This window comes from Halorubrum sp. Atlit-26R (assembly GCF_003666015.1).
In the GTDB taxonomy this organism is placed as follows: domain Archaea; phylum Halobacteriota; class Halobacteria; order Halobacteriales; family Haloferacaceae; genus Halorubrum.
Window position 1 is genome coordinate 54,400 of sequence record NZ_QPLT01000007.1, and the last position, 55,513, is coordinate 109,912.

Here is a 55,513-nt window from a genome sequence, read left to right on the forward strand (position 1 = left end):
CCTCGACGTCGCGGCCGTCGATGCCGCCGTTGTCGTTGATCTCCGACACCGCGAAGTCGATCCCGCGCTCGGCCTCTTCGCCGTACAGCGACGCGAACCCGGAGAGGATGTACGCTGCGCCGAGCGTCACGGGCCCGCCGTCGCCGCCGCCCCCGCCGGAACAGCCGGCGAGCCCGACGGCCGCGCCCGCGCCGGCGGCCTGAAGGAACCGCCGCCGTCCGACCGGCGACCGGCTCCCCGAACTCGTCTCAGCGGCGTCGGCCTGTTTATACTTGTTTCCGGTATCGCTGTCTTCGGTTACCATTGTTAACAATCGTCCGTGAGTGTCGCTCCCCACATAAATATGCGGGTCTATGACATACATGCGTGTTGGGTAATTTATGATTCTCCCGAGACCCCCGGCCCGGACCCGAATCGACCGGGCCGAACGCGGGAGTCGGCCGCCGGTCTTCCGGCGTGACTACTATTACAACGACTGTACAACGTTCACACACCCCTCATGAACGTGGTAAACCCGACGACCGGAGCGCAGATCGAAACGTACAACGAACACGACGCGGACGACGTCGAGGCGGCGTTAGGCCGGTCGGTTCGGGCGTTCGAGGACTGGCGGACGCGCCCGCTCCGGGACCGCGAGCGGCTGCTCGCGAACGCGGCGGACGTGCTCAGAGAGAACAAGCGGCGGTACGCCGAGACGATGACGCGGGAGATGGGGAAGCCGATCTCGCAGGCGGTCGGCGAGGTCGAGAAGTGCGCGTGGGTCTGCGACCACTACGCGGAGCACGCGGGCGCGTACCTCGAGGCGGACCACCACCCGAGCCCGCCGGGCTCGACGGTCAAGACCGAGCACGAGCCCCTCGGTCCCGTCCTCGCGGTGATGCCGTGGAACTTCCCGTTCTGGCAGGTGTTCCGCTTCGCCGCGCCGTACCTCACGGCCGGGAACGTGGGAATTCTCAAGCACGCGTCGAACGTGCCCGGCTGCGCGCTCGCCATCGAGGAGGTGTTCCGCGAGGCCGGCTACCCCGAGGACGTCTTCCAGACGCTTCTGATCCCCTCGGACCTCGTCGACGACCTCCTGACGGACGACCGCGTCCGGGCCGCGACGCTGACCGGGAGCGGGCCGGCCGGGCGCGCGGTCGCTGCGAGCGCCGGCGACCAGCTCAAGAAGACGGTCCTCGAACTCGGCGGGAGCGACCCGTTCGTCGTCCTCGACGACGCCGACGTCGCGGCCGCGGCCGAGACGGGCGCGTGGGCGCGGAACCTGAACGGGGGGCAGTCGTGCATCGCCGCGAAGCGCTTCGTCGTTCACACGGACGTGTACGACGCGTTCCTCGACGCGCTGGTCGACGAGATCGACGGGCTCGTCGTCGGCGACCCGACCGACGAGGCGACCGACGTCGGGCCGCAGGCGCGGGCGGACCTCATGGAGTCGCTCCACGAGCAGGTGACGGCGAGCGTCGACGCGGGCGCGACGCTCGTGACCGGCGGCGAGCCCCTCGATAGGGAGGGGGCGTTCTACCCGCCGACCGTCCTGACCGACGTCCCCGAGGGCTGCCCCGTCGACACCGAGGAGACGTTCGGGCCGGTGGCCACGGTGTACGAGGTCGACGACGAGGAGGCGGCGATCGAGACGGCCAACGACACCGATTTCGGGCTCGGCGCGAGCGTCTGGACCGAGGACCGCGACCGCGGCGAGCGCGTGGCGAGCCGCATCGACGCGGGCTGCGTGTACGTGAACCAGCTCGTGAAGTCCGACCCGCGGGTCCCGTTCGGCGGCGTCAGGGACTCGGGCTACGGTCGGGAGCTCTCCGAGGCCGGGATCAAGGAGTTCGTCAACCGCAAGACCGTCTGGGTCGAGTGACGGGAGTGACCCCATCGAAGGGTAGTTACCCTCCGGGCGGCACGCTGGGGTATGGAGACGGCACTCGTCATCCTCGACGGCTGGGGGCTCGGCGACCACGACCGCCGCGACGCCGTGAAGGCGGCCGACACGCCGACGTTCGACGCGGCGACGGAGCGCGGGGCCGACGGCCGCCTCGTCGTCCACGGGCGGCGCGTGGGGCTCCCCGAGGGACAGATGGGGAACTCCGAGGTCGGCCACCTCAACATCGGCGCCGGGCGGGTAGTCAAACAGGCGTACACCCGGATCACGGACGCGCTCGCGGAGGGGTCGCTCTCGGACAACGACGCGATCGCGGCCGCGCTCGACCACGCGAAATCGACCGGCGGCCGGGTCCACTTCATGGGGCTCGTCTCGGACGGCGGCGTCCACTCCGACGTCGAGCACCTGCTCGCGCTGATCGACGCCGCGGCCGACGCGGGCGTGCCCGCGACGAGCCACGCGTTCACCGACGGGCGCGACACGGCCCCGGAGATCGCCGACGGGTTCCTCGCCGACGTGACCGCGAAGGCCGACGAGCGCGGCACCGGCCACGTCGCGACCGTGACCGGCCGCTACCACGCGATGGACCGCGACGAGAACTGGGAGCGGACGAAGAAGGCGTACGACGCGATCGTCGAGCGCGAGGCCCCGCACGAGGCCGAGAGCGCGGTCGCGGCCGCCCGCGAGGCCCACGCCCGCGGCGAGACGGACGAGTTCGTCGAGCCGACGCTCGTCGCGGACGAGCCCGGGATCGACGATGGCGACGCCGTGATCTTCTTCAACTTCCGCGCGGACCGCGCCCGCCAGCTCGTCCGGATGCTCACCGACACCCGGCCGGAGTGGGAGTTCGACCTCGACCAGCCCGAGATCCGCATGACGACGATGACCGAGTACGACGAGACGTTCGACTTCCCGGTCGCGTTCCCGCCGGAGATCCCGGCGAACACGATCGGCGAGGTCGTCGCGGACGCCGGCGGCACGCAGCTCCGGATCGCGGAGTCCGAAAAGTACCCCCACGTCACCTACTTCCTCAACGGCGGCCGCGAGGTGGAGTTCCCCGGCGAGATGCGGATCATCGTCGAGAGCCCGGACGTGCCGACCTACGACCTCCAGCCGGAGATGTCCGCCCCCGAGGTGACCGACGAGGCCGTCGAGACGATCGCCTCCGACGACCCGGACCTGCTCGTGTTGAACTACGCGAACCCGGACATGGTGGGCCACACCGGCGACTTCGACGCGGCCGTCGAGGCGGTCGAGGCCGTCGACGAACAGCTCGACCGGCTGCTCGACGCCGTCGCTGACGCAGGCGCGCACGCGGTCGTCACCGCCGACCACGGCAACGCCGACGACATGGGCACGGCCGAGGACCCCCACACCGCCCACACGTACAATCCGGTCCCGTTCGTCTACCTGACGCCCGACGGCGACGACGGGGGACGCAGGGTCCGCGAGGGCGGGTCGCTCTGCGACATCGCGCCGACCCTGCTCGACCTGATGGACCGCGACCGGCCGGCGGAGATGACCGGCGAGAGCCTGCTCGAAAATAAACGATAAACTTCGGATCGATTCTCGCTCGTTCCACGGCGTTTTAATACACCGACTCGCCTGTTATCTTTCATGACAGACGAGACCACGCCGGTGATCGCGGCCGCCTACCGAACGCCGCAGGGGAAAGACGGCGGCGTCTACGAAGACGTCCGCAGCGAGGACCTCTCGACGACGCTCATCGACCATGCCCTCGAAGAGACGGGGCTGACCAGCGACCACGTCGACGACCTGATGTGGGGCGTCGCCCAGCAGCGCACCGAGCAGGACAACAACGTCGCGCGCGTCATCGCGCTCCTCTCCGAGCTGGGCGAGTCGGTGCCCGCGACCTCGATCAACCGCTGGTGCGCCTCCTCGATGCAGGCGATCATCTCGGCGTCCGACGCGGTCGCCGCGGGCAACCGCGACTGTATCATCGCGGGCGGCGTCGAGAACATGAGCCGCGTCCCGATGGACGGCGACTCCTACGAGCACCTCCACCCCGAGCTGTCCGAGGAGTACAACATCTTCCAGCTGCAGATGGGGATGACCGCCGAGAAGGTGGCCGAGGAGTACGACGTGAGCCGCGAGGCGCAAGACGAGTACGCGGCCCGCAGCCACCAGCGCGCCGCGGAGGCGACCGAGTCGGGCCGCTTCGACGACGAGATCGTCCCCGTCGAGACCGACGACGGGCTCGTCGAGGAGGACGAGGGGATCCGCCCGGACACGACGGCCGAGAAGCTCGCCGACCTGCCGCCGGCGTTCACCGGGGACGGCAGCGTCACCGCGGGGAACTCCTCGCAGATCTCCGACGGCGCGTCGCTGACGGTGGTCACGAGCAAGGCGTTCGCCGAAGAGCACGGCCTCGACGTGCTCGCCGAGGTCGGCACGAACAACGTCGCCGGCGTCGACCCCACCGTCATGGGGATCGGCCCGGTGCCCGCCACGCGCGGCCTCCTCGAACGCGCCGGCACCGACATCGACGACTACGACCTCGTCGAACTGAACGAGGCGTTCGCCTCCCAGTGCGAGTACTCCCGGCGCGAGCTCGGTATCGACGAGGAGATCTACAACGTCAACGGCGGCGCCATCGCGCTCGGCCACCCGCTCGGCGCCTCGGGCGCCCGGCTCCCCGTCACGCTGCTCCACGAGATGCAAAAGCAGGACGCCGAGCGCGGCCTCGCGACGCTCTGCGTCGGCTTCGGGCAGGGCGCTGCGATCGAGTTCATGCGGTAGACGAAGCAGAAATCGGATTTTTCAGCGGTGGCGCGTGCCTCCGAGTGGCCGCCGAAGGCGGCCGCGAGGAGCACGCGCGAGGGAGTCGCGAGCGCTTTTAAGCGCGAGCGACGAGGCTGGGGAGGTATGAGGCTGCGGTTGCGGTGCTGGGGCGGGAATCGAAGGGGCGGTCGCGAGGCGGGCGCAGGCGACGTAAGGACCGCAAGGAACGAGCGAAGCGAGTGACTGAGGACCGCAGCGAGCGTGCGCCCGCCTCGCGACCGGGGCTTCGGGAGCGTTCGTGTCGATCGGCTATTTATAAAATCAACTGTCGGGCGGTCGATCGACTGATGTTTCGCCGACTTACTCGTCGCCGTGCGTGAAGCCGCGGTCGGGGAGGGGTTCGCCGTCGGCGAGGACGGGCTGGTCTCCCTCATCACGCTCCTCAACCACCGTCCCGATCCGGGTGAACCCGGACGGACACGCTTCTTCGACCTCATCAACCTCTGCTTCCGGCACCGCACAGACCAACTCGAAGTCCTCGCCGAAGTGCGCGGCGAGCTCGAACCGCTCCGCCGTATCCTCGGCAACCTCCTCGACCGCCGGGTGGACCGGAACCGCGTCCCGCTCGATCTCGATCCCGACCCCGCTCGCCTCCGCGAGCTGGTGACACGACCGAGCCAGCCCGTCCGAGGAGTCCATCATCGCGGTCGCGCTCGGAGCGAGCGCGAGCCCGTCGGCCACCCGCGGCGTGAACCGGAACAGCTCGTTGGCGCGCTCGACCGCCTCGTCGGAGTCCTTTTTAAATAGCCGCAGCGCCGCCGCGGACCGCCCCCACTCGCCGGTGACGCAGAGCGCGTCGCCCGGCCGCGCCCCGTCGCGGGTGACGGGGCCGGACTCGGTCACGTCCCCGATCGCGGTGGTCGCCGTCGTGAACTCGACGTGCTCGTCGAGGTCGCCGCCGACGTACTCCGCGTCGACCGCCTCGCAGACGTCGACCGCGCCCGCGACGAACCGAGTCAGTTCCTCGCGGTCGAACACCTCGTCGGCGTAGACGGCGACCGCGGCCCGCGCGGCCGCGCCCATCGCGGCGACGTCCGAGAGCGACGCGCCCACCGCGCGCCAGCCGGCGGTGTACCGCGTCGTCCCGGGCGGGAAGTCGGTCCGCTCGTGGAGCATGTCCGTCGTGATGACCGTCCCGTCGACGACGGCTGCGTCGTCGCCCGCGGCTGGGAGGTCGGCGGCGATGGCTCGGAGGGCGTCGCGCTCGTTCACTACCCGAATCTCCGCGCGTGGACCCAATAAGCGATCGGTCCGGGCGACGGGCGACGTCGACGTCGGCGGCCCACGAACCCGGGGCGGCCGCCCCGTCCGTGTTCCGTGTTGCCATGAAACATTTAAACGGGCAATACACATTAACGAATATTATCATTATCAATCACTATGTTTAATATCCTCCTCCGATTTCCTCCGTTCGCAATGGCAGTACCCGTACACGGACACGCAGCGACCCGACGCACGGACTCGATCACCAGACGACCGCCGCAACCGCCCACACGACCCGATGACGACACCTAACGACACGCCCGACGACACGACCCGACGCACAGACGGCACGACCGACACGGACTCGACGACCCGCTCCGACCGCCGGACCGAGTCGACCTCGACGACTACTTCTCCGCGGACGATCCCCGGCCGGACCCCGCTCACCGAGGAGGCCGGCGCGCCGCTGGTCCCGACGATCACGACCCGGCGAGCGACGGAGACGCGAACAGCCGGCTCGCCGCCGCAGACCGACAGCCGGCCGCCGACCGACAGCCGGCAGCCGACCGACACCTCGCAGCCGACGGCGACCGACACCCGTCGGCCGACCCGCCCGCCGACGGACGGCGAGCGCGACGCGCCGCTCGTCCCCGACCTGCGTCCCGCCTCGCGGACGCGGACGGACGGGGGGTCCCGATGACGGCGAACGCGACGCGCCGCCCCGTCCCGATGGCGGGCACCGGTGACGGCCCGCGACCGGACTCCACGACGTTCGTGCCCACCGCGCGCACGGACGGCGAACGCTGCGCCGACAGCCGTCCCGCCGACGAGCGCCGCGCCGACAGCCGTCCCGCCGACGAGCGCCGCGCCGACCGACGCTCCACCGACGGCCGCCGCGCCGCGTCGAACCGCACCGCAGCCGACGACTCCACGCTGTAATCCGATGAATCCCAACGAACTCGACGACGACGTCTTCGACAGAGATATCGACAACCCGGCCGGCCGGAAGCTCCGCCAGCTGTTCGACGAGCAGGAGTACACGTTCGCGCCCGGGATCTACCACGCGCTCGACGCTCGCCTCGCGGAGATGGCCGGGCTCGACGCGGCGTACATGAGCGGCTACTCGACCGTCCTCGGCCAGTTCGGCTTCCCCGACCTGGAGATGGTCACCATGTCGGAGATGGTCGAGAACGCCAAGCGCATGGTCGAGGCGACGAACCTCCCGGTCGTCGCCGACTGCGACACCGGCTACGGCGGCGTCCACAACGTCCGGCGCGCGGTCCGCGAGTACGAGAAGGCCGGCGTCGCCGCGGTCCACATCGAGGACCAGACCTCGCCGAAGCGCTGCGGCCACATCGCGGGCAAGCAGATCGTCTCCCGCGAGCAGGCCCGCTCGCGCTTCGAGGCGGCGGTCGACGCCAAGCAGAGCGAGGACACCGTCATCATCGCCCGCACCGACGCGTACGGCTCCGCGAACGGCGACTGGGAGGAGCACCTCGAACGCGGCCGTATCTACGCCGACGCCGGCGTCGACCTCGTCTGGCCCGAGATGCCCGACCCGTCCCGCGAGGACGCGGTCGAGTACGCCGAGACGATCCACGAGACGCACCCGGACCTCGACCTCGCGTTCAACTACTCCTCCTCGTTCGAGTGGGGCGCCGAGGAGGATCCGCTCACCTTCGAAGAACTGGGCGACCTCGGCTACCAGTACATCTTCATCACGCTGTACGGGCTCCACTCCGGCGCCCACGCCGCTTACGAGGACTTCGCGAACATCGCCGAGAACGACGAGGAGGCGCAGTTCGACCTCGAAGAGCGGTACATCGGCCACGAGACCGAGAGCCACCACGAGCTCTCCTTCGTCCCGCGGTACCAGGACATCGAGGCCGAGTTCGACCCCGAGGCGCGACAGCGCCAAGAGGAGTCGGCCGGCTTCACCGAAGACGAGAACGACCCGATCACGGCCTCGGAGGGCGACGACTGATGGGCGGGCCGGAAGACGTCACGCTCCGGCGGAGCCAGCTCGCCACGCCGGGCTCCGACCCGGAGATGATCGAACGGGCGCCCGACTCCGGCGCCGACGAGGCGTTCCTCGACCTCGAGGACTCCGTCGCGCCCTCGGCGAAGGTCGACGCCCGCGAGAACGTCATCGAGGGGCTGATCGAGTACGACTGGTCGGACACCCGGCCCTGCTACCGGATGAACGGCGTCGACACTCGGTGGTTCTACGACGACGTGATCGAGGTCGTCGGCCGCGCCGGCGAGCACCTCGACACGATCATGGTGCCGATGGCGAACAACCCGGAGACGGTCGCCACCGTCGCCAACCTGCTGACGCAGGTCGAGGAGAACAACGACCTGCCGGTCGGCGAGATCGGCCTCCAGGCGCAGATCGAGTCGCCGGAGGCGATGACGAAGGTCGCCGACATCGCCCGCGCCAGCGACCGCCTGGAGTCGCTCGTGTTCGGCCCCGGCGACTACACCGCCAACGTCGGCGCCGCCGGCCTCACGATCGGCTCCGGCGGCGGTTACCCCGGCCACTACTGGCACTACCAGCTCGCGCGCATCGCCCACGCCGCGAAGGCACAGGGCCTTCAGGTGATCGACGGCCCGTACGCCGAGATCGAGGACGCGGAGGGGTTCCGCGACTCCTGTCGCTGGGCGAGCCAGCTCGGCTGTAACGGCAAGTGGGCGATCCACCCGAGCCAGATCGGGCCCGCCAACGAGACGTTCGCGCCCTCGCCCGAGGAGGCCGAGAAGGCCCGCCGGATCGTCGACGCCTACGCGGAGGCGAAAGAGCAGGGCAAAGGCGCCGTCTCGGTCGACGGCGAGATGGTCGACGAGGCGACCGACAAGATGGCCCGCGGCATCGTCGCGCGCGCCGAGCAGGCGGGGATCCTGTAGGCCGGGACGCTCCGAGGTCGTCGCGGCACTCGGGCATCCTTTTTCGCCGGGCGCTCGCCGGGCGCTCGCCGGTATCGTCACTCCGAAATCGCTGCTCCGAGAACGTTACTCCGCGATCGCGCCGAGCTCCCGCAGCTCGTCGATGTCCCCGTCGCCGTAGCCGTACTCGCGGAGGACCGACTCCGTGTGTTCGCCGAGCGCGGGCGGGTGGCGGCGGACCGTCGTCGGCGTCCGCGAGAAGTGCATCGGCGACCCGGGGAACCGCACCGTGCCCGCGGTCGGGTGCTCGGCCTCTTCGAGCATCCCGCGCGCCTCGATCTGGGGGTCGTCGAACACCTCGCCCACGTCGCGGACGCGGCTCGCGGGCACGTCGTGGTCGTCCAGCCGCTCGACCGCCTCGTCGGTCGTCATCGCCGCGAACGTCTCCGCTAACTCGGCGTCGAGCTCGTCGCGGTTCCGGACGCGCCCCTCGTTCTCCTCGTACCGCTCGTCGGCGAGCAGGTCGGGGCGGTCGATGGCCTCGCACAGCGGCGGCCAGAACCGGTCGGACGAGCAGGCGACGACGACGTAGTCGTCCGCCGTCTCGTACGCCCGATAGGGGACGATGTTCGGGTGTTTGCTCCCCATCCGGCCCGGCGGCTCGCCGCTGGCGAAGTAGTTCGTCGCCATGTAGCTGGTCCAGGCGGCCTGCCCGTCGAGCAGGCTCACGTCGATCTTCTGCCCGCTTCCGTCGCCGAGCTCGCGTTCGAGCAGCGCCGCGAGGATCGCCTGCGTCGCGTACATGCCGGCGCCGACGTCGGCGAGCGCGACTCCGATCCGGACCGGCGGGCCGCCCTCGACGCCCGTGAACGACATGAACCCGCCCCGCGCCTGCATCATGATGTCGTACGCGGGCTTGTCGCGGTCGGGGCCCCACTCGCCGTAGCCGGAGATGCCGCAGTAGACGAGCCCGGGGTTCTCCTCGACGAGGTCGCCGTAGCCGAGCTCCCACTCCTCCGTCTTGCCGACCCGGAAGTTCTCGACGAGGACGTCCGCCTCGCGCGCGATATCGCGGACGACCGCGCGGCCCGCCTCGGTCGTCAGGTCCAGCTGGATCGAGCGCTTGTTGCGGTTGACGCTGACGTAGTAGGCGCTCTCGGCGCCGTCCTCGGTCTCGTCGCTCTCGCCATCCTCGCCGTCGCCTTTTCGCCCCTCGCCGCCGTCGCCCTTGCTGAACGCCGGCGGGACCCACGTCCGCGTCTGGTCGCCCGGGCCGGGCCGCTCGACCTTGATCACCTCCGCGCCGAGGTCGCCGAGCTGCATCGTACAGAACGGCCCGACGAGTACGCGCGAGAGGTCCAGCACCGTGACGCCGTCCAGCGGCCCCGTGTCGCTCTCGGGCTCGCGCGCCTCACCGACCACGCAGTATCGCCTCCGCGGACCGTCGCCGTATCCGGTTCATGCGATCCGGCTCAACCGCCGGGGTAGTGAGTGTTGCGGCGCGGTGGTGGTAATGAAAAACAGGGATGGGCGGCCGGATCAGGCCGGGAGGGTGTCGATACCGTTGATCTCGACGTAGCCGTACTCGCAGTCGGGGCAGCGCCACTTCGTCTTCTCGCCGAGGTGGAGCGTCATCGCCGCGGTCCGGTAGAACGAACGGGTCTCGCCGCACGCGGGACAGTCCACGTCCTTTTCGAGCGCCATGCGCGCCGATCGGTCCGGGGCGGTGTTGAACCTACTGATTCGCGTGAGACCGACTCACCACACCGGCGCGAGCAGCAGCGCGACCGTCGCCGAGATGAAGACCAGCTTCAGGGCGGTGTTGACGACGATCACCTTCGTCCCGAACGACGCGCCCCAGATCCCGTACTGGAAGGGGATCGAGCGCCGGAACGTCGAGACGGCAAAGGAGAGGATACTTCCGATGAGCAGCGACGCGACCGCGGTGCGAGTGGTGAAGGTTCCGGCCTCGGTCCCGGCCAGCGTCGCCGCGCCCGCGGTCGTGTCGAGCGTGAACACGGCGATGACGGGAACCGCCTCGCCCGGCAGCCCCAGCACCCCCGTGATCGGTTCGGCGACGCTCGTCAGCGCGGTCACGTCGTACGTCGTGACGAGCCAGATGACGAGCGTGTACACGACCGCGAGCCGCGGGACGATCCGGCGGAGGGTGCTCCACGACTTCTCGGCCGCGTCACGGACGCGCTCGCGGTCGGTGCGGTCGTCGGCCTCGGGGCCGGTCGCGTCGACGTCGGCGAGCGCGGAGCGGTCGACGTTCGCCTCCGAGAGGAGGAGGCCGCCCGCGACGACGCCCGTGACGGTGATTACCAGCGCGATGCCGGCGCGCGCGCCGACGTAGACGGCGCCGGTCGTGACCCCGAGGATCGGGATCAACACCGGGACGTAGTAGGTGAAGACGTGCTGGACGAAGCCGAAGAACGTGTTCATCACCACGGCGACGAGCGTCGCGCGGTCGTCGAGCAGGCCCGCCTCGCGGTACTCCGCCAGCGTGGCGTAGCCCGCGGTCGTCGACGCCGCGGTCGTGAGGATCGCCGTGCCGACCTCGTCGGGGAGGTTCGCCGGCCGCGTGAGCCACCCCGCGAGCCCGGCGACGTACCGGACTAAGCCGAACGCGACGGCGACGTTGGCGGCGAAGACGCCGCCCGCGATGAACGCCGTGATCCGGGCCAGCCGGGGGACCACGTCCGCGAGCAGCGTCGCGAGGTCGGCGGCGACCGATTGCACGGATCAATGTAGGGGAGGGCCGGCCAAATGGCCGTCGGAACGCGCGGGCGTTCCCGGGGCGTCGGAACGCGCGACGGTGCCCGAGCCCGGGACGGGAGCGCCGGCGCGCGGGGCTTATGACCCGCCGCGGAGAACGCCCTCCCGATGGCTCCCGCCGAGGACGACATCTCGATCGACGAAAAGCGCGTGTACGCGGGCAGCGCCGGCCGCACCGACGCCTACGTCGCGACGGGGACCGGGATCGTCCGCGTCTCGCTGTCGGCCGACAAGATCGGCGCGTTCGACATGGTCGCGCGCGACGCGGCCCGCGACGTCGCCGTCCTCGCGCGCGGCGAGGGGGCGGACCTCGTCGCCGCCGCGACTCCGGACGGGCTCTCGGTCGCCGCGGTCGGGGACGATCCCGACTTCGAGCCGGTCGACGACGAGCCGGCGGTCGCGGTCGGCGTGGGGAAGGGCCGTGACGGCGGTGACATCCTCGTCGCGCGTGAGGACGGCGCGATCGAGCGCGTCGCGTTCGAGGACGGCGGGACGGCGGTCGCGTCGACAGCGCGGCTGGGCTCCGTGGCGGAGCCGCGCGCGGTCGACGGCGCGCTCGTCGCGGGCGCTGAGGGGGTCTACCGGGTCGATGCGGGGAGGCTCACCGACGTCGGCCTCGACGATGCGCGAGACGTAGCCGGGTCCGGGATGCCGCTCGCCGCGACCGGTGCGGGGCTCTACTGGCTCGGCAACGGCTGGATGACGGTCCGGGAGGGCGTCGCGGACGCGGTCGCGGCCGACGGCGACGGCCACGCGATGGCGGTCGTCGACGGCGATCTGTTGGTTCACTCGGGTGCGGGCGGTGAGTGGGGGGACGAGACGTGGGGAGTCACCGATCTACCCGTGGACGAGACGGCGGTAGCGCTCGGGTACGGGCCCGGTGTGTCGGTGGCGGTCACTGACGCCGGGACGCTCTGCGTCGACGCCGGCGACGGCTGGCGCCACCAAGTGGTCGGCGTCCGGGACGTGAACGGCGTGGCGCTCGCGGTCGTGGAATGAGTTGGAGATACTGTGTGGAGCGCCCCGAAATCTCGATCGTTCGCTTATAAATCATCGCTAGCAGATCGACGACGCTCTCCGATGTCCTGGCCGATGGTGTATAAATAACTGACCGCGGGTCGGCGGTAAACACCTCCAAAGCCCCGGCCGTGAGGCTGTACGGAAACTGTTGTGCTTATAAATAGCTGATCTCGACGACCGCCGCCGAAGCCCCGGCCGTGAGGCGGGCGCACGCTCGGTGCGCTCCTCACTCGCTCACTCCGTTCGCTCGCTGCGGTGCTTCCGTCCCCTGCGCCCGCCTCACGGCCGCCCCTTCGAGCCCCGCCCCGCCCCGCACGGCCCCGCACCTCACGCCTCCCCAGCCTCGTCGGGCGCGCCTTCGGGCTCCCTCCGGTCGCCCTCGTTGCGCCCGACTCCCTCGCGCGTGCGCCTCGCGGCCGCCGAGGGCGGCCGCTCGCAGGCACGCGCCGCCGCACCGCCGATCCTTTATAAATGAAAAGTTAGATTCCCGCCTTGTGCCGTCTTACGCCTTCGGCAGGTCGATCGGCTCGCCGTCGGCGTAGACGGTCGGGTTCCGGATGATGCCGTCGAGGTGGAGCGGCGCGTCCGTCTCGCCGCCGATCCCGGCGTTGTCGCCGATCGCGATGTGGACCGTGCCGCCGGCCTTCTCGTCTAAGAGGACCGAGCCGACGAGCTCCTCGACCCCGCCGTTGGTCCCGATGCCGAGTTCCGCGAGGTTGTACGCCGCGTCCCCGACCTCCTCGGCCGCCGCCTCCACGTCGGCGCGGATCTCGTCGTCGCCGATCTCGGTCACGAACCCGTCCTCGACCTCGAACGCGAGTGTCTGGTCCTCGTCGAGCAGGCCGTGGGGCATCATCGTCCCGTCGACGACGAAGGTCCCGGTCGCGGTCTCGGGGGCGACGAACACCTCGCCCGCGGGGAGGTTCGAGAAGTCGCCCGGCTCGCGGACCATGCCGGTGTCGGCGAGCCACTCGCGGTCGCCGATCCCGAACGTGATGTCGGTGCCGGCGGGCGCGGTGACGCGGACCTCGTCCGCGTCGCCGACCTGGTCGAGCACGTCGTCGCAGGCGGCGTCGATGGCGGCGTAGTCGGCGTCAAGCCCGGTCGTGAACACGTCCTCGGTGATGCCCGGGAGCGTCGCGCCGCGCGCGCCGGCGTCGCAGGCCGCGCCGCGGGCGCGGGTGTGGCTCAGGCTCTTCGTCGTCGGCGCGAGGAAGACGTCCGCCTCCCGCATCGCGGCCGCGACCGGCGCCGGCGGCTCCGTCCCGTGCTGGTCCGCGGGCGGGTACCGCAGGACCGTCGCGTCGTCGGTGACGGCGCACGCGGCCGCGTAGAGCGCCTCACCGATCGGCTCGCGCTCGTCGTCGGTGACCACGACGACCGACTCGTCGGGGGCGACGTTCAGACACTGTTCGACCGCGGTCGCCGCGGCGTCGGAGAGGTCGGCTGCCATGCTCGCGCCTCCGTTCGCCCGAGCGTTAGGCCTTGCCATCGACGATTTTACTCTATTTCGTAATTGAATTATTTACGTCCGGTGCCGATCGGCGTCGAATTAACCGATCGATTACTCGTGGGGTAGTTAATTTCATTTTACGATCCTCGAAAAGATTATACCACTCCCCGAGCGACAGGCAGGTATGATACGCGTAGGCGTCAACGGCTACGGCACGATCGGCAAGCGGGTCGCGGACGCCGTCGCGGCCCAGGCCGACATGGAGCTCGTCGGCGTGACGAAGGCGTCGCCGGACTACGGCGTCGAGGCCGCGGCCCGCCGGGGCTACGATCTCTACGCGGCGGTCGAGGACCGCGCAGACGACTTTGCGGCCGCCGGCGTCGACCTGGCGGGGACGCTCGGCGACCTCCTCGACGCCGTCGACGTCGTCGTCGACTGCGCGCCCTCCGGCGTCGGCGAGCGCAACGCGCCGGTGTACGAGGCGCACGACACGAAGGCGATCTTCCAGGGCGGCGAGGACGCCGCAGTCGCCGACGCCTCCTTCAACGCGCGCGGCCGGTTCGAGGCCGCCCGCGGCGCCGACTCCGTCCGCGTCGTCTCCTGTAACACGACCGCGCTCTCGCGGCTGCTCGCGCCGCTCGACGAGACCTACGGCGTCGAGAAGGCGCGCGTCACGCTCGTGCGCCGCGGCGGCGACCCGAACGAGACCGACCGCGGTCCGATAAACGACATCGTCCCCGACCCGGCGACGGTCCCCTCTCACCACGGCCCGGACGTGAACGAGGTCCTCCCCGACGTGACCGTCGACACCGCGGCGCTGAAGGCGCCGGTGACGGGGATGCACACCCACAGCGTCAACGTCACCCTGGAGACCGACCCCGACCCGGCGGCCGTCCGCGACCTGCTCGCCGACGAGAGCCGGATCTTCCTCGTGCCCGAAGGCGCCGGCATCGACGGCGCCGGCGCGCTGAAGGAGTACGCGGCCGACGCGGGGCGGCCCCGCGGCGACCTCTGGGAGAACTGCGTCTGGGAGGAGTCGATAAGCGTGACCGGTCGGGACCTCTACCTCTTCCAGAACGTCCACCAGGAGGCCGACGTGGTCCCCGAGAACGTCGACGCGGTCCGCGCGATGGCGACCGACGTCGACGCCGCCGAGTCGGTCGCGCGTACGAACGAGACGCTCGGCGTGGGCCTCGACAGCCGACTCGGAGACGGCGACCTGGTCCGGACGGAACTGCCGGCCGACGACTGACGTCCTCGTTGACCGCCTTCGTTGACTGCTCTCGGTTCGCTACCGCCCGCAGCCGGCGGTCACTCGCTCGGCCGCGTGACGAGGAACGTCCGCCCGCCCCGGCGTTCGAGGTGGACCTCGCTGCCGTCGACGCGGTTCGCCCGGACCCGGTCCGGGAGGCGGTCGGTTCGACAGTCGGTGACGTCCACCCGCGTCGGCGTCGCGTACCGCGGTCGGTCGGCGGTGACTGCGCTCATACCTCACCGTTCGACCGGACAGCCCCTATAAGCGAGCCATCCGCGGAGTGAAAGTGAAAGTAGACGGCTCCGAACCGCTGCCGGGCGATCCGGACGTGGACGGACGGGGACCTCGTCCCCCTCCCGCCCTACCGGCGGAGCCCCGTCGCCTCGTCGTCCTCGACGAACCGCACCGTGAAGTAGTCGTAGCCGCCGTAGGCGGCGTCGAGCGCGCCCATCCACCAGTTCCACCGCTCGACGAGCGAGGAGCCGTCCGGCGCGTCCTCCAAGTGTCCGATCACCCCCGTCACGGTCAGTCCGTGGCCGCGGTCCTCGGAGGGCCGCCCGGAGTCGACGAGGTCGCGGGCCGACCGCGAGACGGCGCGCCGCTCGGCCTCGGTCCCGCCGAACTCGTCTTCGAGTGCGCGTTCCAGACGCTTTCTGTCCATGGCCAATCTACGTGCCGCGAGTATATCAGTCGCGTGGTAGGGGGTGGCACGTCCGGTGACGCCGAGAGGACTCGACCGGACGTTCCGCCGCCTGCCGGCGGGCGCGCAGCCGAATCACAGCCGCGCGGCGAGCACGAGGAAGAGCAGGGAGAACGGCGCCGTGAGCAGCGCCAGCGCCAGTCCGCCCGCCCCCTCGCCGGCCGCGACGGTCATCAGCACGCCGACGACGAGCGAGAACGACCCTAACGCCGCGAGCGTGAGCCGCTCGGGCACGCTCGCGCGGTCCGGCCCGTCGCTTTCCGCCAGCGCCGCGTCGAGCGCCGACTCGACCGCGTCGGCGCGCTCCACCGGGACGAACAGCCACGGCGTCGACCGGAACCACGCGTTTCCGCGGTACGCGAGCAGGAACAGCGTCGTCCACCGGAGGTCGACCCGCCGCGTCCGGAGTACCGCCCCGAGGTCGTCGCTCCGGGTCCGGTCGTGGTGCGGGTACCGTCGCTCGACCGTCGCCTCGACCGAATCCAGTCGGACGACTACGCCCGACGACTGGACGACGGCCGGCACGAACCAGACGAGCCAGAACAGCGGCCAGAGGGCGGGGAGGAAGTCGGACGGCGCCGCCAGCGCCGCGGCGACGACGGCGCCGAACCCGGCGAGCGTCCACCCCGGACTGAGCGCGCCCGCGGCCTCTCGGAGCCGGGAGCCGGTCAGCTCGCTGACCGAGGTCTCGCGGTACCAGACGTACAGCGAGGGGAGGGTGGCGACCGCGAGCGCGAACAGGAACCCGACGCCGACCGCGGCCTCGGCGAGGCCGACGCTCGGGAGCGCGAGTTCGCCGGCGGCGGCGCCCGCGAGCGCGGCGACCGCGACGGCGCCGATCGAGACGAGGACCGTGCCGACGATCCCGACCGTCGCGCCGGCCGCGAGCGAGCGGAGGCGGTCGTGACGGACCGGCCCCCACTCGATCGGGTCGCGTTCGGCGGTCGCCTCCGAGTCGCGGGGAGTTTCGGACCCCTCGGTCACGCCGCGGCCGTCGTCGGCCGTCGAGACGCCATCGGCGGCGTCGACGGCGTCGGCGGCGGGGGGCTCTCGGCTCTCGGAGGGCATACGCACCGAGTCGTTCCGGGACGGCAAAAGAGTGAGGTCGACCTCGGTGCGACGTGACGCGTCCCGGGCCCCGACGGCCGCGGCGAGTTCCGCCCGCTCCCGCGGCCCCTCCGGGGACGAGTACTGCTGGTCGTCGACACCGGCACCGACCGGATCAGCGTCGGCGGCTGGAACGCCGTGGTCGAGGACGTCGAGGCGACTCGGATCGTCATCACCGACGTCGAGGCGACTCGGATCGTCATCACCGACGTCGCGGACGTCGACGAGTACCCGTCGCTACGGGCCGGGACGGAACCCGCCGAGCGATCGCGGACGACGGCGTCTCCGGCGCTTCGCGCGGCACGGATCACTCCCCGTCGCGCAGCTCCGCGACGGCCTCCCGGTCGGGAAGCGCGGCCATCGCACCGCGGCGCTTCGTCGACGCGGCGGCGACGGCGTTGGCGAACCCGAGGATACCGTCCGGGTCGTCGCCGTCGACGAGTCCCGCGATCGCCCCGGCGGAGAAGGCGTCGCCGGCGCCGGTCGTGTCGACGACGTCCTCGATCTCGTATCCGGGGTGGTGCCACTCGCCGGCGGCCCACCGCGAGCCCTCGTCGGCGACCAGCCGCGCGCCGGAACCGCCTTCGGTCAGGAAAACCGCGTCCGGGCCGGCGGCGAGGACCTCCGCGGTCGTCGTCGGGAGGCCGGCGCCCTCGAGGTCCTCGCGGGTGACTTTGAGGACGTCCGTCTCGGAGAGCATCCGCTCTATCGTGGGCGTCGGCTCCGTCTCCCACAGCTCGGGGCGGACGTTCGGGTCGAAGAAGACGCGACAGTTCCGGTCGCGGGCCCGCTCGACGAGGTCGAACGTCGCCGATCGCGCCGGCTCGACGGTCAGCGTGACGCCCCCAACGACGACGACCTCGACCGACTCGAGGACGTCGTCGCCGACGACGCTCGTGTCGAGGCGCCTGTCCGCCGCCTCCGAGCGGTAGAAGGTGAACTCGCGGTCGGCGTCCTCGCCGTGCGAGACGAACGCCACCGCCGTCCGGCTGTCCGGAACCTCCGTGACGAAGTCGTCCGGAACGCCCTCGCGGTCGAGCACCCGCGCGAGATGCGAGCCGAACGGGTCGTCGGCGAGCGCGGTACAGAACCACGGCGTCCGGTCGAGCCGCGCCAGCCCGACCGCCACGTTGGCCGGCGCCCCGCCCGCCCGTCGAGAGAACGACTCCACGTTCGCGAGCCGTCCGGGACGGTCCGGAATGAGATCGATCAGGGCCTCGCCGGCGACAAGGGCCTCACGCGTCATGCGCCACCATGCTCGGAGTCACGAGTATGAAAAACATAAAAATTCGGACAGGGGCGCGAGCGGATGCCACCCCGGCGCGGAGCGACACCCATACCGGATCGGCTCCCCTCGACACGCGGGAGTGAGTCGCCGGCGCTCGGTTCACGAGTCGTCCGGTCCGGGGGTGTTACCGTTATAACCAGTACGTTTTGTAAATCTACTCAGCTGTGAGTTGTGTGAGTGCGCCCCGACGTCGCATCGTCTCCGGTCGGCGCAGACGTAGTGGCGCCGATCGCCCGTGACGGAACGGGTCGTCGCCCGACCCTACGCCGTCTCCGCGTTCGATTCGGCCGGTTCCGCGTACGACTCTGCGGCCTCCGCGTCCGCGGACGGGGGCTCGGCGGGTTCGACGTTGCCGAGGCGGAGCGCGTTGCCGGTGACGCCGAGGCTCATCCCCATGTCGCCGACGACCACGGCCATCGCGACGCTCACGTAGCCGAGGGGGGCGCCCGCGGCGAGCAGCGCCTTCACGGCGAGCGAGGCGCCGATGTTCGTCCGGATCGTCGAGCCCGCGCGCGAGGAGAGGTCGACCACGTACGGGAGCCGCGTCAGGTCGTCGGCCATCAGCGCCACGTCCGCGGTCTCGATCGCGGTGTCGGCGCCGGCGGCGCCCATCGCGATCCCGACGTCGGCGGCCGCGAGCGCCGGGGCGTCGTTGATCCCGTCGCCGACCATCGCGACGCCGCCGTCGGCCTCGGCGCCGAGCTCGCGCACCGCGTCGACCTTCTCCTCGGGGAGCAGCTCCGCGCGTACCTCGTCGACACCGACGCGCTCGCCGATCGCACGGGCGGTCCGCTCGTTGTCGCCGGTGAGCATCGCGACGCGGTCGATCCCGAGCTCGTGGAGCCGGTCGACGACCCACGCCGCCTCCGGCCTGACGGTGTCCGCGACCGCGACGACGCCCTCCAGTTCGCTCTCGGTCCCCACGAGGACGACCGTCTTCCCCTCGGCCTGGAGCCGCGGGATCGTCTCGCTCGCCAAGTCGAGGTACCGGCCGTGGTCGCAGGGCTCGGGCTCCGTGACGCTCGCGCTCGCGTCGTCGGGCTCCTCGCCGTCCGCGTCGCGCTCGCGGACGACTCCACCGTCGGACCGGACGTGCGCGTGGCTCAGGTCGAAGCCGAGCTCCTCGAACAGCGAGGGCTTGCCGGCGTAGTGGGTCTCGCCGTCGAGGTCGGCCCGCACCCCCTCGCCGGTCAGCGCCTCGAAGCCGGTGACCTCGGTCTCGTCGGGATCGCCGTCGCCGGGATCGGAACCGACTTCCTCGCCCTGCGCGACGATCGCCGCCGCGACCGGGTGTTCGCTCCGCCGCTCGATGGCGGTCGCGCACGCGAGGACGTCGTCGGGGTCGCGGTCGCCGAGCGGGACCACGTCGGTCACCGACAGCTCGCCGCGCGTGAGCGTCCCGGTCTTGTCGAGCGCGACGGCGTCGACGTCGCCGGCGGCCTCCAGGTGTTCGCCGCCCTTGATGAGGACGCCGTTGCGCGCGGCCGCGGTCACGCCGGAGACGACGCTGACGGGCGTCGAGATGACGAACGCGCAGGGGCACGCGACGACGAGGAGCGTGAGCCCGCGGACGAACCACGTCTCCGCGCCGCCGCCGACGAGGAGCGGGCCGAGCGTCGCGGTGGCGATCGCCCCGACCACGACAATCGGGGTGTAGACGCCCGCGAAGCGGTCGACGAACCGCTCCGCGCGCGTCTCCTCGCCGTTGGCGGCCTCGACGAGGTCGACGACCTTCGCGATGGTCGACTCCTCGGCGGGCGCGGTCGCCTCGACCTCGAGGTAGCCGGCCTCGTTGATCGAGCCCGCGTACACCTCGTCGCCGGGCTCCTTCTCCGCGGGGACGGACTCGCCGGTGATCGGCGACTCGTCGACCGCACCGGAGCCCTCCTTCACGACCCCGTCGAGGGGGACGCGCTCGCCGGGGCGGACCGCCAGCCGCTCGCCGGTCGCGACGGCCCCGGCGGGCACCGTCTCCTCCGCACCGTCGCGGATCACGACCGCCTCGTCGGGCGACAGCTCCATCAGCTCGCGGAGGGAGGTGCGCGCCCGGTCGATGGAGTAGCGTTCGAGCAGCTCGGCGACCGAGAACAGCACCGCGAGCGTCGCCGCCTCGAACGGCAGGTCCACGAGCAGCGCGGCGACGACGCCCACGCTCATCAGCAGGTCGATGTCGAGGCTCAGCCCGCGCAGCGAGTAGAAGCCGTTCCGCAGGATCGGCGGCGCGGCGGCCGCGACCGCGAGCAGGAACGCGACCGACGCGCCGGTGACGCCCCACGGCCCGAGGAAGCCGACGCCGCCGACGGTCGCGAACGTCGGGTCGAGCCCCGGGAGCAGCCACTCCAAGGCGAGTCCGACCGCGAGGAAGACGCCGCCGACCGCGGTCGCGATCGCTCGGGGGCTCGTGAACAGGTCGTCGGCGACGCCGTCGGACTCGGCGTCTTCGACCGCGTAGCCGGCCGCCTCGACGGCGGCCGTCAGCGCCTCGACGTCCGTCAGGTCCGGATCGTACGTGAGGACGACGACGCCCGTCGTCGGGCGCGTGTCGACCGAGAGGACGCCCTCGCGGTCGAGCGCGCCCTCGACCTTCCCCGCGCACGACGAGCAGTCCATGTCCGGGACCGCGAGGCGGAGCTCCGCGCCGTCGGGGCGGTCGGTCGCACCGCCGGCGGGCGGATCCGTCGCCCCGTCGTCGGGGCCGTTCGATTCGCGTGAGTCGCTCATTGTCCGACCCTATCCGCCGCACCGTTATTAATCCAACTGCCATTCTCACGGGTTATTTTATAAGTAATTATTAAATCAGCAGTTAGAAATAGCAAAACATCCGCGAGTATTTATCTGTGGGTGGGCTACTCGCGGGCATGACAGACTGGCGCGCCGTCGGCTACGGCTTCGTCGTGATGCTGATCGCCGGGGTTCTGGCGACCGCCGTCCCGGTCGTCGGGCACGCGGCCGCCGGGCTCGTCGGCGGGTTCGTCGCGGGCTACCTCGCCGGCGGTGGCCTGCTCTCTGGCTTCTGGCACGGGCTGCTCGCGGGGTCGGTGAGCGGGGTCGTCGTCACGCTGCTGCTCGCCGCGTTCGGCGGGCTCGTCGGCCTCGTGGGCGGCCCGCTCGGGAGCCTGCTCGGCGGCGCCGGCGTCCTCGCGGTCGGGCTGTTCCTCACGTTCCTGTTCGCGGTCGACTCGGCGCTCGCTGGCGCCATCGGCGGCGTGGTCGGGAAATAAGCGCGTTTTTGCGAGGCGGCATAATTTAACGGAACCGGCTCCGTTGAAAGCCGATTCTTCAGACACAAACTGGGCCGAAACAGCTGGTCGCTGAGAGGTACTTGTCGAGATACTGTGAGGAAGGGAGTTAATGCCGGGGTATATCAAAGCCCGATCAGAAGTACGGACCGGGGAGTGCCTCTGACACACCGGAACCGCTCCACGTTCCGGACTGGCTTCCCCAGTTCTCTGGTGCGCCTCTGTGTGGTACGAAACACCGATACTCAGTGGACCGACTGTACCGAGCGGTTCGTGAGTATCCCGTACTGAGCGAAAGGGGCTCAGATACATCACTTGTAGAGGGCTTCAACACAGTCACGCGTGAGGTGGATTTCTCCGACGGCGTCTGCCTGCGGGGCCGCCTCGCGGCTGGGCCGCGAGAGACCGGAGGTCCCTCTGAAATCGGCGCGGAGCGCCGGCGACTCCGTCACTACGAGCGCCTCGACGTTTTATGAAAAATGACCGGGACAGCAACGGAGCCGACTACGCCGCGACAACTCCCTTTTTAAGCGCTCTCGACGGCGTCGAGGACCGCCGCGTAGTCGGGCTCGTTCGTCGGGTCGTCGGCGACCCAGTCGTAGACGACCTCGCCGTCGTCGTCGATCACGAAGACGGCGCGGTTGGCGATGCCGTGGAGGCCCAGCTCGGCGATGTCGATCTCCAGCCCGTACGCGCGGATCGCGTCGCCGGCCATGTCGCTCACGAGGTCGAACTCGATCCCGTGCTCCTCGCGGAACGCGCCCTGCGAGAACGGCGAGTCGGCGCTGATCCCGAAGAGGGTCGCGCCGGCCGACTCGAACGCGTCGGCGCGCTCCTGGAACGCGATCATCTCGTTCGTACACGGCGGCGTGAACGCGCCGGGGAAAAAGGCGAGCACGACCGGCCCGTCGCCGATCTCCTCGTCGAGGTCGAACGGTTCGTGGTCGCTCGTGCCGACCGTCGCGGTGAACGTGGGTGCGGCGTCGCCTGTGGATACCATCTTCACACAGTACGGCCGATTCACGCAAAAGGCTTGTCGCGACCGCGTTCGGTGCCGGCGTCGGCGCGGGGTCGCGGACCCTTTCGCGGCTACCCCCGGTCGAGGTACTCCTGCTGGATCGCGACGACCTCGGCTGAGTCCTCGCAGGCGGCGTACCGCCGGAGCGGCTCGTCGTTGAGTTCGAGGAACGTCTCTCCCCACGTGAACTTCGACAGGACGCGCTCCGCGTGGTCGCGCTCGCCGAGGACGATCAGCGCGGCCGCGAACGCCTCGACGGTCGTGAGCTTCATCGGGCGTCCGAAGTTCACGGGGTTCGCGGCCACGAGGTACGGGAGCGCCCGGTGTTCGCCCGGGAGACTGAACATTTTCTCGCCCGCCGACTCCCACGAGCAGTCGAGCGCGACGAGGGCGTTCTCGCGGGCCATTTCGGCGTCCGCCGGCGAGAGCGCGCGCTCCGCGTGGGGGTTTAAGACGACCCCGTACGGCGTGGCACGGTCCGAGCGGTGGAGCTCCGCGAGGTCGAAGCGCGCGAGCTTCCGGGCCGTACACTTGTCGGGGTCGTCGTCGCCCTCGTACCGGACGTGGAGGTCCACACCTCGGATTCGACGGAGTCGCCTATAAGCCGTGCGGACGTGGACAGCAGAAAAATACGCGGAGCCGTCGCCCGCCGCCCGTCACAGGGCGCGGGTCCGGGTCAGAACCGGTTCGGCGTCGTCGCTCTCGGCCGAGACGCGCGTCCGCGTCCCGATCGGCGCCGGTTCGTCTTCCGTAGGTGTCGGTTCGTCTTCCGTAGGTGTCGGTTCGGCTTCCGTTGCTGATTCACACATCGCGGGCGACGATTCTCGGTCTTCCTACAAAACCGTTCGGCTGAATGTCTCGTTATCTCTGGTATCTCCTAATATACGTATTATATTTCGAGTACTACGGCCCAAATCGTACAATAAAATACGAAATGCTCCGTCATTCACTGATATGCGCTTCCGGGCCGTCTCACGTACCACGCCCCGGATAGCGTCAAACCGACCCGGTACCGGCGGGGTTTTTCCTCGTCGCCGCGCAGGTGATCACATGGAGCTGTTCGCGGTTCCGGACCTCCCGGAGATCCGGGAGGGAGACGATCTGGCGGCCATGATCGACGAGCGCGTCGACCTCCGCGAGGACGACGTGGTCGTCGTCGCCAGCACGGTCGTCTCGAAGGCGGAGGGCCGCGTCTTCGACCTCGACGACTTCCCGGCGAGCGAGCGCGCGGAGGCGGTCGCCGGCCGGCTCGCCGAGATCGCGGACGAGGAGAAGGACCCGCGCTTCGCGCAGGCCGTCATCGAGGAGTCGTCGGAGCTCCTGATGGAGGCCCCCTTCCTCCTCACTGCCACGCGCTTCGGCCACATCGGCGTTAACGCCGGGATCGACCGGTCGAACGTCCCCGACGGCGACCTGCTGCTGCTCCCGGAGCGCCCCTCCGAGAGCGCGGCCCGGATCCGCGAGGGGCTCGCGGCCGACCGCGTCGTCGTCAGCGACACCTGCGGACGCCCGTTCCGCCACGGGCAGCGCGGCGTCGCGATCGGCTGGGCCGGAACCCCCGCCAGTCGCGACTGGCGCGGCGAGACGGACCGCGACGGCCGCGAGATGGGCGTCACCGTCCAGAACGTGATCGACGAGCTGGCCGCGGCCGCCAACCTGATCGCGGGCGAGGGCGACGGGGGCACCCCGGTCGTCGTCGTCCGCGACTGGGCGTTCGGCGACCACGACGGCTCGGACAACCACTTCCGCGAGGTCGAGGGCGACTTCGTCCGGCAGGCCCTGCGGGAGTGGTCCTTCGACGAATAACCATGCTCGGCATCGAACTCACCCCCGAACACGAGCTGTCCCGCCTCGTCGACCTCGGCGTCCGCGCCGAGGACGCCGGCTACGACGCCGTCTACTCGACGTGTCACTACAACAACCGCGACCCGTGGGCGTTCCTCTCGCGGCTCGCGGCCGCGACCGACTCGGTCCGGCTCGGCCCGGGCGTCGCCAACCCCTACGAGACCCACCCCGCGACGCTCGCCTCCAAGGTCGCCACCCTCGACGAGGCCTCCGAAGGCCGGGCGGTCTTCGGCCTCGGCCCCGGCGACCCCTCGACGCTGGCGAACCTCGGGCTCGAAGACGAACGCGGCCTCCGCCCCGTCTTGGAGGCGTTCAAGACCGCACAGAAGCTCTGGGCCGGCGAGCGCGTCGACCACGAGGGGACCTTCGACGCGACGGACGCGGGGCTCAACTACGAGCCCCCGCAGGGCGCCGGGATTCCGGTCCACGTCGGCGGCGAGGGGCCGCACATGTGCCGGATGGCCGCCAAGCACGCCGACGGGCTGCTGTACAACGGCTCGCACCCGAAGGACCTCGCGTGGGCCCGCGAACAGGTCGACGACGGCCTCGCGGATCGTCCCGATCACCGAGGCGACTTCGACCTGATCGCGTACGCCGCGGTGTCGGTCGCCGAGGACGACACCGCCGCCCGCGAGGCCGCCCGCCCGCCGGTCGCCTTTATCACCGCGGGCGCCGCGCCGCCCGTCCTGAAGCGCCACGGGATCGACCCGGACGCGGCGACGAAAATCGGCGACCGCGTCTCGGCCGGCGAGTTCTCCGCCGCCTTCGAGCGCGTGACCCCGGAGATGATAGACGCGTTCTGTATGGCGGGCACCCCCGAGACCGTCCGCGAGCGCGCCGCCGCGGTCGCCGAGCACGCCGACGGGCTCGTCGTCGGCTCGCCGCTCGGCCCGGACTTGGAGAACGCGGTCGATCTCGCCGCCGAGGCGGTCGACGGGCTGTTCTGAGGCGTCTCGCGGCGAGGGGTCGGGGTCCGGGCACCTCGCGGGCGGATTCTCGCGCCGTGACAATCGAGAATCGGTCCTGATAACGTCGGCGGGAGGTTCATAAGCCGTTCTCATCGAGGTCCGGACATGTCCACGACACGACAGCGCCGCCCGGGGATACGCGGGCGGTACGAGGCCCTCCTGTGGGGGACGATGGGCGCGATCGGCGTCACGGAGTCGATAGAGCGCAAGGTCGTCACGGCGGTCGGCATCCAGTTCCTCGTCACCGTCGGCATCTTCGTCACGCAGTTCGTCCTCTCCGGGACCGCCGCGTACGTCGTCTCCGGCGCCCTGTTCCTCGGCGCGGTCGTCGCCATCTACAACACCCTGCTCATCGTCCGACGCGACTTCGTCGCCCCGATCCGGGCGTTAGAGCGCGAGGCGGACGCGATCGCCGCGGGAGAGATCGGGGGGACGAGCGGCGTCGACGCGGCCGGTCCGGCGGAGGACGACCCCGCGGACGCCCTCGATCCGACGCAGCCGGACGAGGTCGGGAACCTCGTCGGCGCCTTCGGCGAGGTCCACGGCTACCTCACGACCGTCTCGGCGCAGGCGGAGGCGCTCGCGGCACAGGAGTTCGACGACCCGGCGCTCGACGAGGACGTCCCGGGCTCCTTCGGCGAGTCGCTCGACGAGATGGCCGAGAACCTCGCCGCCTACACGGCCGAGCTGGAGGCGCTCGTCGACGCCTTCGGCGACGCCGCGGAGCGCGCGCAGGACGGCGACCTGACGGCGACCATCGACGCGGACGCGCTGGCGACCGATGAGGACCGGTACGCCGAGCTCGTCGACAACTACAACCGGCTCGTCGCGACCCTCGGCGAGACGCTCGGCGACGTCGGCGCGTTCACCGCCGACGTGGCCGGCACCGCGGACGACGTGCGCGCGAGCATGGACGAGGTCGACGACGCGAGCGGCGAAGTCGCCCGCTCGGTTCAGGAGATCTCCGACGGCGCAGCAGAGCAGACGGACGAGTTAGAGGCGATCGCCGGCGAGATGAACACGCTGTCCGCGACGGTCGAGGAGATCGCGGCGAGCGCGGACGACGCGGCCGAGACCGCCCGCGACGCGGCCGAGCGCGGGCGCTCCGGGCGCGAGGAGGCGGCCGAGGCGATCGCGGAGCTGGAGGCGCTCGAATCCCGGATCGGCGAGACGGCGGCCGCGGTCACCGACCTCGCGGAGCGGGTCGGCGAGATCGACGAGATCGCGGCCGTGATCGACGAGATCGCGGAGGAGACCAACCTGCTCGCCCTGAACGCCTCCATCGAGGCGGCGCGCGCCGACGGCTCCGGCGACGGATTCGCGGTCGTCGCGGACGAGGTGAAGTCGCTCGCGGAGGAGACCCGCGAGTCCGCGGCGGAGATCTCCGGCCGGATCGAGGAGGTCCAAGAGGCGTCGGCGGAGACCGCGGCCGACGCCGAGGAGATGGAGACGCAGGTCGCCGAGGGCGTCGAGACGATCGAGTCGACGCTGCGGGAGTTCGAGGGGGTCGTCGAGGACGTGACGACGGTCGACGAGACCGTCCAGGAGATCAGCGACGCGACCGACGACCAGGCGCGCACGACACAGGAGGTCGTCGACATGGTCGACGGCGTCGCGTCCGTGAGCCGACAGACGGCGACCGAGGCCGAGACCGTCGCGGCCGCGGCCGAGGAGCAGACCGCGACCGTCTCCGAGGTGACGGGGCAGGTCCACACGCTCTCGGACCAGTCCGACGAGCTGCTCGCGCGGCTGAACGAGTTCGAGGTGCCGGACGGGTCGGGCGGGGCCGCGACCGCGGTCGGGGCCCCGGCGAGCGGCTCCGGGACGCGGTCGGCGACGGGCGCCGACGACGACTGAGGAGAGGGTCCGATCGAGCCCCCGGTTTCCGCCTCTTTACTCGGAGTGGCCGCGACCGCCGAGCGAGGGGAGGGTCACGCCGATCTCGTTGAGCAGCGCGCCGACCGCGGCGTAGCCGAACACGGCGACGCCGCCGACGAGGAGAAGCTGTCCGACGACGACGAGCAGCGCCGACAGCGGGTCGCCCGCGCCGAGGATCAGGTCGTTCAGGAAGATGTCGACGAACCGGCCGACGTCGCCGACCAGCCGCGAGACGAAGTCGATGAGCGCGATCATGTGCGGCGTTTGGACCGGGGGGTACTTGGGTGTTGAGTTCGCGGCGGCGATCCGCCGATCGATTCACCCCTCCGACCGCGGCGTCGCCGCCGCCTCGTCGGCGCGCGCGTACCGCAGCGCCCAGCCGATCAGGACGCCCTGAAACGGCAGCCGAATCAGCGCCGCGAGCCGCGCCGGGCCGACGAGCCGGTCCGGGACGAGGTCGGACAGCGTGTCGCTCCGGGCGAGGTGGACGTTCGCCGGGAACACCGCGACGAGGAGGGCGACGATCCCCCACGCGGACGGGCGTCGCGTCCGCGGTATCGTGACGCCGATACCGAGGACGATCTCGGCGATTCCGGAGAGGTAGACGAGTCCCACCGGACTGGGGAACGACGGCGGGACCGCTTCCGCGAAGCGTTCGGGGACCAGGAAGTGGGCGATCCCGGCGACGACGTACGTCGCGCCCATCAGGGGGGCGAGCGAGGGTCCGGACTCCGTTCCGTCTGCGTCGGTCGAGCGGGGTCGGTCTGCGTCGGTCATACCTCGCCACACGAGCGGGAGGCGTATCAGTCCTCGCCGTCCGGGGTTCCGGGAACCGAACCCCTTACGAACGGGCGAGCCCAACGAGGTCGTAATGAACACGTTGTTCTGGGTGCTGACCGGGATCCTCGCGTACTCCGCGGTCGCGATGTGGCTGCGGAACGAGGGGATCCTCCCGGACGCGTTCAGGGTCTCCGGCCCGGTGTTGACCCTCCGGACGCTCCGCGGGCGCGCCTTCCTGGGCCGACTCGCGGCGCCGAAGCGGTTCTGGCGCGCGGTCGCCAACCTCGGGCTCGGCGGGGCCTTGGTGGCGATGGTGGCGTCGTTCGCGCTCATCCTCTCGTCGGCGATGTCCGCGTTCACGAACGCGCAGCCCGCCGCGATCCAGCAGCCGCAGAACTTCCTCATCATCCCCGGTGTCAACGACTTCCTCCCGCTGTCGGTCGCGCCGGAGATCGTCGCCGGCCTCGCCGGCGCGATGGTGGTCCACGAGGGCGCGCACGGCCTGCTCTGCCGGGTCGAGGACATCGACATCGACTCGATGGGGCTCGTCTTCTTCGCGCTGCTCCCGGTCGGCGCGTTCGTCGAACCCGACGAGGAGGCGACCCAAGAGGCCTCTCGCGGCGCCCGCGCCCGGATGTTCGCGGCCGGCGTCACCGCGAACACGGTGCTGACGATCGTCGTCTTCGCGCTCCTCTTCGGCCCGGTCGTCGGCGCCATCTCGCCGGCGGCCGGCTACGCGGTCGGCGAGGTGAACCCCGGCTCCCCGGCGGCCGCGGCCGACCTCTCGCAGGGCGACCGGGTCGTCGAGGTGGCGGGGACGCCGATCGAGACGAGCGGCGAGTTCGAGTCCGCGATCGCCGACGCCGGCGAGTCGGTCGCGCTCACCGTCGACGACGGCGAGACGCGGGAGACGGTGACGGTCGACCGCGAGCTACAGGTGGTCGGCTCCGCGGGCGGCAACCCCCTCGGGGTGACCATCGAGGAGGTGCCCGTGACGATCGCGGCGGTGAACGGCGAGCCGGTCGCCACCGAGTCCGACTTCTTCGACGCGGTCGGCGACGACGAGCGCGCGACGCTGACGGTGACGGGGAACGCGACCGTCCTCGATCAGGTCCGCGACGCGCCCGGTGCCGAGAACGCGTCCGGCGTCGATACGGCGGCCGAGGAGGGCGCCGTCACAGTCCCCGACGTACCGGTCGGCGCGTACGTCGTCGGCGTTCAGGAGGGCGGCCCGATCCACGACGAGGGCGCGGCGCTCGGCGAGCCGCTGACGATCGTCTCGGTCGACGGCGAGCGCGTCGTCGACAACGAGGCGCTCTCGGCCGTCCTCGGCGAGCGCGAGCCCGGTGAGACCGTCCCCGTCACCGTCTTCGACGCCGACGGCGAGCGGACGACGTACGACGTGGAGCTCGACGCGCACCCGAACCGCGACGGCGGGTTCATCGGGGTCAGCGTCTTCCCCGGCACGAGCGGGCTCGCGCTCGACGACGTGGGCGTCACCGAGTACCCCGCCGGCGCCTACCTCGAACTGCTCGGCGGCGACGGCGGTCAGGAGGCCGCGGACGGGCTCCCGCTCGGCGGGGTCACTCAGTCGCCGCTCGGCCTCGTCTTCGTCGCGCTCATCCTCCCGCTCGGCAGCCTGTTCGGGCTCCCGTTCAACTTCGCGGGGTTCACCGGCGACCTGACCAACTTCTTCGTCGTCGAGGGGCCGCTCGCGGCGCTCGGCGGCGGGACGTTCCTGCTGGCGAACCTCCTCTTCTGGTCGGGGTGGATCAACATCCAGCTGGCGCTGTTCAACTGCTTGCCGGCGTTCCCGCTCGACGGCGGCCGCATCCTCCGGATGGTCGCCGAGGCGGTGATCAGCCGGGTCCCGATCAGCGACCGGCACGCCGCGGTGCGGACGATCACGGTCTCGTCCGGGCTCGTGATGCTGGCCGGGCTGGTCGCGATGATCTTCGGCAACCAGATACTCACCGCGCTCGGGGTTATCTGAGGCGGTGGCGCGTGCCTCCGAGCGCCCCTCGGGCGCGAGGAGCACGCGCGAGGGAGTCGCGGCCGTTTTTAAACGGCCGCGACGAGGCTGGGGAGGTCCGAGGCGCGGTGCCGTGCGGCGCGGGGTGGGACTCAAAGGGGCAGCCGCGAGGACGAAGCACGGCGACGTAAGCACCGCAGGAACGAGCGAAGCGAGTGACGAGGAGCGTAGCGAGCCGCGCGAGTCCTCGCGGCTGGGGCTTTGGAGGTTGCCTCCGTCGCTCCGCGATCAGGCACTTATAAACGATCGACTGGGGCGTTGGAGGTTGTCTCCGTCGCTCCGCGATCAGGTATTTATAAACGATCGACTGGGGCGTTGGAGGTTGTCTCCGTCGCTCCGCGATCAGGTATTTATAAACGATCGACTGGGGCGTTGGAGGTTGTCGCCGTCGATCCGCGATCAGACATTTATAAACGAGCGGCTGTGGCTTTGGAGATCGTCACCGCGTCGTCGTTCGCGGATAAACAGCCGACGGCAACACCACGATCCGATTTATAAGTAACCGATCGACCACACCGGTTCATACTCCCTCGCTACCGTTCGCCGCCGTTTCCGTACTGCGCGAGATAGTCAGAATCCTCTCTATTGAAGAGTCGTAACAGACCGAGGGAAACCGGTTTCCGCCGCGGGTGCGACGCCTCCGTATGACCCACTCGCGGACCGTCGAACTCGAGGGCCACATCATCGACAGCGGCACGATGCAGCGCTGCTTCGGCGCGGTGATGGACCTCGGCGGCTCGTTCGACGTCGAGCAGTTCGACGTCGGGAAACACGAGACCGAGGAGTCGTACTGCCGGCTGACAGTCTCCGCGGACGACCCCGAGACGCTGCGGGACATCCTCCACGAGCTCCACCAGAACGGCGCCGTACTTGAGGACCCCTCCGAGGTGGACCTCGTCCCGGCGCCCGCGGACAAGGTGGTCCCGCCGAACTTCTACTCGACGACGAACCACCCGACCGAGGTGCTGTACGACGGCGAGTGGATCGACGTCGAGCGGATCGAGATGGACTGCGCGTTAGTGGTTGATCCCGAAGGTGCCTCCGACGACTCCGCCCGCGCCTACACCAAGACGCTCAACGCGGTCGAGGAGGGCGACCTGATCGCCACCGACCAGTCCGGGATCCGCGTGAACCCGCCGGAGCGCCCGCGGAGCGGCGGCGGCGGCGCGTTCGGCTTCATGCAGGGCGGCGTCTCCGCCGAGCGCCCCTCCGAGTCGACGATCCGCGAGGTCGCCGAGGAGCTGCGCGCGGTGAAAAACGAGGGCGGCAACGTGATGGTCGTCGCCGGGCCGGCCGTGATCCACTCGGGCGCCGGCGACGCGCTCGCGGACCTCGTCGCCGCGGGCTACGTCGACGCGCTCTCCGCGGGCAACGGGTTCGCCACGCACGACTTGGAGCGCTCAATCTACGGCACCTCGCTCGGGATGAACGTCGAGACGCTCGAACACCCGCGGAAGGGCCACAAACACCACATCTGGACCATCTCCGAGATCATCCGCGCGGGCGGGATCGAGGCCGCCGTCGAGGAGGGCATCGTCACGGAGGGGGTGATGTACGAGTGCGTCGAGAACGACGTCGACACCGTCCTCGCGGGGTCGATCCGCGACGACGGCCCGCTCCCGGACACGATCACCGACTCCGTGGAGGCGCAGGACGCGATCCGCGAGCAGGCCCACGAGGCCGACATCGTGATCATGCTCGCGACGCTGCTCCACTCCGTCGCGGTCGGCAACTGTCTCCCCTCGACGACGAAGACCGTCTGCGTCGACATCAACCCCGCCACCGTCACCCAGCTGCTCGACCGCGGCTCGGCGCAGGCGATCGGGATGGTCACCGACATCGGGACCTTCGTGCCGACGCTCGCGGAGTTCGTGCTGGAGGGGGAGAAATGACGCTCGAAATCCGCCCCTACGACCGTGAGCGCGACGCCGACGGCCTCTACGAACTGAAGCTCGCCTTCGAGCGCGGCCTCGGCGAGAACACGGGCGGCGAGGGGAAGGCGGCCGCCTACGAGGGCAAGCTCACGGACGCGTACCGCGAGCGGTGGCTCGGCTGGGTCGACCGCTGCGTCGCCGACGACGAGCGGTGCGTGACCGTCGCGGTCGAGGAGACCGAGGACTCCGGGAGCGAGGTCGTCGGCTACGTCTTCGTCCTCCCCGAGCGGCTGTCGATGATCTGGGACGCGGCGGTGCTGAACGAGATCTACGTCGCCCCCGACTACCGCGGCACCGGCGTCGCCGACGACTTGATCGACGCCGCGCTCGCGCTCGCGGCCGATCAGGACCTCCCGCTCGACCGAATTGTCCTCGACGTCGACCCCGCGAACGAGCGCGCGAAGGGGTTCTACGACCGTCACGGCTTCGAGCCGTGGGGCGAGATGGTGGCGCGGCCGCTGGAGGACGCCTGACTTCACGGTCGCGCGACCGCGATCGGCCCCGTGACCCGTTCCGACTCCCGAAGCTACAAGCGCGCTCGCCCGTTCTCGACGGCCGTGATACAGATCGGGATCGTCGGCTGCGGCGTCATCGGGAACCGCCTCGCGGCCGCCGTCGACGACCACGACCGCTACGAACTGGCGGCCGCCTGCGACCTCAACGCGGACCGCGCGGCGTCGCTCGCGGCCGACCACGGCACCGAGCGCACCGCGACGACGACCGACCACGCCTCGCTCGTCGAGCGCGACGACCTCGACGCGGTGTACGTCGGCGTGCCGCCGCTGGCCCACCGCGAGGTGGTCGCGGACGCGCTCGCGGCCGGCAGGCACGTCATCTGCGAGAAGCCGATCGCGGCGGACGCGGAGACGGGCCGCGAGCTCGTCGCGCTCGCGGAGGAGACGGACCGCGTCACGGCCGTGAACCTGCCGTTCCGCTACACGCCGGGGTTCGTCCGCCTGCGGGAGGCGGTCGCCGACGGCGCGATCGGCGATCCGCGCCGCGTCGAACTCCGGTTCCGATTTCCGCAGTGGCCCCGCGAGTGGCAGGACGTGGCGTGGCTGGAGTCGCGCGAGCAGGGCGGCCCGCTGCGGGAGGTCGGGACGCACTTCCTGTTCGGCGTTCAGGAGCTGTTCGGCCCGATAGAGCGCGTCTCCGCCGACGTGGGCTACTCGGGGCCCGAGGCCTACGAGGACGACGTCGTCGGGACCTTCCGGGCCGACGGCGTCCGGGGGACGATCGACCTGCTGTGCGACCACGAGGGCGACGAGGAGAACAGCGTCACGGTCGTCGGCGACGAGGCGTCGCTGTCGCTGACCGAGTGGTACCGGCTCGTGCGGAATCGGGGGCGCGAGGGCGAAGAGACGCTCGTCGACGAGCGCGGCGACACCGTGAGCGCGCTCCTGACGGAGTTCGCCGGCGCGGTCGACGGCGACGGCGGCGACCTCGTCTCCTTCGCCGAGGCGACGCGCGTTCAGGCGGTGCTCGACGCGATCCACGCCTCGGACGGGGACCGGGTTCACCTCGGTGCGGGCGCTGAGAGATAACCCGACCGCGGAGCCGCGGCCCGGGAACGCCCGACAGGAATTATGTGTCTCACGGACCCATCTCCGCGTATGAGCTACCTCGTTGCGACCGACGGGTCGACGGAGAGCGACGAAGCCGTCCGATACGCGGCGCGTCAGGCGGTCGCGTTCTACGAGACGCTCGAGATCGCCCACGTGCTGACGCCGGACTCGGAGCTGGTCGACGGGACGATCGTCCTCCCGGGCGAGGAGGCCGCCGTCGAGGCCGGACAGGGGGTCTTAGAGAGCGCCCGGAGCATCGCCGAGGAGGCGGTCGGCGACGAGTCGATCGACGTGGAGACCCAGCTCCTCACGGGGCGTCCGGCCGACGCGATCACCGAGTACGCGGTCGAGGAGCCGGTCGACGCCGTCTACGTCGGCCACCGGGGGCTCTCGGAGGAGCGCGAGCAGGTCGTCGGCAGCGTCGCGAAGAGCGTCGTCGACAAGGCCGACGTGCCCGTGACGGTGATCCGGTAGGTGTCAGCCGAAGAAAACGACTGAGCGGCCGCGAGGCGGTCGAATTTTCCGTTTTCGCGCGCCGATCCGGCTGTCACAGGCGCCGGAAAGAACCGCCATTATCGGACGTTCAAAACGGCGTTAGACCGTAGTACGGGTGATGACAGAAGACGTACTCGTCACGGCGGACTGGGTCGAAGACCGCTTGGACCGCTTCCAGGACGACGACTCGGACCTCCGGCTCGTCGAGATCAACAACCCGACCGTCACCGACGAGTCGGAGTACACGCCCTACGAGGAGGGCCACGTCCCCGGCGCGCTCAACTTCGAGTGGGACGCGGTGTTCACCGACGAGACCGAGCGCGACATCGTCTCGAAGGAGGACTTCGCGGCCCGGAACGGCGAGGGCGGCATCGACGCCGACACGACGGTCGTCGTGTACGGCGGCGGGCGCGTCCCGAACTGGTTCGCGCTGTTCGGCTACTGGATCTACAAGTACTACGGTCACGACGACATCCGCGTGATCGACGGCGGGAAGGGGTACTGGGTCGCCAACGACTACCCGCTCTCGACCGAGGAGCCCGACTTCACGCCGCGGGAGTACGAGGCCCGCGGCCCCTTCGAGAGCGTCCGCGCGTACAAGGACGACATCGACAAGGCGATCGAGGAGGGGATCCCGATGGTCGACGTCCGCTCCCCCGAGGAGTTCTCCGGCGAGGTCATCGCGCCCGAGGGGCTCAACGAGACCGCCCAGCGCGGCGGCCACATCCCCGGCGCGAGCAACGTCCCGATCGGCACCACGCTGAACGAGGACGGCACGTTCAAGAGCGCGGACGAGCTCCGCGAGCTGTACTCGGACGCCGGCGTCGACGGCGACGAGTCGACGATCACCTACTGCCGCGTCGGCGAGCGCTCGTCGATCGAGTGGTTCCTCCTGCACGAGCTGCTCGGCTACGACGACGTCCGTAACTACGACGGCTCGTGGACCGAGTGGGGCAACCTCGTCGGCGCGCCGATCGAGACGGGCGAGTAAGCGACGGTCGCGGAGCCGGCTTTCCGAGAGCTGCCCCGTCAGTCGTCCAGCGACGCCACCGCGGTCCGCTCCGCGCCGATCCGGCGGTCGAGGAAGTCGTCGAGCAGCTCCAGCGAGCGGATCTTCTGGTCGATGTCGCCGGAGCCGTGGCCCTCCTCGCCCAGCTCCTCGTACTCGTAGTCGTCCCCCTCCTCGAAGCCGGCGTCGTCGAGCGCGTCGCGAAGGATTCTGGCCTGCGTGATCGGGACCCGCGGGTCGTTGACGCCGTGGACGATCAGGAGCGGCCCGTCGACGTTCTCGACGTAGTTCACGGGGCTGCGCTCGCGGTAGATCGCCTCGTTCTCGTCGGGCTCGCCGAGGTTCTTCACCATGAGCTCCGTCCGGAAGTGCGGCATCGTGTTCTCGTACATGTCGAACAGGTCGCTCACGCCGACCCACGTGATCCCGGCGGCGTACAGGTCGGGGTACTGGACCATCTGCCAGTTCGCGGAGTAGCCGCCGTAGGAGCCGCCGTAGACGGCGACACGGTCCTCGTCGAGCCAGTCGTACTCGTCGAGGACGTGTTCGGCGCCGGTCGCCACGTCGCCCTGCTCGGCGCCGCCCCAGTCGTCGTACAGCTCCTGGACGAACTCGCGGCCGCGCCCCGTGGAGCCGCGGTAGTTCACCTGAAGCACGGAGTAGCCGCGCGAGAGGAGGAACTGGACGCGGTAGCTGAAGCGCCGCATGTCGTGGTGTCGCGGCCCGCCGTGCGGGTTGACGATCAGCGGCGAGGGGCGCCGCCCGGAGTCGAACAGCAGCCCCTCGATCTCGAACTCCTCGTAGGGGTCGTGGTCGACCGCCCGTGCCGGCGTCTCGGGGACGCCGTCGGAGGCGAACGTGACCGTCTCGGGCTCGACGAAGTCGTCCGGGTCGAACGGCCCGTACTCCGCGTCGAACAGGGTCTCCGTCTCGTCGGCGCCGAGGTCGTACGCGACTAACTCCGGCCGCTTACTCGACGTGGTCCGGTACGCGAGCAGGCGGTCGTCCGCCAGGCGCCCGTCGGCCACGCTGGCGACGCCGGCCGGGAAGTCGAGTTCGCGGCCCTCGCCGGTCTCGACGTCGTAGACGACGGGGACAGTCACGGCGCCGCGCGTCCGGCTCGCGACGAACCGGTCGCCGCCGTCGAGGAAGTGGCTCGGGGACTCCTCGAACTCGGCGCCGCCGAACCAGGTCACGTCCGCGGCGTCGCCGTCCGGGCTGGCCGCATCCCCGCCGCCGAGGTCGACGATTCCGGCGCGGCCGAGGTCGGCGCTGTTGTCGGTGACGAGCAGCCGGTCGCCGTCGGGGCCCCAGTCGGTCGGTACGACCTCCGCGCCCACGTCGCCGACCCCGAGGTTGCGGGCGTTCGACCCGTCCGCGTCCGCGACGTAGACGTCGAGGTTCTCGTAGGTGTCCGTCTCGTTGGTCGCGAACGCGATCCGGTCGCCGTCGGGCGACAGCTCCCCGGCGTTGACCGCGCGTTCGTAGTCGGTGACCTTCGTCGTCTCGCCGCTCGGCACGTCGTGGCGGTAGAGGTTCATCTGCCCGTCGCGGCTGGATCCGAGCAGGAGCGTCTCGCCGTCCTCGCCCACGTCGTGGAGCCGGATCTGCCCCTCCATCTCGACGACCGGCTCGCTCTCGCCGTCGAGCGACATCGCCCACACGTCGTGCTGCTCGTCGCCGGCCTCGTCGCGGTGGTAGAACAGTCGGTCGCCGCTCGGATCCCACTCGAACCCGGCGCGGACCGACCGCGGGACGTCGCCGTCGCTGAGCTGCTCTAAGGAGCCGTCCTCCGGGTCACAGAGGTGGAGCTCGTTGCGGCCGGTGACGTCGTAGTAGAGGGCGACGGTCTCTCCGTCCGGGGACACGCGCGGACTCGCTATCGTCGGCAGCGAGGCGAGTTCGCGCAGTACGTCGGTCTCGTCTGAGTCTGACATCCGTCTAACACGGGCGGCGGAACCCTATTCAACGTTTCCCGGGTATCGGTCAGCGCGCGCCGCGCGGTGGGCGACGAGTCGGTTTCAGTCGGATGTCGACTTGGTCCGGTGGTTAAACTCGGCGACGGTGATCGCCATTCCGAACACCATGAGTCCGAACGCCGCGGTCGCAACCGGTACGGAGATCTGTACGAAGGTGCTCGTGGCTCCCCCTGCGACGCCGCCGCTCACGGCCCCCAGGACCCGCTGTTTCCGGTCCGGATCGGTGCCAAAGAACGTTCGCCACGTCCTCCGGTGGGCGACGACGAGCGATGTCGTGGCCGCGTAGATGAGGAAGACCGACGGGGCCAGCAAGTGGTCACCGTTGCCGAAGCGTGCGACGAGACCCGCGACGGACAGTCCGACGATCAGCGCGACACCGTAGCGGAGGGCTCGGTTCACGGATATTTATTGTAGAGAGTTCTCAAATGGATTTTGGTAGCCCATCGACGGCGCCGGCGACCCGCCGACAGACCCTTGCCCGGACGCGCCGAAATCGGGGACGAAATGGGCTCGTCCGCCGACGCCCCCCTTCCGACGACGCCGGACGCCGAGGCGGTCCGCGCTGTGGCGGGGTCGGAGCCGCCGGGAACCGTCGTCTGGCACCGCGACGACCTGCGGATCGCGGACAACCCGGCGGTCGCGGCGGCCGCCGACGAGGCCGACCGAATCGTCCCGCTGTTCGTCTTCGACCCCGGATTCCACGACGAGCGCGGCGCGGCCTGCGACGCGCGGATCGAGTTCCTCCACGACTGCCTGCGCGATCTGGACCGCCAGTACCGCGACGTCGACGGTGCGGGGCTGACGTACGCCCACGGCGACCCCCTCAACGTGCTGGGGCGGTTCGTCGACGCCGGCTGGGATGTCGTCGCGAGCGCGAGCGCGACGGGTCGGTACGGCCGGCGACGGGACGGGCGCGCCCGCGAGCGACTCGGCGTCCGGTTCGTCGCGGGCGACGGGCTGGTCCGGGACACCGACCGCCCGCGGGAGGGCTGGAGCGACCGCGTCGAGGCGTGGCTCGCGAGCGACCCGTTCGACTGGGATCCCCGGTCCGTCGCGGTCGAGCGCGTGGAGACGGGGATCGACCCCGAGGCGGTCGCGGACGCGTACGGGATCGACTCGGCGAAGACGCGCGTGCCGACCGGGGGACGCGAGGCGGCCCGCGAGCGGCTCCGCGAGTTCACCGCGCGGATCGCCGACTACCCCGGCTCCATCTCCTCGCCGCTCGACGCCCGGGACGGGACGAGCGGCCTTTCCCCCTATCTGCGGTTCGGCTGCCTCTCGGTCCGGGAAGTCCACCGTCACGTCGACGAGCGCGCGCCGGACGGCCGCGGGAAGTCCATGTTCGTCTCCCGGCTGTACTGGAACCGCCACTACACCCAGAAGCTGCTCGACTGGCCGGGGTGGCTCGACCGCGCCGTCAACCCCGTCTACGAGGGGTTCAACCGCGACCGACACGATCCCGACCTCGTCGCGGCGTGGAAGCGCGGCGAGACCGGATTCCCGATGGTCGACGCCAGCATGCGCTGTCTGCGGGAGACGGGGTGGCTCAACTTCCGGATGCGGGCGCTGTGCGCGAGCGTCTACTTCCACGTCCTCCAGCAGCCGTGGCGGATCGGCGCGGACCACTTCTACGAGCACCTGATCGACGGCGACCCCGCGATCAACTACACCCAGTGGCAGTCGCAGTGCGGGCTGGTCGGTCGCCCCGGACTGCGATTGTACGATCCCCGCAAGCAGGTTCGCGACCAGGACCCGGACGGCGAGTTCGTCACGCGGTGGGTGCCCGAGCTCGCCCCGCTCCCCGCCGCGCACCTCGACGCCCCCGAGAAGGCCCCGCTCGCGGTCCAGCGCGAGGTCGGAGTCGAGGTCGGCGAGGAGTACCCGTACCCGGTCGTCGACTACGAGGCGGCCCGAAGCGAGTTCCGCGAGCGCTACGGGGCGGCGTACCCCGCCGCGGCCGACAGGCTCGGCGAGGAAGCGATCGCCCGGCGAGCGTCGCTCTCGGGCGGACTCGACGCCGCCGGTTCCATCGCGGCCGACCACGGGGAATCGCACGCGGACGCTGCCGACGGAACCGCCCAGACCGATCTTGACGACTTCTGACGGGCGGCCGACCGCGCTCTCGGACGCAGCCGGGGCCTCGTGGAAAGGTTCATACGGCCGTGTGCCGTATTGTACGGTATGGACCAGAACGTCGGTGCGATGGACAAGCGGGTCAGGACCGTCGTCGGCGCCGTCGCCGGTGCAGCCTCGATAGCGACGCTCGCGGGCGCAGCGCCGCTTCCGGCGCTCGCGGCGCCGGTGCTGGGCGTCGTCGCGCTCGCGATGCTCGCGACCGCCGCGACCGGCACCTGCGGCCTGTACGCCCTGATCGGCGTTAACACGTGTCCCGCAGACGGGCGCGGATCGCGCTGAGCGATCGACGGTGAATCTATTTTTAAGGGTAGAACGGCTCTAGAACGCGTTTTGCGCTGACACGGACGGCAGTCTCAAGTGTCCGGAATGCGTATCGTTCCCATGCTCGACAGCGACCCGAGCCGACGGCGTCCCGCGGCGGACCTGTGCTCCCGCGCGAGGGAGGTGATCGCGGCGTGACCGACGACCCGACCGTCCTCGTGATCGGGGGCGGCGCGACGGGGACGGGGATCGCTCGCGACCTCGCCGCCCGCGGGGTCGACGCCACGCTCGTCGACCGGGGCGGGCTCGGGAGCGGCACCTCCGGCCGGTCGCACGGCCTCCTCCACAGCGGCGCCCGCTACGCCGAGGCCGACGCCGAGGGCGCCCGCGAGTGTATCGAGGAGAACCGGACGCTCCGGGATATCGCCGGGGCCTGCGTCCGCGAGACGGGGGGGTTGTTCGTCCGGCTCGCGGACGACGACCCCGACTACTACGAGGAGAAGCTCGCGGCCTGCGAGGCGATCGGAATCGAGACGGAGCGCCTCGACGGCGACGACGCCCGCGAGGCGGTGCCGGGGCTCGCGGCCGAGGTCGAGGCGGCGTTCCGGGTCCCGGACGGCGTCATCTACCCGTCGCGGTTGGTCGCCGCCAACGCCGCCGACGCCGAGCGGCGCGGGGCGAGCGTCCATCCCCACGCCCCGGTGGAGGACGTGACGGTCCGCGACGGCGAGGTCGCGTCCGTCAGCGTCGGCGGTTCGGTCGACGCGACGCTGTCGCCCGACGTCGTCGTCAACGCCACCGGCGCGTGGGCGGACTCGATCGCGGAGCTGGCGGGCGTCGAAGTCGGGATGGCGCCGAGCCGCGGCGTGATGGTCTCCGTGGAGTACGACGGGCTCGGCCCGGTGTTGAACCGCTGTCGCGACCCCGACGACGGCGACATCGTCGTGCCGCACGACGGCGAGGTCGTGCTGGGGACGACGAGCGTCCCCGTCTCGGACCCGGACGACTACGAGACCGCCGACTGGGAGGTGGAGCGCTCCGTCGAGGAGTGCGCCGCGATGCTCCCCGCGGTCGCCGACGCGCCGACCGTGCGGACCTGGTGGGGCGTCCGCCCCCTCTACGCGCCCGACGAATCGGGTTCGAACCGACGAGGGATCTCGCGCGGCTTCACGCTGCTCGACCACGAGCGCGACGGCGTCGAGGGGTTCTACAGCGTGGTCGGCGGGAAGCTGACCACTTACCGGCAGATGGCCGAGACGACCGCGGACCGCGTCTGCGACCGCCTCGGGGTCGACGCCGCCTGCGAGACCGCGGACGAACCGCTCGCGCACGCCGACGACCCGGAGCGCTTAGACGAACTCGTGGCGGAGTACGGCGGGGCGAACCCGACCGACGCCGACGTGGTCGGCGCGCCCGCCGACGACTGAGCCGGCGTCGGCGTGGGGCGCCGCCGGGGGCGCGACGCCCCCGCCGGCGCGCGAGGTTCGAGCGTGAACCCGGGGGTTGAGAGTCCGACGGTGCGACCGATCGGTATGCCAGTCGCGACGGTCGGCGAGACCGCGGTCAACGAGGTGTCGATCACCGAGGAGATGCTCCCCGCGTTCGCGGAGCTGTCGGGCGACACGAACCCGATCCATCTCGACGACGAGTACGCCGCGGAGACGATGTTCGGCGGGCGGGTCGCCCACGGAATCTTATCCGCGGCGGTCATCTCCGGTGCGCTGGCGCAGCTCTCCGGCGACATCGTCTACCTCTCGCAGGAGCTGTCGTTCGAGAAGCCCGTCTACCCGGGCGAGACGGTCGAAGCGACCGTCCGCGTCACCGAGGACCTCGGCGACGACCGGCTCGCGGTCGAGACGACCGCGACCGTGCCCGAGCGCGACGAGCGCGTGCTCTCGGGCGAGGCGACGGTGCTGTCGGTGCCGCACGGAAACGGTGACTGACCGACGAGACCAGATGCCCGGTCAGAATGATATATAAATAAACGCCGAGCCGAGGCGGCGGCGCGTGCCTGCGAGCGGCCGCCACCGGCGGCCGCGAGACAGCACGCGCGAGGGACGCGGTGAGCGCTCGGAGAGCGCGAACCGCGAGGCTGGGGAGGCATGAGGCGCGGTCCCGTGAGCGACCGGAGGGAGCGAACGGGAGCACGGAAGTCGCAGCCTGCGCAGCGAACGGTGCGAGGTGCGAGCGGAGCCAGCACCTCGGTAAACGAGCGGCGAAGCCGCGAGTAGTGAGCGAGCAGGACCGTCTTCCGGCGGTCGCTGTGCGGTCGGGGGGGACTCAAAGGGGCAGTCGCGAAGGCGCCGTAGGCGACGTAAGCACCACAGCGAAGGAGCGGCAGCGACTGAGCGAGGAGCGCAGCGAGCGTACGGCGCCTTCGCGGCTGGGGCTTTGGCGGTGTTCGCCGTCGATCTACAGTCAGCAGTTGTTTATAAACGACCGACTGGGGCTTTGGAGGCCCTCGGCACCGGTCCGCGATCAGCTATTTATAAGTGAGCGGCTGGGGCTTTGGCGGTATTCGTCCCCGAACCGCTAGCGACTATTATAAATGAACGGCCGGGGTCGGAAGCGTTCGCCGAGGTTTTGCGGAATCTGTTTATAAATGAGTCCGATTCAAGCGAAACCGTCCAAAGAAGTTCTGACCGACGGTCGTGCGAGGTCGGGGGAGACGTCCCACGCCTCGCTACTTATAAGCGGTCAGCCGTGCCACCGAACGACGGTCGCGGACCACGTGTACCCCGTGCCGGCCGCGAGCAGGCAGACGAGGTCCCCGGACTCCAGCCGACCGGTCTCGACGCCCGCCGCCGCTCTTCACGAACCGGAGCGAGGAGAGATCGGTGTCGTCCCAGTCGTCGTGGCGGGCCATCATCCGCAACACGGCGGGGACCGCGACCAGCGTCGTCGCCGACTCGCGCTCGACGTCCCGCAGGACGCGTCCGGGGTCGACCTCCGGGCTCAGCAGGATGCGCCCGCCCATCTGGAAGAAGGGGACCGTGAGCACGTTCCACCCGCCGGTGTGGAACATCGGGAACACCATCGGCGTCACGTCGTCCTCGCGGAGCCCCCACGCGGTGATCGTGTTGAACGCGTTCCAGCGGATCGCGCCGTGGCTGATGACCGTCTCCTTCGGCGTCCCGGTCGAGCCGCCGGTGTGTAAGAAGAGGTGCGGGTCCGCGAGCGAGACGTCGGCGGTCTCGACCGGCGAGCCGTCCGCGGGCAGGTCCCGCGTGTACGAGCGCCACGCGTCGTCGCCGTCGGTCGGTATCGCCCGGACCGCGGGCTCGACGTCGGCGCGCTCCAACGCGTCGATGACGTCGCCCTCGAACGGCGTCTCCACGAGGAGCAGCTCCGGGTCGACCGTCCCCAGCACCGCCGAGAGGTCGCGCTCGGCGAGCCGGTGCGAGAGCGGCGCCAGGACGGCACCGGTCTTGCCGGTCGCGAAGAACAGGTCGACGAGTTCGACCCGGTTCCGCGAGACGACGGCCACGCGATCGCCCTTTTCGATCCCGGCCTCCCGGAGAAAGCGCGCGGTGCGGTTGGCGCGCTCGTCCAGCTCGGCGTAGGTGTACTCGGCGTTCGCGGCCGTGTCGGTGACCGCGACGCGGTCGGGTGAGAGCCGCGCGCGCCGGGCCGACAGCGAGCCCACCCAGTCGTACCCGCGGCCGCCGTGCGGGTGCGGTCGTGGGTCGGCGTCCGACTCGGCGCTGGCCTCTCCGCTGCGGTCGTCGCTCCGCGGATCGTCTCCGGTCGCCATCTCAGGCGACCCCGCCGAGGAAGGACCCGATGCGGTCGTTGACGCGCTCGCGCTCCTCGACGAAGAAGAGGTGCGGCCCGCCCTCGAACAGCTCCACCTCGGCGTGCGGGAGGAGCCCCGCCAGCAGGTCGGCGTTCTCGACCGGGAGGACCCGATCAGCGGTCCCGTGGAGTATCAGCGTCGGCACCGACAGGTCGCCGAGCCGGTCGCTGGCGTCGAAGCCGGCCACCGCCGCGGCCTGCGCCTCGCGGCCAGCCGGCGTCGCGTCGCCCGCGAGCCGCCAGTCGACGATCCGGTCCACCAGCTCCGGCTCGCGGTCGTAGAACCCGTCCGAGACTGCCGGCTCCATTAGGTAACGGACCCGCTCGCGGGGACCGGCGTCCTCGGGCGCGGAGAAGATGTGCTCTTGGACCTCCGGCGGCGTCGGGGCCGCCTCGTCGCCGCCCGGAGACGTACACAGCAGCGTCAGCGACGCGACCCGGTCGTCGGCGAGCGCTAACTCCTGCGCGATCATCCCGCCCATCGACGCGCCGCAGACGTGGGCCGCGTCGACGCCGCGGTCGTCGAGGACCGCGGCCGCGTCGGCCGCCATCTCCGCCGCCGAGTACGGTCCCTCCGGCACGTCGGAGTCACCGGTGCCGCGGTTGTCCGGGCGGAGGACCTCGTAGTCGTCGGCCAACGCCTCCGCGAGCCACCGCCACATCCACCGGCCGTACCCGAGCCCTTCGAGCAGCAGCACGGTCGGTCCGTCGGGGTCCCCGTCGACGGCGTAGTCGATCGTCACGCCGTCCCGTGTCACGCTTGGCATACCCGGATCGACCACGCCACGGCCCATCAACCCGAGTGTTAACGTTTCAACCTCCCCGGAGACGACCGAGGGGCGCGCGCCGGCACCCACACTCAAGTCCGTCCCGAGAGAGGGCCCCGCATGGACACCGCCAACTTCCTCTTCGTCTCGGCCGACGCGGCGCTGATCACCGACTTAGCGTGGCAGGTCCGGCGCGAGGGCCACGACGTGAAGTACTACGTGGAGGCCGAGAGCGACCGGGAGATCGGCGACGGGTTCGTCCCGAAGACGGACGACTGGCGCGCAGAAGTGGATTGGGCGGATGTCATCATTTTCGACGATATCTGGGTCGGTTCCGACATCGGCACGGGTGAACTCGCCGAGGAGCTCCGTGAGCAAGGGAAAGCTGTCGTCGGCGGGACGCCGAACACCGATCACCTCGAAGAGGATCGAGGGTACGCGATGGAGGTCCTCGAAGAACACGGTGTGAACACCGTCGAGCACCATATCTTCGACAGTTTCGACGCGGGGATACAACACGTTCAGGAGAACCCCGCCCCGTACGTGATCAAACCACTCGGCGAGGTTCAGAACGTCAAGCGCTTACTGTACGTTGGGAACGAAGACGACGGGAGCGACGTCGTAGACGTGTTGAAAGCGTACAAGAAAGCGTGGGGGCATCGGATGAAGGGCTTCCAGCTGCAACGCAAAGTAGAGGGCGTCGAAATCGCTATCTGCGGGTTCTTCAACGGGAACGAGTTCATTGACCAAGTCAATTTTAATTTTGAGCATAAGAAATTATTCCCAGGGAACATCGGTCCGTCAACCGGGGAGATGGGGACCTCGATGTTCTGGGCGGGCCAGAACAAACTCTTCAAAGAAACCTTCGGGAAAATCGAAGACTGGCTCGCCAATGAAGGCTACGTCGGGAGCATCGACATCAACTGTATCGTCAACGAGAACGGGATCTACCCGCTGGAGTTCACACCGCGGTTCGGGTACCCGACAATTGCGCTCCAGGAAGAGTCGATCGAGTCGTCCACTGGGGAATTCTTCTTCGATCTCGCGCACGGCAACGAGCCAGAGGTCGAGGTTCACAACGGGTACCAAATCGCCGTGCGCGTCGTCTTACCGCCGTTCCCGTTCGACGACGAGAAGACGTACGACGAGAACTCCCGGAACGCAGCCGTAGTCTTCGAGACAGAGAGCCGCGAAGGCATTCACCTCGAAGATGCCAAGAAAGTAGACGGGCAGTGGCGCGTCGCCGGGGAGAGCGGGATGCCGATCGTCGTCACCGGGAAGGGAGAGACGATGGGCGCGGCGCGCGAGCAAGCGTACGACCGGATCGACGATATCGTGATGCCGAACATGTACTATCGCGACGACATCGGCGAGCGCTGGATCGACGGCGACGGCGACCGCCTTCAGGCGTGGGGGTACCTCGGCCCGTGATCGAGATCGGGAGTAGGTGAATTGCTGTGGCGGGGTAGCAGTTTATAAGTGGAGGTTAGATGTCGTCATCGGATTTTTACACTGGATCGGAGATCCTGCGGTGAACACCTCCAAAGCCCCAGCCGCGAGGCGGGCGCACGCTCGCTGCGGCCTCAGTCGCTCGCTCCGCTCGCTCCCTGCGGTCCTTGCGTCGCCTGCGCCCGCCTCGCGGCTGCCCCTTTGAGTCCCACCCCGCACAGCAACCGCACCTCACACCTCCCCAGCCTCGTCGCTCGCTTCGCTCGCGACTCCCTCGCGCGTGCTCCTCGCGGCCGCCTTCGGCGGCCACTCGGAAGCACGCAGGGAGGCGCGACGCGCCTCTTGCAGCCGGCGGCAGAGCCGCCGGCGACGCCACCGCAATAGTTTCTCAATTCACGGACGCCGCCCTCCACGACTTTTTAACGGTCCGGACCACTACACGGGGTATGCCGAAGTACTCGACGGGCGGCGGCGGCGGCGGCGACGACGGCGACGCGTGCGAGCTCTGCGGTCGCGAGACCACGGACCTCCGGAAGGCGACGGTCGCCGGCGCGAAGCTGCTCGTGTGTTCGAACTGCCGCCCCCACGACGACGCCGGCAACGCGCCGAGCGGCGGCGGCGGGTCGCGTGGCGGCAGTTCCGGCGGGAGCCCCGGCGGCGCCGGCGGCGGCGACTCCGGCTCGGGGGCGACCGAGAGCCGGAACAAGGAGCTCGCCCGCAAGCAGGCGAAGATGTACGACTCCGCGACGGGCGACTCGAAGCGCTGGGAGGAGGAGGGGACGAGCTACGAGGCCGACCGCCTCCCGTACCTCGTCTCCGGCTACGGCGACGTCGTCACCGAGGCGCGGCAGGACGCCGGGCTGACCGTCGAGGAGGTCGCCGCCGAACTGGAGCTCGACGAGGACGACCTGCTCGCGGTCGAGGACGGCCGCGCCGCGACCGCCAACGTGGGCGGGTCGGTCGTGCGCGCGCTCGAAGAGCGGTTCGGGATCGACGTCGTCGACGAGTAACGCCGAGCATGTCACGGACGCCCTCCACGTCCCGCCGCCGCGCGCTGGCGCTGGCGGCGGGCGGCACGCTCGGATCGCTCGCCGGCTGTCTCGGTTCGTTCGACCCGATCGGTGACGGCGGGAGCGACGGCTCCGACGACGAGTTCACCGACACGACGGACGTGCCGGAGCCGGAGTACGGCCACTGGTTCGACGGCGGGACCGACTACCCCGGAACGGTCGACCGACGCGGCGAGGAGGCGGTCGCGATCGCGGTCGGCGACGGCGACGGGTTCCGCTTCGACCCGGCCGCGGTGTGGGTCGATTACGGCACGACGGTCCGGTGGGAGTGGACCGGCGAGGCCGGCGCTCACGACGTGGCGACGTACGACGGCCCGGCGGCGATCCGGTCGCGGATCACCGACGAGGCGGACCACGAGTACGCCGTCACTGTCTCCGAGAGCGACGAGGGGATCACCCGGTACTCCTGCCGCCCGCATCAGGGGATCGGCGAGCACGGGGCGATCGTCGTCGGCCCGGACGTCGAGTCGTACGTCACGGAGTACGACACGACGCCCGTCGACTACGGGGACTGGTTCGTCGAGACCCCGAACGCCGCGGGGACGGCGAACCCGCTCAGGCGAGACACGGTCACCGTCCGCGTCGGCGGTCCCGGTGGGTACGACCCCGACGCGGAGGAGTGGGACACCGCCCCCGTCTACGACACGCCCGCGCTCCGGGTGACCCCCGGCACGACCGTCAGGTGGCGCTGGGTCCCCGGGTCGGGCGAACACAGCGTCGTCGCCGAGGACGGCTCCTTCGAGAGCGACCTCGTCGCCGTCGAGGCCGCCGGCTCCCCGGAGGACCAGACGGACGAACACGTCTTCGAGCACGCCTTCGAGGAGCCGGGAACCCACAGGTACGCCTGTGAGCGCCACCGCGACGAGGGGATGCGCGGCGCGGTCGTCGTCGAGCCGTCTCGATACTGAGTCGGCCGCGGCGGTCCGGCACGTCGGCCCGCCGAGCCGCGGGCCGACGGCGAGCCGAAACGACCAATTCCCCGGCGGGCGATCGGACGACAATGAAGGCGATCAAGGACAGCGTCCACGGCCACGTCCGGCTCGGCGACGTCGCGGCCGAGCTGGTCGACACGCCGGCGTTCCAGCGGCTGCGACACATCAAACAGCTGTCCACGGTCCGGCTCGTCTACCCCTCCGCGAACCACACGCGGTTCGAACACAGCCTCGGCGTCTACCACCTCGCGCGCAGCGCGATCGACGGGCTCGGCGTCGACGACGACACGGCCGCGCACGTCCGCGCCGCGGCGATGCTCCACGACGTGGGCCACGGCCCGTACGGCCATCAGACCGAGGGGATAATCCGGCGCGCGACCGGGCGCGACCACGACGACGTGCGGTGGCTGCTCACCGACGCGGACCGCGAGGTCTGTCAGGTGCTCGAACGGAACGGGCTCGACCCGGAACGCGTCGCCGCGCTCATCGACGGCGAGGGCGCGCTCGGACCGCTCGTCTCGGGCGAACTCGACGTCGACCGCATGGACTACCTCGTGCGCGACGCCCACCACACCGGCGTCCCGTACGGCACCGTCGACACCGGTCGGCTCGTCACCGAACTCCGGCTGATCGGCGGCGACGGGAGCGGTGCGTCCGCCGACCTCGTCTTGGCCGAGGGGAACGTCGCCACCGCCGAGAGCCTGCTCGTCGCGCGGTCGCTGATGAACGCCGTCGTCTACCGACACCACGTCTCCCGGGTGGCGGGCGCGATGTTAGAGCGCGCCTGCGAGCGGTACCTCGACCGCACGGGGACGGGCGTCGAGGCGTTCCGCCGGATGGCCGACCACGACCTCCTCGTCGAGCTCCGCGACCGCGTTCCGGCGCTCGGCGAGCGCATCGAGCGGCGCGACCTCTACAAGCGCGCCGTCTGGGCCGGGATCGACGAGGTGCCCGCGGGGACGGTCGACGCGGGACGCGCGGAGGAGCGGGCCGCCGAGCGCGAGATCGCGGACGCCGTCGGCGTCGACCGCGACGCGGTCCTCGTCGACATCCCCTCCCGCCCGGCGCTCAAGGAGGCCGGCTCCGCGGTCGTCGTCGACGGCGTCCCCCAGCGGTTAGAAGACGCCTCCGAGCTCGTGACCGGGCTCCGGGCGGCCGAGCGCCGCCGCTGGACGCTCGGCGTTTACTGCCCGGCCGAACGCGTCGACGCCGTCGCGGCCGCGGCGCGGGACGTTCTGGGGCTGCGCGCGGCGGGACGACCCTCTGCCTGAGCGCCGGGGGCGACGGCGGCGCCCGAGCCCGTCGCTTCTGCGTCGACTCAGTCCTCAGCCGACACCGGGACGGTCAACACGGGTCGGTCCGCGTTCAACACGACCGTCTGCGTGGTGCTGCCGAAGACCGCCTTGCCGGCCGGGCTCCGCTTGCGGCCCGACACGCAGATGAGGTCGACGTCGGCGGCGTCGGCAGCCGCGATGAGCTCCTCGCCCGGATCGCCGCTCGCCTCGTGGTGGACGCAGTTCACGCCGGCGTCTTCCAGGATCTCCCGGGCGCGCCGCACGGTCCCGAGCTGGTGGACCGACGCCCCCTCCGGGTTATCCTGGAAGACGTGACAGAGGTGCGCGGTCACCTCGTCGGAGTCGCCCGGCAGGTCGACGACCGCTTCGGCCTGTGCCGTCGCCCGCGATTCGTCGTCGAGCCCGACGCCGATGAGTACGTCGTACATACCAGACCGTTCGCGGGGGCGGATGTTAAATCGTGCCGCAAATTCGCGGGCGACGGAATCGGTCGGGGGGCGGAGTCGGATCGCGGGGACAGCGGCCCGCGGCGGAGTCGGCCCGCGAGGACAGCGGCCCGCGGCGCCGCTACTCCGACCCGAGCGACACTCACAGCCTTTTATTTGATGCCGCCGAAGGCGGACGCATGATCACGGTCAAGGACACCGTCCACGACCACATCGAGATCGACGGTGTCGCCGCGGACCTCGTCGACACCCCCGCCCTCCAGCGGCTCCGCCACGTCAAACAGCTCGGGACGGTCCAGCTCGTCTACCCCTCCGCGAACCACACCCGGTTCGAACACAGCCTCGGCGTCTACCACCTCGCGAGCCGTGCGCTCGACCACCTCGGGATCGAGGGGAAACGCGCCGACCGCATCGAGGCGGCGGCGATGCTCCACGACGTCGGCCACGGACCTTTCAGCCACAACCTCGAATCGCTCACCCACCGCCGCACCGGGAAGTACCACGACGACGTCGACGAGCTGCTCGCGACCGGCGCGGTCGGCGAGGTGTTGCGCGACCACGACCTCGATCCGGACCGGATCGCCGAAATCGTCGCCGGCGAGGGCCCGTACGCCGGCCTCGTCTCGGGCGAGCTCGACGTCGACCGCATGGACTACCTCGTGCGCGACGCCTACCACACGGGCGTCCCGTACGGCACCATCGACACCGAGCGGTTCGTCCGCGAGTTAACGTTCGTCGAGCGCGGCGCGAGCGCGGACGCCGACGGACCGGACGGCGGGGGCGGACCCGATCGCGACGGCCCCGAGCTCGTCTTGGACGAGGGGAACGTCCAGACCGCCGAGAGCCTCCTGCTCGCCCGCGCGCTGATGAACCCGGTCGTCTACACCCACCACGTCGCGCGCATCTCGAAGGCGATGCTGCGCCGGGCCGCGAGCGAGCTCCTCGACGCGACCGCGACGACGGCCGCCGAGCTGCGCCGGATGGACGACCACGACTTCCTCGCCGCGGTCCGCGACTGCCGGGCGACCGCCGAGTTCGCCCGCCGCTACGACGAGCGCGACCTCTACAAGCTGGCGGTGTGGGCCGAGCACGACGACGTCCCCGACCGCGTCCACGACGCGGACCGCGCGGCCGAGACCGCCCTCGAACGCGAGATCGCCGCGGAGGCCGGCGTCGCCCGCGACCACGTGATCCTCGACGTGCCGCCCGAGCCGACGATGCGCGAGTCGACCGCGCGCGTCACCGTCAACGGCGAGATACGGCGGCTCGAGCGGCAGTCGCCGCTGGTCTCCGCGCTCCGGACCGCGCAGCGCAACCAGTGGCGCCTCGGCGTGTACGCCCCCGAACCGGCGACCGACCGCGTCGGCCGCGCGGCCGCGAACGTGCTCGGCCTCGACCCCGAGGGGCTCGTGACCGAGGTGCGCGGCGCGATGCCGACGACGCTCGACGAGTTCGAGTGAGGTTTATGCCGACCCCGTTCGACGTGCCGGCGTGACCGACGCGCACCACGAGAACCGCCGCCTCTGGAACGAGTGGAGCGACGCGTTCCAGGCGCTGTGGAACGCCGACACCGACGAGGGCGGCGTGCCGCCCGTGCCGACGCCGTTCGACCCCGAGGGCCACGCGGCGACCGGCCCCGAGTTCCCGCCGCCGGTCGAGGGCGAGGCGGTCGTCGAGCTCGGCTGCGGCGGCGGCCAGGGGAGCGTCGGGACGGCGCTTTCGGGCGCCGGGCGGGCGGTCGGCGTCGACGTCTCGGAGGAGCAGCTCCGACACGCACGGCGCCTTCGGGACCACTACGGCGTCGAGGCCGAGTTCGTTCAGGGGGACGTGACCGGCGTTCCGCTCGCCGAAGACGCCTTCGACGCGGCGTTCTCGGAGGCGGCGTTCCAGCTCGTGGCGGACCTCGACGCCGCCGTGCGGGAGGCGCGCCGCGTCCTCCGGCCGGGCGGCGCGTTCTACTTGGCGGTGATGCATCCGTTCCGGGAGCTGATCGACCCGGACGGCGGCGCGCCCCGGCGCGGCTACCACGCGCCGCCGCGCCGCGAGGTCGAGATCGACGAGTCGTACGACGCGGATCTCGTGGCGTTCGACCGCACCGTCTCCGAGCTCCACCGCGCCCTCGTGGACGCGGGGTTCGCCGTCGAGCGCGTCGTCGAACCGGAGCCCGAGGACGGCGAGACGACGAGCGAGGGCGACGCCGCGGCGGCCGCCGAGCCGCGAGCGCTCCTCCCCGAGACGCTCGGGTTCTGGGCCCGGCTCGACGGGCGCTGAGGCCGCCGAGCGGGGTCGCTACCCGTGACGTTTTAACCCCGGGCTGGCGAGCCCTCGGTATGCATCTGGAGGGGACGGTGCTGGTCGGTCGCGACTTCGAGCCGGTCGAGGGCCGGGTCGTCGTCGCGGACGGCGAGATCGTCCGGATCGAGGAGGCGTCGGTCGAGAGCGACGCGGTGATCCTCCCGGCGTTCGTCAACGCACACACCCACATCGGCGACTCGATCGCCAAGGAGGCGGGCGAGGGCCTCTCGCTCGACGAGCTCGTCGCGCCGCCGGACGGCCTGAAACACCGGCTCCTCCGGGACGCGGACCGCGAGGAGAAGGTGGCCGCGATGGCGCGCACGCTGCGATACATGGAGGCGACGGGGACCGGCACCTTCCTGGAGTTCCGCGAGGGCGGCGTCGGGGGCGTGAACGCGCTCCGCGACGCGCTCGCGGGCGACGGGGTCCCGTTCGGCGAGCGCGCGATCGAATCGGTCGTCTTCGGCCGCGACGACCCCGACGTGCTCTCGGTCGCGGACGGGTACGGCGCCTCGGGCGCCCGCGACGCCGACTTCGACGCGGTCCGGGCGGCGGCGCGCGACGCGGGCAAGCCCTTCGGGATCCACGCGGGCGAGCGCGACGCCGACGACATCAACGCCGCGATGGACCTCGGTCCGGACTTCCTCGTCCACATGGTCCACGCCGAGGCGATCCACCTCGAACGGCTCGACGACCGCGGGACGCCCGTGGTCGTCTGCCCGCGGTCGAACCTCGTGACGAACGTCGGCGTGCCGCCGATCCGCGAGCTGGCCGAGCGGACGACGGTCGCGCTCGGCACGGACAACGTGATGACCGACTCGCCGTCGATGTTCCGCGAGATGGAGTTCGCGGCGAAGCTCTCCGACCTCCCCGCCCGGGAGATACTGCGGATGGCGACGGTCAACGGCGCCGAGATCGCCGGGCTCGATCGCGGCGTGATCGAGCCCGGCGCGGACGCCGACCTGCTCGTCCTCGACGGCGACTCCGACAACCTCGCCGGCGCGCGCGACCTCGTCCGCGCCGTCGTCAGGCGGGCGGGGCAGGCCGAGGTCTCCCGAGTCGTCATCGGCGGCGAGTCAGTCGTCCCGCGCGGCGACTGAGGTGCGGCCGGTCCGGCGACGCCGGGACCGATTTCCCCCGCCGACGGAGTGAAACCGCTCCCGCCCGTGTCTCCTCTCATGACGACGCTCTCGCTGCTCGCCGGGCTCGCGCTGGGACCGGTCGTCGGCCTCGTCGCGACGCTGGCGATGGACGTGGCCATGGCGCGGCTCCCCGAGGGAGAGACGGCGCCGAAGGTCGCCGCGGGCGTGCTCACGGACACCCCCGTCGACGACGCGCCCGCGCGGCTGGCGACGTGGGTCCACTACGTCGCCGGCGGCGGTTCGGGGCTGCTGTTCGTCGGCCTCGTCTCGGCGGTACAGGCGGCGCTCGGCGTCGGGACCGCCGTCGCGCTGGTCATCGCGGGCCACGCGATGGTCGCGCTGATGGTCGGTTTCTTCGCGCTCGTCCCGCTGCCCCGCGCGTCCGGGCTCCCGCGCCAGCGGCTCGGCCCGATCCGACGCGACTGGGCGGTCTCCGCCGCTGCGTACGTCCTCGTCGCCGCGGTCGTCGTCGCGGTCGCGACCGGGTACTGACACCGGAGAGAAACGGTTTAGTCGCTGGCTCCGGCCCGATCGGGTATGCACGCTATCACTCGATCCGGGTGGATCGAGGTCATTTCGGGGTCGATGTTCTCGGGCAAGACGGAGGAGCTGCTCCGACGGCTCCGGCGCTCCGAAATCGCCGGCCAGTCGGTCGCCGTCTACACGCCCGCGATCGACGACCGCTACGGCGAGACGACGATCGGCAGCCACGCCGGCCGCCAGTGGGAGGCGACCGTCGTCGACAACGAGGGCGACGGGCCGCGGGACATCCTCGACGACGATCCCGCGGAGGTCGTCGCGATCGACGAGGCGAACTTCTTCTCGGACGCGCTCATCGAGGTCTGTAACGCCCTCGCGGACCGCGGCAGCCGCGTGATCGTCTCGGGGACCGACCAGACGTTCCGCGGCGAGCCGTTCGAGCCGCTCCCGCAACTCATGGCGACCGCCGAGTACGTCGACAAGCTACAGGCCATCTGCTCGGTCTGCGGCGAGCCCGCCTCCCGGAACCAGCGGCTCATCGAGGGCGAGCCCGCCCACGTCGACGACCCGACGATCCTCGTCGGCGCCGAGGAGTCCTACGAGGCGCGGTGTCGCGACTGTCACGTCCTGTTGACCGGCGACCGGCCCGACGGGGAGCGACCGTTCGAGAGCGCCGAGGCCGACTCCGCGAACGACTGAGTCAGTCGGCGCTCGCCTGCGGACCGCCGACCGTCACTTCACTGGGAGCTGCGCGCCCGCCGGTAGGCCCACAGGTGTCCGTCGCCGTCCGGGAGGTCGATCGGTCGATACGTGCGAACCAGCGCCGTCCCGTCAGCGAGCGCGAGCCGCTCGTCGTTCACCGGACGCCGAGCGTCGACGATCCGCTCGATCCGCTCGACGAACCCCTCGGGATCGGCGAACCGTCCGCTCAGGTCGGCCGCGAACGCCTCGCAGTCGCGGCCGACGGCGCCCTCCGGGTCCCCGTCGATGTCGAACAGGTCGTAGAGCCGCTCGTTCACCCGTATCACCCGTCGGTCCGCGTCCTCGACGAGCATCCCCACCGGGAGCGCGTCGAGGGCGGTCGACAACACGGCGTTCGTCCGCTCGATCTCGCGTTTCCGCATCTCCGCCTCGGTGACGTCCTCGAACTGCGAGAACACGCCGATCACCTCGCCGTCGGCGTCGGTCACCACCTGGTTGTGCCACGCGCAGCGGATCCGCTCGCCGTCGCTGCGGACGTTCTCGTTGACGCTCTGGTAGCCGCCCTTATCGGAGAGGAGGTCGCGTTCGAGCGCCGCCACGTGTCGGTGCTCCGGCTCGGGAACGAACGGGAGCCACGTGCCGCCGAGCAGTTCGGACTCGTCGTAGCCGAGGATCTCCTCCGCGGCCGGGTTCACCCGAACGATCCGGAAGGCGTCGTCGTACTCGATCGTCCCCAGCGGCGACTGGTCGATGAACCGCGAGAGCCGCTCTTGGCTGGCGGCGAGCGCGGCCCGCGACCGGTGCTGGTCGACGGCGTTGCGCACTCGGTTCGCCAGCACCTCGTACTGGTCGTTGCCGCCGCGCTTCTGGATGTAGTCGGTCGCGCCCGCCGAGATGGCCTCGCTCGCGATCTCCTCGCTCCCCTTGCCGGTGAACAGCACGAACGGGATCTCGATCCCGCGGTCGCGGACCCGCTGGAGGAGCGTCAGCCCGTCCGCCTCGGGCATGTCGTAATCGGAGACGATACAGTCTATCCGCGCCGTCTCCAGCGCGTCGAGCGCGTCGTCGACGTCCGTCTCGGACCTGACCTCGAACGTCTCGTCGATCCGTTCGAGGTAGGTCGCGGTCAGATCGAGGTAGGCCTGATCGTCGTCGACGTGGAGGACCCGAACCGTCGACGCGTCTCGCGACTCGGGGTCCGCGGGATCCCCCGTCATGTACATTCATACCGGGACCTCCCCGATATACGTTCGGGTCGCTCCGCCGCCGCGGGCGAGCTACCGGATCACGCCGCGTCGACGGCGTCCTCGCGCCCGTCCGCGGTCGCCTCGCCGTCGACTGCGGCGTCGTCGTCCGCAGTCGCGAGGCGGAACAGCCCCGCGAGCGCGCCCGCCGCCACCAGCGTTCCCTCGACCTTCGCGGCCGCGTACACCCACTCGCGCGGCTCGGCCTCGCCGGCGTTCCGGTAGAGGGCGCGGGTCCAGAGCGCGACGGCGCGACGGGGCGCGACGGCTTCGAGCAGTCCGCCGATTCCGGCCACCAACAGCAGTAACGCCTTCATACGCGTCCTTCGACGCCGACCCTCAAAAGCTGTCCGGGGAGCCGGCGGTCGGTCCGAGTCCGACGTGCG

General features: G+C 70.8%; 54 protein-coding genes and 3 pseudogenes (1 of these 57 cut by a window edge). 33 read left to right on the forward strand and 24 right to left on the reverse strand.

From position 1 onward, the window contains the following. On the reverse strand, positions 1-304 hold the 5' end (the start) of the coding sequence (locus DVK07_RS09310) for an ABC transporter substrate-binding protein (protein WP_121596796.1). It extends 1,025 nt beyond the left edge of the window; 304 of the gene's 1,329 nt are visible here — the first part of the coding sequence; it begins with the start codon at positions 302-304; its stop codon lies off the left edge, out of view. A gap of 195 nt (positions 305-499) precedes the next feature. Between DVK07_RS09310 and DVK07_RS09315 the strand changes: the two genes are divergently transcribed. From DVK07_RS09315 to DVK07_RS09325, 3 genes are all read left to right on the forward strand, one after another. Next, positions 500-1,861, forward strand: a complete 1,362-nt coding sequence (locus DVK07_RS09315; RefSeq protein ID WP_121596797.1) for an NAD-dependent succinate-semialdehyde dehydrogenase — start codon at positions 500-502, stop codon at positions 1,859-1,861. 51 nt (positions 1,862-1,912) lie between these two features. Then, positions 1,913-3,436 carry a 2,3-bisphosphoglycerate-independent phosphoglycerate mutase gene (gene gpmI / locus DVK07_RS09320; RefSeq protein WP_121596798.1) on the forward strand — a complete coding sequence of 508 codons (1,524 nt, stop codon included), beginning with the start codon at positions 1,913-1,915 and terminating at the stop codon, positions 3,434-3,436. A gap of 63 nt (positions 3,437-3,499) precedes the next feature. Then, on the forward strand, positions 3,500-4,642 hold the full coding sequence (locus DVK07_RS09325; RefSeq protein ID WP_121596799.1) for a thiolase family protein: 1,143 nt from the start codon (positions 3,500-3,502) through the stop codon (positions 4,640-4,642). A gap of 342 nt (positions 4,643-4,984) precedes the next feature. On the opposite strand, the gene thiL is transcribed toward DVK07_RS09325, so the two are convergent. Continuing rightward, positions 4,985-5,896 (reverse strand): thiamine-phosphate kinase, encoded by a 912-nt coding sequence (gene thiL / locus DVK07_RS09330; protein WP_121596800.1) that lies wholly within the window; start codon positions 5,894-5,896, stop codon positions 4,985-4,987. Positions 5,897-6,185: 289 nt separating this feature from the next. Here thiL and DVK07_RS09335 point away from each other — a divergent pair, with 289 nt between their 5' ends. The 4 genes from DVK07_RS09335 to DVK07_RS09350 are packed head-to-tail and all read left to right on the forward strand — an operon-like array spanning position 6,186 to position 8,791. Beyond that, positions 6,186-6,587, forward strand: a complete 402-nt coding sequence (locus tag DVK07_RS09335) for a hypothetical protein (protein WP_121596801.1) — start codon at positions 6,186-6,188, stop codon at positions 6,585-6,587. Beyond that, a complete protein-coding gene (locus tag DVK07_RS09340) occupies positions 6,584-6,826 on the forward strand; it encodes a hypothetical protein (RefSeq protein WP_121596802.1) in 243 nt (80 codons plus the stop codon). Before DVK07_RS09335 ends, DVK07_RS09340 begins: the two co-directional genes overlap by 4 nt. Positions 6,827-6,830: 4 nt before the next feature. Further along, positions 6,831-7,871: an isocitrate lyase gene (aceA, locus tag DVK07_RS09345; RefSeq protein ID WP_121596803.1), complete on the forward strand. Its 1,041-nt coding sequence runs from the start codon at positions 6,831-6,833 to the stop codon at positions 7,869-7,871. Then, complete coding sequence (locus DVK07_RS09350) at positions 7,871-8,791, forward strand: CoA ester lyase (RefSeq protein WP_121596804.1); 921 nt, start codon at positions 7,871-7,873, stop codon at positions 8,789-8,791. Before aceA ends, DVK07_RS09350 begins: the two co-directional genes overlap by 1 nt. A 105-nt stretch (positions 8,792-8,896) precedes the next feature. On the opposite strand, the gene DVK07_RS09355 is transcribed toward DVK07_RS09350, so the two are convergent. The 3 genes from DVK07_RS09355 to DVK07_RS09360 all read right to left on the reverse strand — a co-directional run bounded on the left by DVK07_RS09355 (position 8,897) and on the right by DVK07_RS09360 (position 11,512). Next, the gene (locus tag DVK07_RS09355; RefSeq protein ID WP_121596805.1) at positions 8,897-10,192 is read right to left on the reverse strand and encodes a CaiB/BaiF CoA-transferase family protein; all 1,296 of its coding nucleotides are present in this window, start codon (positions 10,190-10,192) and stop codon (positions 8,897-8,899) included. 117 nt (positions 10,193-10,309) lie between these two features. Further along, entirely contained in the window at positions 10,310-10,474 is a 165-nt protein-coding gene (locus DVK07_RS23280; RefSeq protein ID WP_199719457.1) for a hypothetical protein, read from the reverse strand. A gap of 54 nt (positions 10,475-10,528) precedes the next feature. Continuing rightward, positions 10,529-11,512, reverse strand: a complete 984-nt coding sequence (locus tag DVK07_RS09360; RefSeq protein ID WP_121596806.1) for a nucleoside recognition protein — start codon at positions 11,510-11,512, stop codon at positions 10,529-10,531. A 144-nt stretch (positions 11,513-11,656) separates the two neighbouring features. Between DVK07_RS09360 and DVK07_RS09365 the strand changes: the two genes are divergently transcribed. Beyond that, positions 11,657-12,547 (forward strand): hypothetical protein, encoded by an 891-nt coding sequence (locus DVK07_RS09365; protein WP_121596807.1) that lies wholly within the window; start codon positions 11,657-11,659, stop codon positions 12,545-12,547. A 523-nt stretch (positions 12,548-13,070) separates the two neighbouring features. Here DVK07_RS09365 and DVK07_RS09375 read toward each other — a convergent pair. Then, positions 13,071-14,021 carry an aminopeptidase gene (locus DVK07_RS09375; protein WP_121596809.1) on the reverse strand — a complete coding sequence of 317 codons (951 nt, stop codon included), beginning with the start codon at positions 14,019-14,021 and terminating at the stop codon, positions 13,071-13,073. Positions 14,022-14,205: 184 nt separating this feature from the next. Here DVK07_RS09375 and DVK07_RS09380 point away from each other — a divergent pair, with 184 nt between their 5' ends. Beyond that, positions 14,206-15,273 carry a type II glyceraldehyde-3-phosphate dehydrogenase gene (locus DVK07_RS09380; protein ID WP_121596810.1) on the forward strand — a complete coding sequence of 356 codons (1,068 nt, stop codon included), beginning with the start codon at positions 14,206-14,208 and terminating at the stop codon, positions 15,271-15,273. Positions 15,274-15,332: 59 nt separating this feature from the next. Here the strand turns inward: DVK07_RS09380 and DVK07_RS23285 are convergent, their stop codons facing one another. The 3 genes from DVK07_RS23285 to DVK07_RS09390 form a co-directional block, all read right to left on the reverse strand. Beyond that, positions 15,333-15,509, reverse strand: a complete 177-nt coding sequence (locus DVK07_RS23285) for a hypothetical protein (RefSeq protein ID WP_199719459.1) — start codon at positions 15,507-15,509, stop codon at positions 15,333-15,335. Positions 15,510-15,637: 128 nt separating this feature from the next. Then, positions 15,638-15,937, reverse strand: coding sequence for a hypothetical protein (locus DVK07_RS09385; RefSeq protein ID WP_017344529.1), 300 nt, complete (start codon positions 15,935-15,937; stop codon positions 15,638-15,640). Positions 15,938-16,051: 114 nt separating this feature from the next. Beyond that, complete coding sequence (locus tag DVK07_RS09390; protein ID WP_121596811.1) at positions 16,052-17,044, reverse strand: hypothetical protein; 993 nt, start codon at positions 17,042-17,044, stop codon at positions 16,052-16,054. A 126-nt stretch (positions 17,045-17,170) separates the two neighbouring features. On the opposite strand from DVK07_RS09390, the pseudogene DVK07_RS24195 reads away from it, so the two are divergent. Beyond that, positions 17,171-17,248: pseudogene (locus DVK07_RS24195) on the forward strand (TrmB family transcriptional regulator sugar-binding domain-containing protein); the annotation flags it as partial. 142 nt (positions 17,249-17,390) lie between these two features. On the opposite strand, the gene DVK07_RS09400 reads toward DVK07_RS24195, so the two are convergent. Then, positions 17,391-18,329 (reverse strand): carbohydrate kinase, encoded by a 939-nt coding sequence (locus DVK07_RS09400; protein WP_121596812.1) that lies wholly within the window; start codon positions 18,327-18,329, stop codon positions 17,391-17,393. Between the two features lie 303 nt (positions 18,330-18,632). Further along, positions 18,633-21,092, reverse strand: coding sequence for a cation-translocating P-type ATPase (locus tag DVK07_RS09405; RefSeq protein WP_121596813.1), 2,460 nt, complete (start codon positions 21,090-21,092; stop codon positions 18,633-18,635). Positions 21,093-21,229: 137 nt separating this feature from the next. Between DVK07_RS09405 and DVK07_RS09410 the strand changes: the two genes are divergently transcribed. Next, positions 21,230-21,592, forward strand: a complete 363-nt coding sequence (locus DVK07_RS09410) for a DUF5518 domain-containing protein (protein ID WP_121596814.1) — start codon at positions 21,230-21,232, stop codon at positions 21,590-21,592. Positions 21,593-22,136: 544 nt separating this feature from the next. On the opposite strand, the gene DVK07_RS09415 is transcribed toward DVK07_RS09410, so the two are convergent. The 3 genes from DVK07_RS09415 to DVK07_RS22625 form a co-directional block, all read right to left on the reverse strand. Beyond that, entirely contained in the window at positions 22,137-22,610 is a 474-nt protein-coding gene (locus DVK07_RS09415) for a redoxin domain-containing protein (protein WP_121596815.1), read from the reverse strand. Between the two features lie 89 nt (positions 22,611-22,699). Then, complete coding sequence (locus tag DVK07_RS09420; protein ID WP_121596816.1) at positions 22,700-23,203, reverse strand: DUF367 family protein; 504 nt, start codon at positions 23,201-23,203, stop codon at positions 22,700-22,702. Between the two features lie 81 nt (positions 23,204-23,284). Next, positions 23,285-23,437, reverse strand: coding sequence for a hypothetical protein (locus tag DVK07_RS22625; RefSeq protein WP_158603133.1), 153 nt, complete (start codon positions 23,435-23,437; stop codon positions 23,285-23,287). Between the two features lie 241 nt (positions 23,438-23,678). Between DVK07_RS22625 and DVK07_RS09425 the strand changes: the two genes are divergently transcribed. From DVK07_RS09425 to DVK07_RS09435, 3 genes are all read left to right on the forward strand, one after another. Then, entirely contained in the window at positions 23,679-24,434 is a 756-nt protein-coding gene (locus DVK07_RS09425) for a coenzyme F420-0:L-glutamate ligase (RefSeq protein ID WP_121596817.1), read from the forward strand. 2 nt (positions 24,435-24,436) lie between these two features. Continuing rightward, positions 24,437-25,420: a 5,10-methylenetetrahydromethanopterin reductase gene (locus DVK07_RS09430; protein WP_121596818.1), complete on the forward strand. Its 984-nt coding sequence runs from the start codon at positions 24,437-24,439 to the stop codon at positions 25,418-25,420. A 192-nt stretch (positions 25,421-25,612) separates the two neighbouring features. Next, positions 25,613-27,298: a methyl-accepting chemotaxis protein gene (locus DVK07_RS09435; RefSeq protein WP_121596923.1), complete on the forward strand. Its 1,686-nt coding sequence runs from the start codon at positions 25,613-25,615 to the stop codon at positions 27,296-27,298. A gap of 36 nt (positions 27,299-27,334) precedes the next feature. Here DVK07_RS09435 and DVK07_RS09440 read toward each other — a convergent pair whose 3' ends face one another. After that, the gene (locus tag DVK07_RS09440) at positions 27,335-27,574 is read right to left on the reverse strand and encodes a hypothetical protein (RefSeq protein ID WP_121596819.1); all 240 of its coding nucleotides are present in this window, start codon (positions 27,572-27,574) and stop codon (positions 27,335-27,337) included. 63 nt (positions 27,575-27,637) lie between these two features. Further along, positions 27,638-28,096, reverse strand: coding sequence for a DoxX family membrane protein (locus DVK07_RS09445; RefSeq protein WP_121596820.1), 459 nt, complete (start codon positions 28,094-28,096; stop codon positions 27,638-27,640). A gap of 94 nt (positions 28,097-28,190) precedes the next feature. Here DVK07_RS09445 and DVK07_RS09450 point away from each other — a divergent pair, with 94 nt between their 5' ends. The 6 genes from DVK07_RS09450 to DVK07_RS09480 all read left to right on the forward strand — a co-directional run bounded on the left by DVK07_RS09450 (position 28,191) and on the right by DVK07_RS09480 (position 35,116). Continuing rightward, positions 28,191-30,092 (forward strand): site-2 protease family protein, encoded by a 1,902-nt coding sequence (locus tag DVK07_RS09450; RefSeq protein WP_121596821.1) that lies wholly within the window; start codon positions 28,191-28,193, stop codon positions 30,090-30,092. A gap of 683 nt (positions 30,093-30,775) precedes the next feature. Continuing rightward, a complete protein-coding gene (locus tag DVK07_RS09460; protein ID WP_121596823.1) occupies positions 30,776-32,023 on the forward strand; it encodes a TIGR00300 family protein in 1,248 nt (415 codons plus the stop codon). Further along, positions 32,020-32,538, forward strand: a complete 519-nt coding sequence (locus DVK07_RS09465; RefSeq protein ID WP_121596824.1) for a GNAT family N-acetyltransferase — start codon at positions 32,020-32,022, stop codon at positions 32,536-32,538. The genes DVK07_RS09460 and DVK07_RS09465 overlap by 4 nt, the downstream gene beginning before the upstream one ends. An 84-nt stretch (positions 32,539-32,622) precedes the next feature. After that, positions 32,623-33,609, forward strand: a complete 987-nt coding sequence (locus tag DVK07_RS09470) for a Gfo/Idh/MocA family protein (protein WP_121596924.1) — start codon at positions 32,623-32,625, stop codon at positions 33,607-33,609. 69 nt (positions 33,610-33,678) lie between these two features. Further along, entirely contained in the window at positions 33,679-34,104 is a 426-nt protein-coding gene (locus DVK07_RS09475; protein ID WP_121596825.1) for a universal stress protein, read from the forward strand. A gap of 139 nt (positions 34,105-34,243) precedes the next feature. After that, entirely contained in the window at positions 34,244-35,116 is an 873-nt protein-coding gene (locus tag DVK07_RS09480) for a sulfurtransferase (RefSeq protein ID WP_121596826.1), read from the forward strand. Positions 35,117-35,154: 38 nt separating this feature from the next. Here DVK07_RS09480 and DVK07_RS09485 read toward each other — a convergent pair whose 3' ends face one another. Beyond that, a complete protein-coding gene (locus DVK07_RS09485) occupies positions 35,155-37,071 on the reverse strand; it encodes a prolyl oligopeptidase family serine peptidase (protein ID WP_121596827.1) in 1,917 nt (638 codons plus the stop codon). A gap of 84 nt (positions 37,072-37,155) precedes the next feature. Continuing rightward, a complete protein-coding gene (locus DVK07_RS09490; RefSeq protein WP_121596828.1) occupies positions 37,156-37,512 on the reverse strand; it encodes a hypothetical protein in 357 nt (118 codons plus the stop codon). A 105-nt stretch (positions 37,513-37,617) separates the two neighbouring features. Here DVK07_RS09490 and DVK07_RS09495 point away from each other — a divergent pair, with 105 nt between their 5' ends. The 4 genes from DVK07_RS09495 to DVK07_RS09510 all read left to right on the forward strand — a co-directional run bounded on the left by DVK07_RS09495 (position 37,618) and on the right by DVK07_RS09510 (position 41,453). Continuing rightward, entirely contained in the window at positions 37,618-39,216 is a 1,599-nt protein-coding gene (locus tag DVK07_RS09495; protein WP_121596829.1) for a cryptochrome/deoxyribodipyrimidine photo-lyase family protein, read from the forward strand. 78 nt (positions 39,217-39,294) lie between these two features. Then, on the forward strand, positions 39,295-39,528 hold the full coding sequence (locus tag DVK07_RS09500) for a DUF2892 domain-containing protein (RefSeq protein WP_121596830.1): 234 nt from the start codon (positions 39,295-39,297) through the stop codon (positions 39,526-39,528). Between the two features lie 176 nt (positions 39,529-39,704). Further along, positions 39,705-40,937: an FAD-dependent oxidoreductase gene (locus tag DVK07_RS09505; protein WP_121596831.1), complete on the forward strand. Its 1,233-nt coding sequence runs from the start codon at positions 39,705-39,707 to the stop codon at positions 40,935-40,937. Positions 40,938-41,042: 105 nt separating this feature from the next. Then, a complete protein-coding gene (locus tag DVK07_RS09510) occupies positions 41,043-41,453 on the forward strand; it encodes a MaoC family dehydratase (RefSeq protein WP_121596832.1) in 411 nt (136 codons plus the stop codon). Positions 41,454-42,207: 754 nt separating this feature from the next. Here DVK07_RS09510 and DVK07_RS09515 read toward each other — a convergent pair. The 3 genes and pseudogenes from DVK07_RS09515 to DVK07_RS09525 all read right to left on the reverse strand — a co-directional run. Beyond that, positions 42,208-42,309, reverse strand: a pseudogene (locus tag DVK07_RS09515) (3-oxoacyl-[acyl-carrier-protein] synthase III C-terminal domain-containing protein); the annotation flags it as partial. Beyond that, positions 42,308-43,264 (reverse strand): annotated as a pseudogene (locus DVK07_RS09520) (AMP-binding protein); the annotation flags it as partial. The pseudogenes DVK07_RS09515 and DVK07_RS09520, both read right to left, overlap by 2 nt. 1 nt (position 43,265) lies before the next feature. Further along, positions 43,266-44,072 (reverse strand): alpha/beta fold hydrolase, encoded by an 807-nt coding sequence (locus DVK07_RS09525; RefSeq protein ID WP_233565398.1) that lies wholly within the window; start codon positions 44,070-44,072, stop codon positions 43,266-43,268. A gap of 120 nt (positions 44,073-44,192) precedes the next feature. Here DVK07_RS09525 and DVK07_RS09530 point away from each other — a divergent pair, with 120 nt between their 5' ends. From DVK07_RS09530 to DVK07_RS09545, 4 genes are all read left to right on the forward strand, one after another. Further along, positions 44,193-45,503: a phosphoribosylamine--glycine ligase gene (locus tag DVK07_RS09530; RefSeq protein WP_121596833.1), complete on the forward strand. Its 1,311-nt coding sequence runs from the start codon at positions 44,193-44,195 to the stop codon at positions 45,501-45,503. Positions 45,504-45,967: 464 nt separating this feature from the next. After that, a complete protein-coding gene (locus tag DVK07_RS09535; protein ID WP_121596834.1) occupies positions 45,968-46,531 on the forward strand; it encodes a transcriptional regulator in 564 nt (187 codons plus the stop codon). A gap of 8 nt (positions 46,532-46,539) precedes the next feature. Beyond that, the gene (locus DVK07_RS09540) at positions 46,540-47,499 is read left to right on the forward strand and encodes a plastocyanin/azurin family copper-binding protein (RefSeq protein WP_121596835.1); all 960 of its coding nucleotides are present in this window, start codon (positions 46,540-46,542) and stop codon (positions 47,497-47,499) included. Positions 47,500-47,591: 92 nt separating this feature from the next. Beyond that, the gene (locus DVK07_RS09545; RefSeq protein ID WP_121596836.1) at positions 47,592-48,794 is read left to right on the forward strand and encodes an HD domain-containing protein; all 1,203 of its coding nucleotides are present in this window, start codon (positions 47,592-47,594) and stop codon (positions 48,792-48,794) included. 47 nt (positions 48,795-48,841) lie between these two features. On the opposite strand, the gene DVK07_RS09550 is transcribed toward DVK07_RS09545, so the two are convergent. Next, positions 48,842-49,246, reverse strand: coding sequence for a universal stress protein (locus DVK07_RS09550; protein ID WP_121596837.1), 405 nt, complete (start codon positions 49,244-49,246; stop codon positions 48,842-48,844). 197 nt (positions 49,247-49,443) lie between these two features. Between DVK07_RS09550 and DVK07_RS09555 the strand changes: the two genes are divergently transcribed. The 5 genes from DVK07_RS09555 to DVK07_RS09575 all read left to right on the forward strand — a co-directional run bounded on the left by DVK07_RS09555 (position 49,444) and on the right by DVK07_RS09575 (position 53,880). After that, the gene (locus tag DVK07_RS09555) at positions 49,444-50,724 is read left to right on the forward strand and encodes an HD domain-containing protein (RefSeq protein ID WP_121596838.1); all 1,281 of its coding nucleotides are present in this window, start codon (positions 49,444-49,446) and stop codon (positions 50,722-50,724) included. Between the two features lie 31 nt (positions 50,725-50,755). Then, positions 50,756-51,535 (forward strand): class I SAM-dependent methyltransferase, encoded by a 780-nt coding sequence (locus DVK07_RS09560; protein WP_121596839.1) that lies wholly within the window; start codon positions 50,756-50,758, stop codon positions 51,533-51,535. 59 nt (positions 51,536-51,594) lie between these two features. Beyond that, entirely contained in the window at positions 51,595-52,659 is a 1,065-nt protein-coding gene (locus DVK07_RS09565) for an amidohydrolase family protein (RefSeq protein WP_121596840.1), read from the forward strand. A gap of 78 nt (positions 52,660-52,737) precedes the next feature. Continuing rightward, positions 52,738-53,193, forward strand: coding sequence for a hypothetical protein (locus DVK07_RS09570; protein ID WP_121596841.1), 456 nt, complete (start codon positions 52,738-52,740; stop codon positions 53,191-53,193). Between the two features lie 45 nt (positions 53,194-53,238). Next, the gene (locus tag DVK07_RS09575) at positions 53,239-53,880 is read left to right on the forward strand and encodes a thymidine kinase (RefSeq protein ID WP_121596842.1); all 642 of its coding nucleotides are present in this window, start codon (positions 53,239-53,241) and stop codon (positions 53,878-53,880) included. Positions 53,881-53,918: 38 nt separating this feature from the next. Here DVK07_RS09575 and DVK07_RS09580 read toward each other — a convergent pair whose 3' ends face one another. Together DVK07_RS09580 and DVK07_RS09585 are read right to left on the reverse strand one after the other, a co-directional pair. Further along, positions 53,919-55,100, reverse strand: coding sequence for a PAS domain S-box protein (locus tag DVK07_RS09580; protein ID WP_121596843.1), 1,182 nt, complete (start codon positions 55,098-55,100; stop codon positions 53,919-53,921). A gap of 68 nt (positions 55,101-55,168) precedes the next feature. Beyond that, on the reverse strand, positions 55,169-55,444 hold the full coding sequence (locus DVK07_RS09585) for a hypothetical protein (RefSeq protein ID WP_121596844.1): 276 nt from the start codon (positions 55,442-55,444) through the stop codon (positions 55,169-55,171). Positions 55,445-55,513 lie beyond the last annotated feature (69 nt).

Bases quoted from the DNA above. Each gene is read 5' to 3' on its own strand.
- aceA (WP_121596803.1), top strand. From the start codon at position 6,831: ATGAATCCCAACGAACTCGACGACGACGTCTTCGACAGAGATATCGAC.
- DVK07_RS09325 (WP_121596799.1), top strand. From the start codon at position 3,500: ATGACAGACGAGACCACGCCGGTGATCGCGGCCGCCTACCGAACGCCG.
- DVK07_RS09500 (WP_121596830.1), top strand. From the start codon at position 39,295: ATGGACCAGAACGTCGGTGCGATGGACAAGCGGGTCAGGACCGTCGTC.
- DVK07_RS09580 (WP_121596843.1), bottom strand. From the start codon at position 55,100: ATGACGGGGGATCCCGCGGACCCCGAGTCGCGAGACGCGTCGACGGTT.
- DVK07_RS09460 (WP_121596823.1), top strand. From the start codon at position 30,776: ATGACCCACTCGCGGACCGTCGAACTCGAGGGCCACATCATCGACAGC.
- DVK07_RS09570 (WP_121596841.1), top strand. From the start codon at position 52,738: ATGACGACGCTCTCGCTGCTCGCCGGGCTCGCGCTGGGACCGGTCGTC.
- DVK07_RS09555 (WP_121596838.1), top strand. From the start codon at position 49,444: ATGATCACGGTCAAGGACACCGTCCACGACCACATCGAGATCGACGGT.
- DVK07_RS09530 (WP_121596833.1), top strand. From the start codon at position 44,193: ATGGACACCGCCAACTTCCTCTTCGTCTCGGCCGACGCGGCGCTGATC.
- DVK07_RS23280 (WP_199719457.1), bottom strand. From the start codon at position 10,474: ATGGCGCTCGAAAAGGACGTGGACTGTCCCGCGTGCGGCGAGACCCGT.
- DVK07_RS09400 (WP_121596812.1), bottom strand. From the start codon at position 18,329: ATGACGCGTGAGGCCCTTGTCGCCGGCGAGGCCCTGATCGATCTCATT.
- DVK07_RS09390 (WP_121596811.1), bottom strand. From the start codon at position 17,044: ATGCCCTCCGAGAGCCGAGAGCCCCCCGCCGCCGACGCCGTCGACGCC.
- DVK07_RS09585 (WP_121596844.1), bottom strand. From the start codon at position 55,444: ATGAAGGCGTTACTGCTGTTGGTGGCCGGAATCGGCGGACTGCTCGAA.
- DVK07_RS09525 (WP_233565398.1), bottom strand. From the start codon at position 44,072: ATGCCAAGCGTGACACGGGACGGCGTGACGATCGACTACGCCGTCGAC.
- DVK07_RS09385 (WP_017344529.1), bottom strand. From the start codon at position 15,937: ATGGACAGAAAGCGTCTGGAACGCGCACTCGAAGACGAGTTCGGCGGG.
- DVK07_RS09440 (WP_121596819.1), bottom strand. From the start codon at position 27,574: ATGATCGCGCTCATCGACTTCGTCTCGCGGCTGGTCGGCGACGTCGGC.
- DVK07_RS09315 (WP_121596797.1), top strand. From the start codon at position 500: ATGAACGTGGTAAACCCGACGACCGGAGCGCAGATCGAAACGTACAAC.
- DVK07_RS09435 (WP_121596923.1), top strand. From the start codon at position 25,613: ATGGGCGCGATCGGCGTCACGGAGTCGATAGAGCGCAAGGTCGTCACG.
- DVK07_RS09405 (WP_121596813.1), bottom strand. From the start codon at position 21,092: ATGAGCGACTCACGCGAATCGAACGGCCCCGACGACGGGGCGACGGAT.
- DVK07_RS09445 (WP_121596820.1), bottom strand. From the start codon at position 28,096: ATGACCGACGCAGACCGACCCCGCTCGACCGACGCAGACGGAACGGAG.
- DVK07_RS09540 (WP_121596835.1), top strand. From the start codon at position 46,540: ATGTCACGGACGCCCTCCACGTCCCGCCGCCGCGCGCTGGCGCTGGCG.
- DVK07_RS09380 (WP_121596810.1), top strand. From the start codon at position 14,206: ATGATACGCGTAGGCGTCAACGGCTACGGCACGATCGGCAAGCGGGTC.
- DVK07_RS09565 (WP_121596840.1), top strand. From the start codon at position 51,595: ATGCATCTGGAGGGGACGGTGCTGGTCGGTCGCGACTTCGAGCCGGTC.
- DVK07_RS09550 (WP_121596837.1), bottom strand. From the start codon at position 49,246: ATGTACGACGTACTCATCGGCGTCGGGCTCGACGACGAATCGCGGGCG.
- DVK07_RS09545 (WP_121596836.1), top strand. From the start codon at position 47,592: ATGAAGGCGATCAAGGACAGCGTCCACGGCCACGTCCGGCTCGGCGAC.
- DVK07_RS09375 (WP_121596809.1), bottom strand. From the start codon at position 14,021: ATGGCAGCCGACCTCTCCGACGCCGCGGCGACCGCGGTCGAACAGTGT.
- DVK07_RS09475 (WP_121596825.1), top strand. From the start codon at position 33,679: ATGAGCTACCTCGTTGCGACCGACGGGTCGACGGAGAGCGACGAAGCC.
- DVK07_RS09430 (WP_121596818.1), top strand. From the start codon at position 24,437: ATGCTCGGCATCGAACTCACCCCCGAACACGAGCTGTCCCGCCTCGTC.
- DVK07_RS09350 (WP_121596804.1), top strand. From the start codon at position 7,871: ATGGGCGGGCCGGAAGACGTCACGCTCCGGCGGAGCCAGCTCGCCACG.
- DVK07_RS09365 (WP_121596807.1), top strand. From the start codon at position 11,657: ATGGCTCCCGCCGAGGACGACATCTCGATCGACGAAAAGCGCGTGTAC.
- gpmI (WP_121596798.1), top strand. From the start codon at position 1,913: ATGGAGACGGCACTCGTCATCCTCGACGGCTGGGGGCTCGGCGACCAC.
- DVK07_RS09465 (WP_121596824.1), top strand. From the start codon at position 32,020: ATGACGCTCGAAATCCGCCCCTACGACCGTGAGCGCGACGCCGACGGC.
- DVK07_RS09510 (WP_121596832.1), top strand. From the start codon at position 41,043: ATGCCAGTCGCGACGGTCGGCGAGACCGCGGTCAACGAGGTGTCGATC.
- DVK07_RS09575 (WP_121596842.1), top strand. From the start codon at position 53,239: ATGCACGCTATCACTCGATCCGGGTGGATCGAGGTCATTTCGGGGTCG.
- DVK07_RS09415 (WP_121596815.1), bottom strand. From the start codon at position 22,610: ATGGTATCCACAGGCGACGCCGCACCCACGTTCACCGCGACGGTCGGC.
- DVK07_RS09535 (WP_121596834.1), top strand. From the start codon at position 45,968: ATGCCGAAGTACTCGACGGGCGGCGGCGGCGGCGGCGACGACGGCGAC.
- DVK07_RS09480 (WP_121596826.1), top strand. From the start codon at position 34,244: ATGACAGAAGACGTACTCGTCACGGCGGACTGGGTCGAAGACCGCTTG.
- DVK07_RS09450 (WP_121596821.1), top strand. From the start codon at position 28,191: ATGAACACGTTGTTCTGGGTGCTGACCGGGATCCTCGCGTACTCCGCG.
- DVK07_RS09485 (WP_121596827.1), bottom strand. From the start codon at position 37,071: ATGTCAGACTCAGACGAGACCGACGTACTGCGCGAACTCGCCTCGCTG.
- DVK07_RS23285 (WP_199719459.1), bottom strand. From the start codon at position 15,509: ATGAGCGCAGTCACCGCCGACCGACCGCGGTACGCGACGCCGACGCGG.
- DVK07_RS09410 (WP_121596814.1), top strand. From the start codon at position 21,230: ATGACAGACTGGCGCGCCGTCGGCTACGGCTTCGTCGTGATGCTGATC.
- DVK07_RS09335 (WP_121596801.1), top strand. From the start codon at position 6,186: ATGACGACACCTAACGACACGCCCGACGACACGACCCGACGCACAGAC.
- DVK07_RS22625 (WP_158603133.1), bottom strand. From the start codon at position 23,437: ATGTGTGAATCAGCAACGGAAGCCGAACCGACACCTACGGAAGACGAA.
- DVK07_RS09425 (WP_121596817.1), top strand. From the start codon at position 23,679: ATGGAGCTGTTCGCGGTTCCGGACCTCCCGGAGATCCGGGAGGGAGAC.
- DVK07_RS09495 (WP_121596829.1), top strand. From the start codon at position 37,618: ATGGGCTCGTCCGCCGACGCCCCCCTTCCGACGACGCCGGACGCCGAG.
- DVK07_RS09340 (WP_121596802.1), top strand. From the start codon at position 6,584: ATGACGGCGAACGCGACGCGCCGCCCCGTCCCGATGGCGGGCACCGGT.